Source organism: Kitasatospora sp. NPDC001683 (genome assembly GCF_053596495.1).
In genome coordinates, this window is sequence record NZ_JBSFGK010000005.1 from 56,671 (window position 1) to 113,559 (window position 56,889).

Here is a 56,889-nt window from a genome sequence, read left to right on the forward strand (position 1 = left end):
GCGTGCTTGTAGTCTCATCAGTCACGGCAGCATCCCCAGGCGCTGCACCCCTCGGAACCGGAGTGAAGGAGTCACAGGCATGCGGCGACCGAGCTGGGTACCGGAAGGTACGGACCTGGACAAACCGAACGCCGCACGGGTCTACGACTACTACCTCGGGGGCTCGCACAACTTCGAGGTCGACCGGGAGATGGCCCGCAAGGCGCTCGCCCTGTGGCCCGAGCTGCCCCAGATCATGCGCTCCAACCGGGCCTTCCTGCGCCGCGCCGTGACCTTCCTCGCCGAGCGGGGCATCACCCGCTTCCTGGACATCGGCTCCGGCATCCCCACCTTCGGCGCCGTGCACGAGATCGCCCGCGCGATCCGCCCCGGGGCGAAGGTCGTGTACGTGGACCGGGACCCGGTCGCCGTCGCGCACAGCCGCCTGCTGCTCGAGGACGACCCGGACAGCGCCGTCGTCCAGGCCGACCTGCGTGACGTCGAGGACCTGCTGGACCGCCCCGAGGTGGCCGCACTGCTGGCCGAGGGCGAGCCGGTGGCCGTCCTGCTGGTTGCCGTCGCCCACTTCGTCAGCGACGACGAGGACCCCTGCAGGCTGATCGGCACCATCCGCGACCGGCTCCCGGCCGGCAGTGCGCTGGCCCTCTCGCACGCCTCCCTGGAGGCCCGCCCGGATCAGGCCGAGGACCACCAGAACCTCTACCGGATGACCCCGACCCCGCTGACCATGCGCACCCACGAGCAGGTCACCGTCATGTTCGCCGGGTTCGAAGTGGTCGAGCCCGGCGTGGTTTCGCTGCCGCGGTGGCGCCCGGACCAGCCCGGCACGATCGGGGAGCACCCCGAGCGGATCGCCGGGCTGGCGGGCGTGGGGTTCCGCCCTTGAACGGTCCCGCCGGCTGTGCGACCGTCGGCCGCGGAACCGGGGCGGCCGGATGAGCGGCGCGAGCGCGGTGAACGGCAGCGCCGAGCGGTTCCACCACGACTGGTCCCGGTTGCTCTCCGCCGACCACGGCATCGCCGTCCACCCCGGCCTGCTCCGCCGGCTGGTCGCGCGCACCGCCGCGCTGCTGCACCGGGCCCAGCAGGACGAACCCTTCCAACCCCGGCTGGCCGCCCAGGCCGGCGCCGAGCTGGTCGACGCGCACTTCACCGACCCCGTCCTGCTCGCCCGCGCGGTCGAACTGCTGCAGTCCCAGCCGATCGACGACGACCGCGGCCCCGCCCTCACCGGCGCCTTCGCGGCCGGCTGGGCGAACGCCCTGCGCGAGCGCACGCTGCGCGAGCAGGAGGCCATCCGCACCGCCGCCGACGCCGCCCGCAAGGAGGCCGAACGCGCACTGCGCGCCTCCGAGGCCAGGTTCCGCGCCCTGTTCGAGAGCGCCGCGATCGGCATCGGGATCGGCGACACCGACGGCAACATCCTGGCCGTCAACAAGGCGCTGCAGGACCTGTTCGGCGCGGGCCCGACGGACATGATCGGCTGCCGGGTCGGCGACCTCGTCCACCCGGAGGACACCCCGGGCGTCTGGGAGGCGTACGAGGAACTGATCAGCGGCAAGCGCGAGTACTTCCAGTTCGACAAGCCGTACTACCGCCAGGACGGCGAGGTGATCTGGACCCACCTGACCGTCTCGCTGATCCGCGACGACGACGGCGTCCCGCAGTACCAGGTCGCGATGCTGGAGGACGTCACCGACCGCTACCGGCTCCAGGAGCGGCTGCGCCACCAGGCCACCCACGATCCGCTGACCGGCCTGCCCAACCGCGCCGCCTTCTTCGAACGGCTGGAGAAGCTGTTCGAGGACCCGGAGCCGGGCGCCCGCTTCGGCCTCTGCTACGTCGACCTCGACGGCTTCAAGGTGGTCAACGACAGCCTGGGCCACGACATGGGCGACCAGCTGCTGTCCGCCGTCGGCGCCCGGTTGAAGGCCGCCCTCACGCCGCTCGGCCACCTGGTCGCCCGGCTCGGCGGCGATGAGTTCGTCGTCCTGCTGGAGAACAGCCGGGGCGAGCAGGAGGCGGTGGCCGCCGCCAAGACCGTGCTCAAGGCGCTGGCCGGACCGGTGCTGATCGGCGACCACAGGCTCGCCGTCGGCGCCAGCGTCGGCGTGCTGGAGCGCCGGGTGTCCACCACCACCCCCGGCGCCGCCGTCCGGGCCGCCGATCTGACGCTGTACCGCGCCAAGGAGGCCGGCCGAGGCCGCTGGACGCTCTTCGACCCCAAGGAGAACGCCCGCGCCGTCAGCCGCTACGCGGTGTCCGTCCGGATGCCGGCCGCCCTGGACCGCGGCGAGTTCTTCATCGACTACCAGCCGCTCCACCGCCTCGCCGACGGCCGGATGGCCGCCGTCGAGGCGCTGGTGCGCTGGCGCCACCCGCAGCTCGGCGTGCTCGGCCCGGACGAGTTCGTCACCACCGCCGAGGAGACCGGGCTGATCATGCCGCTCGGCCGCTGGGTGCTGGAACAGGCCTGCGGCCAGGCCGCGGAGTGGATCAAGCAGTACGGCGACGCCGCGCCGCAGCTGAACGTCAACCTGGCGGTCCGGCAGGCGCGCAGCGCCGCGCTGGTCACCGACCTCGGCCGGATCCTGGACAGCACCGGCCTGGACCCGGCCCGGCTGCAGCTGGAGATCACCGAGTCGACCGTGGTCGGCCCAGAGGACGAGGCGCTGCGCACCCTGCACGGGCTGGTCGACCTCGGGGTGTCGCTCGCGGTGGACGACTTCGGCACCGGATGGTCCAACCTCGCCTACCTGCGCGACCTGCCGGTGTCCGGGCTGAAGATCGCCGGCTCCTTCGTCGGGGACCTCCACGATCCGGCGAAGGACGGGGCCACCGGGTGGCGGATCGTCAGCGGTCTGGTGTCGATGGCGCACGCGCTCGGACTGAACGTCACGGCCGAGGGCGTGGAGACCCACAAGGACGCCGAGCGGCTGCGCGAGATGGGCTGCGACTGGGCGCAGGGCTGGCACTTCGGCCGCCCGGTGCGGCCCGCCGAGATCGCCCGCCGGATCGTCGAGGAGCCGAAGGGGCGCCCGGTCGCGGAGCGGTGATCGCGGGCGCTCGTCCGCCGGTCGTGCTCAGCCCACCAGCCGGGAGAGCTCGATCGAGTGGCCGGTCCGCTCCACCTTCGCCGTCAGGTAGCGGACGTTGCTCGCCGACAGGTGGACACCGGTCGGCACCCGTCGCCGGACGGTGATGCCGAGCTCGGCCAACTGCGCGGCCTTGTCCGGGTTGTTGCTCAGCAGGTCGATGCCGTCGATGCCCAGCGTGGCGAGCATCTGGGCGGCCGCGGTGTAGTCCCGGCCGTCCTCGGGCAGGCCCAGCGCGGTGTTGGCGTCGTACGTGTCCAGGCCGGAGTCCTGCAGGGCGTAGGCGTCGAGCTTGTTGTACAGCCCGATGCCCCGGCCCTCCTGGCGCAGGTAGAGCAGGTAGCCGCCGGCCTCGCTGATCAGCTCCACCGACTCGCGCAGCTGCGGGCCGCAGTCGCAGCGGTCCGAGCCGAAGACGTCGCCGGTCAGGCACTCGGAGTGCAGCCGCACCAGCGGCGTACCGCCGTCCGGGACCGTGCCGAACGCGAGCACCAGGTGCTCGGCACCGTCGGCGAGGTCGTGGAAGGTGAAGACCTCCGCCTCGGCGCGGTAGCCGTCGGGGAAGGTCAGCGGGATGCGCACGCGCGAGCGCACCGTGGCGGAGCCGGGCTGAGGCATGGACGGGCCTCCGTCGATCGGGGGTGGACCGGGTTGGATCGTCTCGGATCCGGCTGGATCCGGTGGGGTCGGATGTCGACCGTACTCGGTCGTTCCAATTTGAACAACTGAATACCGCTGGTGACCGACCCGACCACGGAGCGGGACAACACCCCCACTCCCCCCGCGTGTTCCCGTCCGGCGGTCCAGCATGTGGAAGGGACGGGACCCGCGGTGTGGACACTGCGGGACTTCCTCCCGTTTCCTGGCCACGGGAACGCCTCGCGCACGACCGCCGACGACCACGGAAGGTCGTGATCAGATGCCGACGAGCCGCGTCACCTCCGCGTCCACCACTTACGCGATGCTGACCCAGGGCCTGGTGTGAGCCCCCTCGCTCGTGCCCGGCACCCGGCGAGCGGTATCCGACGATCGGCACCCGACCGCAGCGGGCACCGATCATCGGGTACGGCAGGGTGGGTCCTTCCTACGGTGGTGATCAACAAGGGAAGGACGGGGTCGGCGTGCTGGAGCACCTGAACCGGGCGATGGAGCAGATCGAACGGAACCTGGACCAGGAGATCGACGTGGCCGAACTGGCGCGGATCGCGATGACGTCGGAGTACCACTTCCGACGGTTGTTCTCGATGCTCGCCGGGATGCCGCTGTCGGAGTACGTCCGGCGCCGGCGGCTGACCGTCGCCGGGGCCGAAGTGCTCGACGGCGCGGACACGTTGCTCGACATCGCGGTCCGGTACGGCTACACCTCGGGGGAGGCGTTCGCCCGGGCGTTCCGGGCGATGCACGGGGTCGGGCCCGGGGAGGCCCGGCGCGACGGAGCGGCGCTCATCTCCCAGCCCCGGATGTCCTTCCGACTCATCGTGGAGGGAAGCAGCAGCATGGAGTACCGGATCATCGAGAAGCCCGCCTTCCGGATCGTCGGCAGGAAGGCCCGGGTGCCGCTGATCTACCAGGGCGTCAACCCGCACATCGCCGAGTTCATCAAGGGGCTCGGCGCGGAGACCGTCGAGCGGATCACGGCCCTGACCGCCGAGGACCCGCTGGGCATCGTGTCGGTGACCGACGACTTCTCGCCGAACCGGGAGGAGGGGTCCGAACTCGACTACTGGCACGCGGTGGTGGCGCGCGAGGACGCCGTCGTCCCGGACGACCTGGAGGTCCTGCACGTCCCGGCCGGGACGTGGGCGGTGTTCACCAACAGCGGGCCGTTCCCGCAGGCGCTGCAGGAGATGTGGGGGGACACCTACAGCCAGTGGTTCCCGTCCAACCCGTACGAGACCCGGCCGGGCCCGGAGATCCTGCGGACCCGCTTCGTTCCCGGGACGGGCGACGCGGAGGCGGAGCTCTGGATGCCGGTGACGCGGACCACGCGCGGCTGACGGCGAACGGCTGACAGGTGCAGGTAGCGGACAGCAGCTGACAGCGGACAGCTGACAGAAGACAGCCAACGGCGAACAGATGACAGATTTCGAAATCTGTCATCTGTTCGCCGTCATTTGTTCGCCCACCCCCGTTCGGCCCACTGCGCCCGCCCTCACCCCACCGCGCCCCGCATGCTGGGGCGGGGGAGCACGGGCCGCAGGCCGCTACCCGAGGAGTGGGATCATCGATGGCCAAGGCATTCGGCTTCGTCGACTACGGCGGACCGGAGACCCAGGAGTTCCTCGACCGTCCGGTACTCGACCCCGGCCCGGGGCAGCTGGCGGTCACGGTCCGGGCCGCCGGGGTGAACCCGGTCGACTGGAAGATCCGCCGGGGCTACCTCGGCCGCGAGCGCGAACTCCCGGCCGTGATGGGCCAGGAGGCCGCCGGAGTGGTGCAGCGGGTCGGCCCCGGGGTCACCGGCTTCACCCCGGGCGACGAGGTGTTCGGCCTCACCGCCGCCGGGGCCTTCGCCGAACAGACCCTGCTGCGCGCGCAGTTGTGCGCCCTCAAGCCCGAGGCCGTCGGCTTCGACCTGGCTGCCACGCTCGCCGTCGCGGTGGCCACCGCCGACGACGCCCTCCGCCAACTCGCCCTGGGGGCCGGTCGGACGCTGCTGATCCTCGGCGTCGCCGGCGGGGTCGGCGGCGCCGCCGCCCAGCTGGCCCGCGACCAGGGCCAGACCGTGCTCGGCACCGCGAGCGACGCCAACCGGTCGTACGTGGAGTCCCTCGGCGCGACCCAGGTCCGTTACGGCGAAGGCGTCGCCGAGCGGATCGCCGCGGCCGCCCCCGACGGCGTCGACGCCATCCTCGACCTGGTCGGCGGCGACGCCCTGCGCGAGGTGGCCGCCGTCCGCACCGACCGTACCGAGCTGGTCAGCACCGCCGACCCCGCCACCGTCGCCGAACTCGGCGGTCGGCCCGTCACCCGCTCGACCACTTCCGAGACCCTCGCCGCCCTCGCCGCCCTGGTCGCCGCCGGCGACCTCGACCCGCACGTCACCCGCCGCTACCCGTTCGCCCGCACCGCCGAGGCGATCGCCGCGGTCGAGTCCGGGCACGCCCGCGGCAAGGTGGTCATCGAAGTCTCCTGACACCCATCGAAGTCTCCTGACACCTACCTGTTTTGACGATCCATCAGTCACAGTCTCCCGAAACCCCAGAGAGCCAAGTGCCATGAAGCAGACCTCCGTCACCACCAACGCCCCCTGCTGGGTCGAGCTGGGCACCGACGACCCGCCCGCCGCCCGGACCTTCTACGCCGAACTGTTCGGCTGGCGCGCCGACAGCGACGTCCGCCCCGAGGACGACGGCTACACCCAGATGTCCCTCGGCGACGCACCGGTCGCCGCCGTCACCCCGCGGTACGCGCCGCAGCAGCCCACGGCCTGGACGGTCGCCTTCGCGGTCGCCGACGCCGAGGTCACCGCGACGAAGATCAAGGCGGCCGGCGGCAAGGTCCTCAAGGAACCCGCCGACGTGCTCGACCTCGGCCGCTTCTCGGTGGCCGCCGACCCGTCCGGCGCGGTCTTCATCCTCTGGCAGGCCCGCGGCTTCAAGGGCGCCGGGGTGTTCAACGAGCCCGGCTCGCTCGGCTGGGTGGAACTGGCCACCCGGGACGCGGCCGGCTCGGCGGCCTTCTACCCGGAGGTCTTCGGCTGGTCCGTCGCGCGGTCCGAGCGGTACACCCAGTGGGGCCTGGACGGCCAGGACTTCGGCGGCATGCTGGTGATGAACGACAGCTTCCCGCCCCAGGTGCCGCCGCACTGGCTGCCGTACTTCTCGGTCGCCGACGCCGACAACACCGTCAGCCGCGCGGTCGCCATGGGCGCGGGCGTGCTGATGCCCGCCGTCTCCATGCCGGGCGGCCGGCGGATCGCCGTGCTGCGCGACGCCCAGGGCGCCGCGTTCGGCATCTACCGCGACGCCGCGGAAGCAGAAGCAGAAAACTAGCCGACGGGCTGAGCGGCCGGCCCGGCCGTCGGCCGCCCGGCGCGCGAGCGCCAGCCCGCCACCGTCGCGCCCACCGTGACCAGCAGCGCGCCCACCGGCACCACGTCGCCGATCCGGTCGTACCAGGTCACCGTCCCGGGCGCGGTGAGCGGCAGGCGCACGGTCAGCGCGCCGGTGCCGCCGGTGCCCAGCCGGGCCAGCTCCCGACCCTGGGCGTCGAAGGCCGCGGAGACCCCGGTCAGCGACGCCTGGACGGCCGGGCGCCCGGTCTCGGCGGCCCGGATCGCCGCCAGCGCGACGTGCTGCTCGGGCGCCCAGGTGCGCTGGAAGGTCGAGGTCGAGGACTGGTAGACCAGCACCCGGGCGCCCTCCCGCGCCGCGGTGCGCGCCATGTCCGGGAAGGCCGACTCGAAGCAGATCAGCGCGCCGACCGGCAGCGGCCGGCCCGAGCGGTCGGTGGCCGGCAGCACGTGGAAGGCGGTGCCGGGCGCCCGGTTCTCGCCCGCCGCCCGGCTGACCCCGGCGACCCAGCCGAGCACCGGCCGCAGCGGGATGTACTCGCCGAAGGGCACCAGCCGGATCTTGCGATAGCGGTCCACCACCCCCGACGGGGAGACCAGCACCGCGTCCTTGGAGATCCGCCCGTCGGCCTTGCGGGCGTCCTCCCCGGCCATCACCTCGGCGCCGGTGGTGGCGGCGAGTCGGCGCAGCGCGTCCAGTGCGGCCGGGTCGCGGTCCAGGTCGGCGGTGGTGCTGCTCTCGCCCCACACCACCAAGTCCACCCGCTGCCGGACCAGGGCGGCGGTGTCCCGTGCGCTCGCCCCGAACCGGGCCTGCGGGTCCTCGACGATGCCGGGCTGGACCAGCGCCACCGTCACCGCCCCGGCCCCTTCCGGCGCCGGGCGCAGCGCGAACAGCAGCGGACCGGCGGCCAGCACCAGGACGGTCACCAGCGCCGCGGCCGCCCGGGGCCGCCAGTGCACCGCCGTCAGCGCGATCAGCACGCCGGTGTTCACCGCCGCCACCGCCACGCTGACCAGCCAGATCCCGCCCGCCGAGGCCAGCCCGAGGACCGCCGGGTGCTGCCACTGGGTGGCGCCGAGCAGCGCCCACGGCCCGCCGAGCGCGTGCCAGGACCGCGCGTACTCGGTGGTCACCCACACCGCCGGGACGACCAGCAGCGCGAGCAGCGCCCGACGGGTGGTCAGCGGCGGGTGCAGCAGGCGGTGCACCGCGTACCCGACGGCGGCCTGCAGCGCCCCGAACAGCACCGCGAGCACCGGCAGCGCCGGCCCGATGGACGGCACCAGCCAGTACATCGCGGTCAGGATGAACCCCGCCCCGAACCACCACCCGCGCACCGCCGCCTCCCGCCCGGACGGCGCCCGCTGCATCAGCAGCAGCCCCGGGACGAGTGCGACCCAGGCGAGCCATGCCTGCCCCGGCGCCGGGAACGCCACCACCGGTACGGCCCCGGCGGCCAGCGCCCCGAACCGCGCCCGGTACCGGTGGGGCGCGCGCGGCCCCCGCTGCTCCGTGGGGGCCGTGCTCCGGGCCGGGCTGACGGTGGCGATGCGGCGTGACATGCCCCGCATTGTCCGCTCGGGTGGCGGTCCGTGCCAGATGGCGTCACGCGCGGTTGACGCCTCCCCCTGGGGAAGACGGCGGCCGCCGCTCGGTCGCCGGGGCCTCGGCCCTCGTCAGCCCTCGTCGCCCTCCAGGTCGCCCTCGGTCTCCAGGAACGCCGCCTGCAGCTGCTCGATCAGCTCCGGGTCCGGCTGCTCCCACAGCCCGCGGCTCGCCGCCTCCAGCAGGCGCTCGCTGATCCCGTGCAGCGCCCACGGGTTGGCGCCCGCCAGGAACTCGCGGTTGACCGGGTCGAGGACGTACTCCTGGGTCAGCTTCTCGTACATCCAGTCCGCGACCACGCCGGTCGTGGCGTCGTAGCCGAACAGGTAGTCGACCGTCGCGGCCATCTCGAAGGCCCCCTTGTAGCCGTGGCGGCGCATCGCCTCGATCCAGCGCGGGTTGACCACCCGGGCGCGGAAGACGCGGGCGGCCTCCTCGGTCAGGGTGCGGGTGCGGACCGTCTCCGGGCGGGTCGAGTCGCCGATGTAGGCGGTCGGGGCCTTGCCGGTGAGGGCGCGCACGGTGGCCACCATGCCGCCGTGGTACTGGAAGTAGTCGTCCGAGTCGGCGATGTCGTGCTCGCGGGTGTCGGTGTTCTTCGCGGCGACGGTGATCCGCTTGTACGCGGTCTCCATCTCCTCGCGCGCCGGGCGCCCGTCCAGCCCCCGGCCGTACGCGTAGCCGCCCCAGACGGTGTACACCTCGGCGAGGTCGGCGTCGGTGCGCCAGTCCCGGCTGTCGATCAGCTGGAGCAGGCCGGCGCCGTACGTGCCCGGGCGGGAGCCGAAGACGCGGACGGTGGCCTTGCGCTCGTCGCCGTGCACCGCGAGGTCGGCCTGCACGTGCGCCCGGACGAAGTTGTCCGAGGCGGCCTCCTCCTGGGCGGCGGCCAGGCGCACCGCGTCGTCCAGCAGGGCGACGACGTGCGGGAAGGCGTCCCGGAAGAAACCGGAGATGCGCAGCGTGACGTCGATGCGCGGGCGGCCGAGCTCCTCGAGCGGGATCGGCTCCAGGCCGGTGACCCGGCGCGAGGCGTCGTCCCAGACCGGGCGGACGCCGAGCAGGGCGAAGGCCTCGGCGATGTCGTCACCCGCGGTGCGCATCGCGCTGGTGCCCCAGAGCGAGAGCCCGACCGAGGGCGGGTAGGCCCCGTCGTTGTCGGCCCGGTAGCGGTCGACCAGCGAGGCGGCGAGCGCCTGGCCGGTCTCCCAGGCGAGCTTGCTGGGGACGGCCTTCGGGTCGACGGAGTAGAAGTTGCGGCCGGTCGGCAGCACGTTGACCAGGCCGCGCAGCGGGGAGCCGGACGGACCGGCCGGGACGAAGCCGCCCCGGAGCGCGTGCAGCACGGCGTCCAGCTCGTCGGTGGTGGCGGCCAGGCGCGGCACCACCTGGGTGGCGGCGAAGGCGAGCACCTCGCGGACGGCCTCCGGGAACCCCGCGGCGACCTTCTCCACCGCCTCGGGCGCCCAGTCCGCCGCCTCCATCGCCTCCACCAGCGCACGGGCCTGGGCCTCGGCCGCGTCGGTGGCACCGAGGGTGAGCGCCGCCTCGTCCAGGCCGAGCGCCTCGCGCAGGCCGGGGAGGGCGTTGACGCCGCCCCAGATCTGCCGGGCGCGCAGGATGGCGAGCACGATGTTGACCCGGTCGGTGCCGACCGGGGCCTGGCCGAGGACGTGCAGACCGTCGCGGATCTGGGCGTCCTTGACCTCGCACAGCCAGCCGTCGACGTGCAGCAGGAAGTCGTCGAAGCCGTCGTCCTCGGGGCGCTCTTCCAGGCCGAGGTCGTGGTCCAGCTTGGCGGCCTGGATCAGGGTCCAGATCTGGGCGCGGATCGCGGGCAGCTTGGCCGGGTCCATCGCGGCGATGTTGGAGTGCTCGTCGAGCAGTTGCTCCAAGCGCGCGATGTCGCCGTAGGAGTCGGCGCGGGCCATCGGCGGGACGAGGTGGTCGACGAGCGTGGCGTGGGCGCGGCGCTTGGCCTGGGTGCCCTCGCCCGGGTCGTTGACCAGGAAGGGGTAGATCAGCGGGAGGTCGCCGAGGACGGCGTCCGGGCCGCACTCGGCGGACAGCGCGGCGGTCTTGCCGGGCAGCCACTCCAGGTTGCCGTGCTTGCCGAGGTGGATGACGGCGTGGGCGCCGAACCCGCCGTCCTCCTGGGCGGCCGCGATCCAGCGGTAGGCGGCCAGGTAGTGGTGGCTCGGCGGCAGGTCGGGGTCGTGGTAGATGGCGACCGGGTTCTCGCCGAAGCCGCGCGGCGGCTGGATGAGCACCAGCAGGTTCCCGGAGCGGATCGCGGCGAGCACGATGTCGCCGTCCGGGTTCTGCGAGCGGTCGACGTACAGCTCGCCGGGGGCCGGGCCCCAGTGCTGCTCGACCTGGTCGCGCAGGCCCTGGGGGAGCGTGGCGTACCAGCGGCGGTAGTCGGCGGCGGGGATGCGGACCGGGTTGCGGGCCAGCTGGTCCTCGGTGAGCCAGTCCTGGTCGTAGCCGCCGGCGGCGATCAGGGCGTGGATGATCGCGTCGCCCTCGTGGGCTGTGACTCGCCCGCTCGCGGCGACGTCGTCCAGGCCCGGCAGGTCGGTCCCGAGGTCCATGCCCTCCTCGCGCAGCCGGTGCAGCAGCCGGACGGCGCTGGCCGGGGTGTCCAGGCCGACGGCGTTGCCGACCCGGGCGTGCTTGGTCGGGTAGGCGGACAGCACCAGCGCGAGGCGGCGCTCGGCGGCCGGGACGTGGCGCAGCCGGGCGTGGCGGACGGCGGTGCCGGCGACGCGGGCGGCGCGCTCCGGGTCGGCGGCGTAGACCGTCAGGCCGTCCTCGTCCAGCTCCTTGAAGGAGAACGGGACGGTGATCAGCCGGCCGTCGAACTCCGGCACCGCGACCTGGGTGGCGGTGTCCAGCGGGGACAGGCCGTCGTCGCTGGCCTCCCACTGGGCGCGCGACCAGGTGAGGCAGAGCGCCTGCAGGATCGGGCGGTCGAGGGCGGCCAGCGCGCCGGCGTCCCAGGCCTCCTCGTCCCCGCCGGCCTGGGCGTCGGCCGGGCGGGTGCCGCCGGCGGCGAGCACGGTGGTGACGATGGCGTCGGCCGCGCCCAGTTCGGCCAGCAGCTCGGGTTCGGCGCCGCGCAGTGAGGCGCAGTAGTAGGCCCGGGCCCGGGCGCCCTGGTCCTCGATGGCCCGGCAGAGCGTCTCCACGAAGGCGGTGTTGCCGCTCATGTGGTGGGCCCGGTAGTAGAGCACGGCGATCGTGGGGACGTCAGCGCCGCGGGTGTCGTCTCCGCGGTTGCCATCGCTGCGGGCTTCGCGCTCCAGCGGGCCCCAGGCGGGGGCGGAGGCGGGCGGGGCGAAGCCGTGGCCGGTCAGCAGCACGGTGTCGGAGAGGAAGGCGCCAAGCTCGGCCAGGTTGGCCGCCCCGCCGTGGGCGAGGTAGGCGTGCGCCTCGGCGGCGATGCCGGCCGGGACGGTGGACAGCTCCATCAACTGGGCGTCGGGGGCCTGCTCACCGGTCAGCACCACCACCGGGCGGGGGCCGGCCAGCAGTGCGTCCAGGCCCTCCTGCCAGGCGCGGCGTCCGCCGAGCAGACGGACCACGACCAGCTCGGTGCCCTCCAGCAGCGCGGGCAGGTCCTCGGGGGTCAGCCGGGCCGGGTTGCCGAGCCGGTACGGGACCGGGCCCGTCGAGGCGCGGGCGCTGAGCAGGTCGGTGTCGGACGTCGACAGCAGCAGGATCATGCGAAGGCCCTCCCGGCCTCGTCGGTGGCCAGGATGGCCGCAGTGGTGGCCGGGGCGGCCGCGGTGGTGGCCGAGGGAACGGGCGCGGGCGTGCGACAGCGGTGGTGCATTTCTGCCTTCCTCGGGGTCCGCGCCCCGGGCCGGTGGAGGACGGCGGGAGTTCCTGGCTCCCGCGGCCGACCGGCTTCCCGGTGAGCCGCGGTCACAGTGGCGGGACCGCACCGGGCTTGCACCGGTTTCCTCCCCTGCGCCGTCGCTGGCGTGCGGGCGGCCCGCTGGGACCGCCCGCGAGCATCGTACGGGGTGCGACTGACCTCGGGGAGAGCCGCCTTCACCTCGCCCGGCGCACGGACGGGTCGTCGCCCGGCACGCGAGCGGGCCGTCGCCCTGCGCACGGACGGGCGCAGGGTGCCCCTGGGGGCGCGGCGTGGGGTGCCCGGTGTGCTGCTGGGTGTGATGCAGCGGACGGAGGCAACCGATCGGATCATCTGTATGCTCGCCGCCATGCCACCGACACCCGACGCCACCGCGCCGGGCGCCGCCGTGCCCGACCGGGGGCGTGCGGACGCCTGCCCAGGGGCGCTTCGCCTGCACACCGCCGACGACGGCGGACTCGCCCGGGTCCGGTTGCCCGGCGGTCTGCTGACGGAACGTCAGGCGCTGGCCCTGGCCGAGGCGGCCGAGGCCCTGGGCGACGGGGAGTTGGAGACCACCTCGCGCGGAAACGTCCAACTCCGCGGCCTGGCCCCGGACTGCGGGGCGGAACTCGCCGAGCGGCTGCGCGCCGTCGGGCTGCTGCCCTCGGACACCCACGAGCGGGTGCGCAACATCGTCGCCTCGCCGCTGGCCGGGCTGGACGACCTCGGAAGCGCCGACGTGCAGGCCTGGGTACGGGAACTGGACGCGCGGCTGTGCGCGAGCGACTGGGCGGCCGGACTCTCCGGCAAGTTCCTGTTCGCGCTGGACGACGGGCGGGGCGACGTCGCCGCGCTCGACGCTGATGTGACATTGATCGCAGCTTCGGGCGGCGGGACTTCGGGCGGCGGGACTTCGGCGGGCGGGACTTCGCTGGGTGCGGCCTCGGCCGGCCCCGCGCTGCTGCGCCTCGGGCGGGCCACCCACGGACACCCGGTCGAGGCCGGGCAGGAGGTGACGGCCGTGCTGGACGCGGCCCACGCCTTCCTGGACGCGCTGCGCGGCAGTGGCCGCAAGGCCTGGCACCTGCGCGAGGTGCCCGACCTGCTGCCGGCGGGCTCCGTACCGCTGCCTACCGCCGTCTCGTCCGCCGCCGTCTCGTCCGCCGGCGCCGCCCCCGTCGGCGCGTTGCGCGGTGGGCTCTCGGTGGGCATGCGCTTCGGGCGGGCGAGCGCCGCGCAGTGGCGCGCGCTGGTCGCCGCCTCGGCCGGCGAACTGCGGCTGACCCCCTGGCGCGGCGCGGTGCTGCCCGGAGCCCCGGCCGACCGGCTGCCCGCGCTGGCGGCGGCCGGGTTCCGGATCGAGCCCGGCTCGGCCTGGGAGCGGGCCACCGCCTGCACCGGGCTGCCGGGCTGCGCCAAGTCCCTGGCCGACGTAAGGGCCGACGCGGCCCGGGCGTTGGAGAAGGAGACGGCGGCAGCAGCGGGGGCGAGGAGCGGCGGACTGCCCGTCCACTGGTCCGGCTGTGAACGGCGCTGCGGCCATCCGGCCGGGCGGTGGGTGGACGTGCTCGCCACGGGGCACGGCTACCGGGTGACGGTGAACGGGCCCACCACGACCGCGGGCGTTCCCGTGGACGTGAGGAACGAGGAGACGGCCGAGGCGGTCGCCGAGGCCAGGAGGACCACGAATTGATCGAGTACGAGAAGGACGGCGCGTCCATCTACCGCCAGTCCTTTGCCACCATCCGTGCGGAGGCCGATCTGGCCGCCCTCCCGGCGGACGTCTCCCAGGTCGCGGTGCGGATGATCCACGCCTGCGGGATGACCGACCTGGTCGAGGACCTGGTGTACTCGCCCGGCGTGGTCGCCTCGGCACGCGCGGCGCTGCACGCCGGTGCGCCCATCCTCTGCGACGTCAACATGGTCGCGAGCGGAGTCACCCGCAAGCGGCTGCCCGCCGACAACGAGGTGATCTGCACCCTCACCGACCCGTCGGTGCCGGAACTCGCCCGCAAGATGGGCAACACCCGCAGCGCGGCGGCCATGGAGCTGTGGCTGCCCCGGCTGGAGGGCGCGGTGGTCGCCGTCGGCAACGCGCCGACCTCGCTGTTCCGGCTGCTGGAGATGATCGAGGCGGGCGCGCCGCGGCCGGCCGCGGTGATCGGCGTCCCGGTGGGCTTCATCGGTGCCGCCGAGTCCAAGCAGGCCCTGGCCGAACACCCCTCCGGCCTGGAGCACTTGGTGGTGCGCGGCCGGCGCGGTGGCAGCGCGATCGCCGCCGCCGCCATCAACGCGATTGCGAGCGAGGAAGAGTGACGGCGCCTCAGACCACGCCCGGTCGACTGTACGGCGTCGGGCTCGGCCCGGGCGACCCGTCGCTGGTGACCGTCCGCGCCGCCGAACTCATCGGCAAGGCCGACGTGGTGGCGTACCACAGCGCCCGGCACGGCCGGTCCATCGCGCGCTCGATCGCCGAACGCTACCTGACCGGTGGTCAGATCGAGGAGAAGCTGGTCTACCCGCTCACCGTCGAGACCACCGACCACCCCGGCGGCTACCGGGGCGCGCTGGACGAGTTCTACGAGGAGGCCGCCGCCCGGCTGGCCGCCCATCTGGACGCCGGTCGCGACGTCGTCGTCCTCGCCGAGGGCGACCCGCTGTTCTACGGCTCGTACCAGCACATGCACAAGCGGCTCGCGCACCGCTACCCGACCGAGGTGGTGCCCGGCGTGACCTCGGTCAGCGCGGCGGCGGCCCGGCTCGGACAGCCGCTGACCGAGGCCGAGGAGACGCTCACCGTCATCCCGGGCACCCTGCCCGAGGAGGAGCTGACCGCGCGGATCGCCTCCGCCGACTCCGCCGTGATCATGAAGCTCGGGCGCACCTTCCCGGCCGTCCGGCGGGCGCTGGAGCGGGCGGGGCGACTGGACGACGCCCAGTACGTCGAGCGCGCCTTCATGGACGGGGAGCGCATCGCGCCGCTCGCCGAGGTCGACGGGGAGAGCGTGCCGTACTTCTCGGTCGCGGTGCTGCCGAGCAAGGTCGCGCCGCTGGAGCCGACCGTACGGCTCGCGGACGGCGTGGGCAGCGTGACCGTGGTCGGCACCGGGCCGGCCGGACCGCTCTGGCTCACCCCCGAGGCGCGCGGCGCACTGGCCGAGGCCACCGACCTGGTCGGCTACACCACCTACCTGGACCGGGTGCCGGAGCGGCCGGGGCAGCGGCGGCACGGCTCGGACAACAAGGTGGAGTCGGAGCGCGCCGAATTCGCCCTGGACCTCGCCCGGCGCGGGCACCGGGTCTGCGTGGTCTCCTCGGGCGACCCGGGCGTCTTCGCGATGGCCACCGCCGTGCTGGAGGTCGCCTGCGAGCCGGACTACCGGGACGTGCCGGTGCGGATCGTCCCCGGGATGACCGCCGCCCACGCGGCCGCCTCCCGGGCCGGGGCCCCGCTGGGGCACGACTACGCGGTGGTGTCCCTGTCGGACCGGCTCAAGCCCTGGGACGTGGTGGCGAAGCGGCTGCGCGCCGCCGCCGAGGCGGACCTCGTGCTGGCGCTGTACAACCCGGGCTCGAAGTCCCGCACCATCCAGGTCGGCCTCGCCCGGGAGCTGCTGCTGGAGTACCGCGCGCCGGAGACCCCGGTGGTGATGGCCCGCGACGTCGGCGGGCCGACCGAGCGGATCCGGATCGTCCGGCTGGGCGAGCTGGACCCGGCGCTGGTCGACATGCGGACCATCCTGCTGATCGGCTCCTCGCAGACCCAGGCGGTCGAGCGGGGCGGCGGCGTGGAGGTCGTCTGGACGCCCCGGCGGTACCCGGAGGCGTGACGGCGACGGCGTGACGGCGGACGAATGACAGATGACAGCTGACAGATTTCATCATCTGTTAGCTGTCATCTGTTTTCTGTCTTCCGTCTTCTGTTCGCCGTCCGCCGTCCGCCCTCCGCGCGGTCCGCCGTTCTCCGCTATCCGTCGGCGATCACGCCCGCGCGGCCCGCTCCGACCGCGTCATCGGGTCGGCTTGGTGATCAGCAGCTCGGTGTTGTGGTCCTCCCCGGCGCCCAGCAGGGCGGAGACCCTCCCGTTCGGGTCGTTGTACGACAGCTCGCGGTACAGCGCCGCCAGGTTGGCGTCCGAGGTGCTGCCGAAGTCCGTCGTGTACGGCGCGGAGGACTCGATCAGCGTGGTGAACAGCGACAGCGTGCCGTCCCCGTTGTCCGCGATCTCGATGATGCGGCCGTGCTGCGGGTAGTCGATGTGCGAGGCGGTGTTGATCTCCCAGAACGCCCGCTCCGGCACCGCGTGCCCGTGCGCCGTGATCTTGTTCATGTGGGTGTGCCCGTTCACCCAGGCGACCACGTTCGGGTAACGCTGCAGCAGCGCGACCAGCTCGTTGCCGTCGTGCCGCTTCTCGAAGATGTTGCGCGGGTCCGGCAGCAGGTTGCCCATCGAGCCGCTGGTGTGGTGGCTGAAGACGAGGATCACGTCGTCGGTGCTGCCACCCGTGACCCGGTTCCCGTTGGTGTCGTACCAGTGCCCGCTGTGATCCTTCAACTGCTGCTCCAGCCAGCGCAGTTGCGCGGTGCCGAGCGAACCGTCGGCGAACCCGGCCTGGTTGGTGGTGTCCAGGCTGATGCCGACCACCTTCTCCGAGATCCGGAAGGTGTAGTAGAGCTTGCCGCTGCCCACCATGTCCGAGGTGAAGCCGTGCCCGAACGGACCGGCGCCGGTGACGGCCGGGTTGAGGTGGGCCTTGGCGAACTCCTTGAGGGTGAACGGGTGCCGGCGCTCGTCCGGGGTCACCCGGCGCACCGCCTCGCCGTTCGCGAGCAGCTTGGCGAGCAGCAGTACGGCGCCCGCCGGGTCGCGGCGCAGCGAGTCCATCAGCTGGGCGGCGGTCGCGTCGTCGCAGCCCTCCAGCTTGAGCCCGCCCGTGTAGAGGTCGTTCAGCAGCCCGAAGTCCGGCAGCGAGCCCTCGATGCTGTCGTCGTGGTTGCCGACCGTGGTGTACCAGGGGGTCTTCAGGCCCGGCGCGTCGAAGGGCCGGCCGGCCGCGGACAGGAAGCCGGGTATCTGCGGGAAGCCCTTCGCCTTGTAGACGTCGGCGTAGGCGACCTCGGGGTTCCAGAAGCCCGAGTTGCCGGAGTTCTGCACGCCCTCGTAGCGGGTCGGGTCGCCGGTGTTCTGGGCCATCCGCCCACCGCCCATGACGGTGAGGTACCAGTCGAGTTCGGCCAGCTCGTGGTTGTCGGTGTTGTCACCGGTGGCCATCACCATGCTGAACGGCATCCCGGTGTAGGGACCGCCGTCGAGCGAGTTGACCCGCTCCACGAGCGCCGAGACGCCCCGGGCGTTCAGGGCCTCCTGCGGCCGGTAGGCGCTGTCGTTGTACTTGGCCAGGAACTCGAAGCGCACCGGGGATTCGGTGTCCACCAGGTGCAGGTCGCTGAACTGGACGAAGCTGGCCAGCCCGGTGCGGCGGTCGTCCCGCCCGGCGCCCGGCGCCGCGAGCTCCCCGCGCACCACCAGCGGCCACCCCGGCCCCGCCGTGAGCCGCTTGTAGGAACCGGTGCCGGACGGCGTGGCCACCTGCTCCAAGGTCGTCCCGGCGGTGTTGACCGCCCGCGCGGCCGTGGTCGCCAGCGCCCGGTCCCGCGTCGCGGCCGAGGCGAGCTGCGCGCCGCCCAAGGACAGGGCCGACCAGGCGGCGGCCACCGACGTACCGGTGATGAACGTACGTCGTTTCATGCCTGCCACAAAAACCCCCACATGCTGACGGCCCGGCCGGGAAGTAACGTCCCGCCCACCGGACCTGAGTGTCATGAACCCGCTTCTGGCGGACCGCCAGATTACCCATGGGTAGTCGCCGGGCGTTAGGCCCGGGCGGAGAACTCTTCGGGAACGCGGGCCCACCGTCGAGCACCCCGGCCCGCCCACGGCGGAGTCGGCCGACCCCCGGTCGGGGCGCAGCCGGACGGATGGGGGAAAATCGGCGGCGACGGCCGGTGCGGCCGCCGACGGGACGAGGGGCGGTGCGCGCCGCCCCGGCAGTGCGGAAGCGAGGCGCAGGTGGCCGCAGCGGGTGCCGAGGCGGGAGGCCGGGCCGGCCAGCTGAAGAGCAGCGGGCTGCGACACGGCTGGACGACGGGCGCCTGCGCCACTGCCGCCACCAAGGCCGCGTACACCGCGCTGCTCACCGGCGAGTTCCCGGATCCGGTCACCATCACCCTCCCCAAGGGCCAGCAGCCCGCCTTCGCCCTCGCCGCGGAGCAGCTGACCGTGGCCGAGCCGCCGGCCACGAGCGCCGAGCAGCCGAATGCGGCCGAGCAGCCGACCCCCTCCGGCGAGGAACGGGTCAGCGCCATGGCCGGGGTGGTCAAGGACGCCGGCGACGACCCCGACGTGACCCACGGCGCCCTGGTCCGCGCGACCGTACGGCCCGGCGAACCCGGCGCCGGGGTGGTGTTCCGGGCCGGCCCCGGCGTCGGGACGGTCACCAAGGAGGGCCTGCCGCTGGCGGTCGGCGAGCCCGCGATCAACCCGGTGCCCCGGCAGATGATCCGCGAGGTCGTGGCCGAGGTGGCGGCGGCGCACGGTGGCAGCGGGGACGTGGTGGTCGAGGTCTCCGTCGACCACGGCGAGGAGATCGCCCGCTCGACCTGGAACCCCCGCCTCGGCATCCTCGGCGGCCTGTCCATCCTCGGCACCACCGGGATCGTCGTCCCCTACTCCTGCTCGGCCTGGATCGATTCCATCCGCCGCGGGGTGGACGTGGCCCGGGCGGCCGGGCGCACCCACGTGGCGGGCTGCACCGGTTCGACCTCGGAGAAGGTCGCGGTCGCGGTGCACGGGCTGCCCGAGGACGCGCTGCTCGACATGGGCGACTTCGCCGGGGCCGTCCTCAAGTACCTCAAGCGCCACCCGGTGCCGCGGCTGACCATCGCGGGCGGCTTCGCCAAGCTCTCCAAGCTCGCCTACGGCCACCTCGACCTGCACTCGGCGCGCTCCCAGGTGGACAAGGGGTACCTGGCCGAACTGGCCCGGCGCGGCGGGGCGGACGAGGAGCTGGTCGCGGCGGTGGCGGCGGCCAACACCGGGCTGGAGGCGGTGCAACTCTGCCGGACGGCCGAGGTGCCGCTCGGTGACCTGGTCGCCGAGGCGGCCCGGGCGACGGCGCTCGGCGTGCTGCTCGGTTCGCCCGTCGCGGTGGACGTCATCTGCATCGACCGCGCGGGCACCATCGTCGGCCGGGCGGAACCGCTCGGCTCCTGACGTCAAAACGGAACCGTTCGCCCGCTGAGCGCGTCGAGTCGGGTGTGCGCCCTGCTCAGCGAAACCTCAACACTTTCGCGTGGTGATGTGAAGATCTGACATTCATGCGGCGTAGGAAACGGACAAAAGTGGCATCACGCTCGCCCTTGATTCCGTCGTCATCTCAACCATGAGATATGGTCTGCCGAGTGACAGGCGACTACCTCACCCGTATCGGCACTCTCATCCGTACCGCGCGCCAGCACCGCGGCTGGTCCCAGGCGCAGCTCGGAGAGGCACTCGGCACCAGCCAGAGCGCGGTCAACCGCATCGAACAGGGCAAGCAGAACGTCAGCCTTGAGATGATCGCCCGCATCGGCGAAGCCCTCAACAGCGAGATCGTCTCCCTCGGCTACTCCGGCCCGATGCACCTGCGCGTCACCGGCGGCACCCGGCTCTCCGGCGCCATCGACGTCCGCAGCAGCAAGAACGCCTGCGTCGCGATCCTGTGCGCCTCGCTGCTGACCACCGGCCGCACCACGATCCGCAGCGTCGCCCGGATCGAGGAGGTCTACCGCATCCTCGAGGTGCTCACCAGCATCGGCGTCAAGAGCCGCTGGCTGAACGACGGCCGCGACCTCGAACTCACCCCGCCCGCCGAGCTCGACCTCGCCGCGATGGACGTCGAGGCCGCCCGCCGCACCCGCAGCGTGCTGATGTTCCTCGGCCCGCTGATGCACCGCGCCCAGCGCTTCGCCATCCCGTACGCGGGCGGCTGCGACCTCGGCACCCGCACCGTCCAGCCGCACCTGACCGCGCTGCGCCGCTTCGGCCTGGAGGTCGCCACCACCGGCGGCGCCTACCACGCCTCGGTCGAGCCGGGCACCCCGCTGGACCGCCCCATCGTGCTGACCGAGCGCGGGGACACCGTCACCGAGAACGCCCTGCTGGCCGCCGCGCGGCACGACGGCGTCAGCGTCATCCGCAACGCCTCGCCCAACTACATGGTCCAGGACCTCTGCTTCTTCCTGGAGAAGCTGGGCGTCCGGATCGAGGGCATCGGCACCACCACCCTCACCGTCCACGGCGTCCCGCAGATCACCTGCGACGTCGACTACACCCCGGCCGAGGACCCGGTGGAGGCGATGAGCCTGCTCGCCGCCGCCGTGGTCACCTCCTCCGAGCTGACCATCCGCCGGGTGCCGATCGAGTTCCTGGAGATCGAGCTCGCGGTGCTGGAGGGCATGGGCCTCGACTACGACCGGACCCCCGAGTACCGGGCCCACAACGGCCAGACCCGCCTGGTCGACCTCACCGTGCGCCCCTCCAAGCTGACCGCGCCGATCGACACCATCCACCCGATGCCGTTCCCCGGCATCAACATAGACAACGTGCCGTTCTTCGCCGCCATCGCCGCGGCCGCCCACGGCACCACGATGATCCACGACTGGGTCTACGACAACCGCGCGATCTACCTCACCGAGCTGACCCGGCTCGGCGCGGACGTCAAGCTGCTCGACCCGCACCGGGTGCTGGTTCAGGGCCCGACCCGCTGGCGCGCCGCCGAAATGATGTGCCCGCCCGCGCTGCGCCCCGCCGTGGTCATCCTGCTCGCGATGCTCGCCGCCCAGGGCACCTCCGTGCTGCGCAACGTCTACGTCATCAACCGCGGTTACGAGGACCTCGCCGAGCGCCTCAACTCGATCGGCGCCCAGATCGAGACCTTCCGCGACATCTGACGGAGGATCACCGCGCTGACCGGCCTCACCCGTCGAGGCCGGTCAGCAACACTGCCACGTCCAACCCGGTGTTCAGGTAGTCCATGAACACCGGGTTGTTCAGCGCCCAGGGCGAACGCCGCTCCCGCACCAGCCGGACCGCCTCGTCCGTGCCGTACCCGAGCTCGACCAGCGCCTGCGCCACCACCAGGCCCGAGCGGTTGTAGCCCGACCGGCAGCGCACCAGCACCCGCCGGCCCCGGCGTCGCTGCGCTACTCGCCGGTGCTGCCGTCGAGGTGCTCGCGCAGGAGGTCGGCGTGGCCGTTGTGGCGGGCGTACTCCTCGATCATGTGGGTGAGGATCCAGCGCAGCGAGAAGACCTCCTCGCCGTAGTGGCCCAGGACGTCCAAACGACGGTGCGGCGGCGACGAGTTCCCGCGCGTGGTCGCACTCGCGGCGCCAGACGGCGAAGGCCTCCTCCGGGTCGGCGGTCTCGACGTCGAACTCGGCGAAGGTGCCGTCGGGGTGCTTCCAGAAACCGTGCCGGGATTCATCGTTGAGGACGTTGCGGAACCAGCTGCGCTCCACCTCGGCGAGGTGGCGGACCAGTCCGAGCAGGGAGAGCCCGGAGGGTTCCAGTACGCGGGTGCGGAGCTGTTCGGCGGTCAGGCCGGCGCACTTCATCGCCAGGGTGTCGCGCTGGTAGTCCAGGAAGCTTGCCAGGGTGGCCCGTTCGTCGGCGGTGCGCAGGGTGGCGGTGCGCTGGTCATCGGTCATCGAACCATCCTGACAGTCCGGCCACCTCGACCGCCCGACAGATTCCACCCACCGGACACGCGCCTGAGCACGCGCCCGGACACGCGCCTGAGCACGCGCCCGGACACGCGCCTGAGCACGCGCCCCGGACTCAGACCGTCCGCTCCAGCCAGCGCACCGCGCCCGCCACGTCCGCCGCGACCGGTACGCCCTCCGGCACCGGCGGGCGCTCCACCACGACCACCGGCAGGCCGAGTTCGCGGGCCGCGGTGAGCTTGGGCGCGGTCGCGGCGCCCCCGCTGTCCTTGGTGACGACCACGTCGATCCGGTGGTCGCGCAGCAGCGCCCGCTCGCCGTCGAGGGTGAACGGGCCGCGGTCCAGCAGGACTTCGAGCGAGGGTGGCAGCGGCGGCTCGGGCGGGTCCACCGAGCGGGCGAGGAAGTGCAGCCCGTCCAGGTGGGCGAAGGCGCCGATGCCCTGCCGGCCGGAGCTGAGGAGGACCCGCCGTCCGAGGCCGGGCAGCAGCTCGGCGGCCGCCGCGAGCGAGGGCACGAGGTGCCAGCGGTCCCCGGGGACGGGCGCGAAGCCGGGGCGGCGCAGCACCAGCAGCGGCACACCGGTGGCGGCGGCCGCGAGGGCGGCGTTGCGGGACATCCCGGCGGCGAACGGGTGGGTGGCGTCCACCACGGCCGCCACCCCTTCGGCGCGCAGCCAGGCGGCCAGCCCGTCCGGGCCGCCGAAGCCGCCGATCCGCACCTCCCCGGCGGGCAGCCGGGGTTGGGCGACGCGTCCGGCCAGCGAGCTGGTGACCCGCAGGGACGGACGGCCGTCCAGCGCGGCGGCCAGCGCCTGCCCCTCCGTCGTCCCGCCGAGGATCAGGACGTGCGCCGCGGCCCCGCTCATGCGCCGCAGGGCTCGTGCGGGCGCTCGCGGTCCGCCGAGTAGAGGTGGCTGTCGCGGAACTGCTCGGCGGCGAGCGTGCGGCCGACGATGATGACGGCGGTGCGCACCACACCCGCCTCCTTGACCTGCCCTGCGATGTCGGCGAGCGTGCCGCGCAGCACCAGCTCGTCCGGGCGGCTGGCCATCGCCACCACCGCGGCGGGGCAGTCCGCGCCGTAGTGCGGGAGCAACTGCTCGACCACGTCGTCCACGTAGCCGGCGGCCAGGTGCAACACCAGCAGGGCGCCGCTGCGGCCGAGGGTGGCGAGGTCCTCGCCCTCGGGCATCGGGGTGGCGCGCTTGGCGATCCGGGTCAGGATGACGGTCTGGCCGACGGTCGGCACCGTCAACTCCCGCTTCAGCGCGGCCGCGGCGGCGGCGAAGGCGGGCACGCCGGGGACGACCTCGTACGGAACGGCGGCCGCGTCCAGGCGGCGCATCTGCTCGGCGACGGCGGAGAAGACGGACGGGTCGCCGGAGTGCAGCCGGGCCACGTCCTGGCCCGCCCGGTGTGCGGCGACCAGTTCGGCGGTGATCTGGTCCAGGTTGAGCTGCGCGGTGTCGATCAGCCGGGCGCCGGGCGGGCACTCGTCCAGCAGCTCGCGCGGGACGAGGCTGCCGGCGTAGAGGCAGACCTCGGCGCGGGCCAGGATTCGCTGGCCGCGCAGGGTGATCAGGTCGGCGGCGCCCGGGCCGGCTCCGATGAAGTAGACGGTCACGAGGCGTCCTCCTGGGGGGTGTTGGGCTTGACGGCGGACCACTGGGTGACCGGCATGGCCTGCCGCCACCCGGTGAAGCCGCCGACCGGGACGGCGTGGGCGACGGCCAGTTTGACCAACTCCCCGCCGTGGCGCCGGTACCACTCGGTGAGCAGCGCCTCGGACTCCAGCGTCACGGTGTTGGCGACCAGCCGGCCGCCGGGGCGCAGGGCGGCCCAGCAACTGTCCAACAGGCCGGGAGCGGTGAGGCCGCCGCCGATGAACACGGCGTCGGGGGTGGGGAGTTCGGCGAGTGCGGCGGGGGCCGGGCCGGTCACCACCCGGAGTCGGGGCACGCCGAGCGCGGCGGCGTTGTGGCTGATCCGCTCGGCCCGGACCGGATCGCGCTCGATGGTGACGGCCTGGCAGTCCCGGTGGGCGCGCAGCCACTCGATGGCGATCGAGCCGGAACCGCCGCCGACGTCCCAGAGCAGTTCGCCGGGGGACGGGGCGAGGGTGGCCAGGGTGGCGGCGCGGACGTGCCGCTTGGTGAGCTGGCCGTCGCTCTCGTACGCGGTGTCGGGCAGGCCGGGGACGAGCGAGCCGCGCGGGCCGTCGCCGAGTTCGATCGCGATCAGGTTCAGCGGGTCGCCGGGCGGGTGCGGCCAGTCGGCGGCGGGGCCGTCGAACTGTCGCTCGGCGGGGGAGCCGAGCTGTTCGAGCACGCGCAGGCGGGCGGTGCCGAAGCCGCGCTCGGCGAGCAGCGCGGCGACGGCGGCCGGGGTGCCGGCGTCGGCGCTGAGCACCAGCAGGCGGCGCCCGGGGTGGAGGGCGAGCGCGAGGGCGTCCAGCGGTCGACCGACCAGGCTGACCACCTCGGTGGCCTCCAGCGGCCAGCCGAGCCGGGCACAGGCGTAGGAGACCGAGGACGGGTGCGGCAGGACGCGCAGCCGTTCGGCGCCGACGGTGTCGGCGAGGGTGCGGCCGATGCCGAAGAACATCGGGTCGCCGCTGGCCAGGACGGCGAGGCGGCGGCCGGCGTGGTCGGCGAGCAACCCGGGGACGGCCGGGCGCAGCGGGGACGGCCAGGCGACGCGCTCGGCGGTGACCTCCTCGTGGGGGAGCAGCTCCAGCTGCCGGGTGCCGCCGATCACCACTTCGGCGGACCGCAGCGCGGCACGGGAGTCGGCGGCGAGACCGGGCCAGCCGTCGGCCCCGATCCCGACGACGGTGATCGGAGGTGGCAGCTCGGGCACCGGGTGGCTCCTCGTCGTTCGTTCCTGCTGGCCGGGGCAGCCTACCTGGCGGTATGTCGGCCGGACCCGCCCGCCCTCACAGGTCCGGGCCGGACCCGCCCGCCCTCACCTTTCCGTCCAGTCTCCCGAGGCGATCAGCGCCGGCCGTGCCCGCAGCCGCGCCTCGGCGGCCGGCCCGGCGAGGTACACCCAGGCCTCGCGCCGCTCGCCCGCCGCCGTCCGCACCGCCAACCGCCGCCGCACGTACAGCCCCGTCCCGTCCGCCCGGCAGCCCTCCAGCCGGTCCAGGTCCGCGAGCGCCCCGGCGTACGCGCCCGGGCGCACGGTGACCAGCTCGCCCACGACCCGGCGCCCGGGCGTCGCGTCCGCCACCGCGAACGGGTACCCCGGTCCCTCGTGCAGCGCGGCGCCGTCCAGCACTGCCGGCCGGATCCCGCTGCAGCGCCCGGCCAGGTGGACGGCGTGGTTGCGGCCGCCGCTGCGCAGGGTGCCGTACACGAAGAACGGCAGGGGAGGCTCGATCGGTGAGGCCTGCTCGGACGCGGACACGGGTTCGACCTCCTCGCTGGGGAGCGCCCACGGTACGTTCCGCTGACCGATTGGTGATACCCACTGGCGCGGCGGGCCGCGGATGCGCTGTCATGGCGGATGTTCAGCCAGCACCGTCCTAGGGGGACACCCATGACATCACCCGCCTCCCCACAACCGGCGACGACCCCCGACAGCACCCCCACCGGCAGCACCCCGACCGCCCCCGTGACCGTTCCCGCCACCGCCCGCCTCTCCGGCGCGGTCTGGCTCGCCCTCGCGGTGGTCTACGTGGTCTGGGGCTCGACCTACCTCGCGATCCGGATCGCGGTCGAGACGATGCCCTCCTTCTTCTCCGCCGCCGCCCGCTTCCTCACCGCCGGCCTGCTGCTGCTCGGCTACCTGCTGGTCCGCCAGGGCCCGGCCGGCCTGCGGGTGAGCGGCCGCCAGCTGGCCTCCGCCGCCCTGGTCGGGGTGCTGCTGCTGACCGGCGGCAACGGCCTGGTGGTGCTCGGCGAGACCTCCGTCCCGTCCGGACTGGCCGCCCTGCTGGTGGCCGCCGTCCCGCTGTGGATGGTCGTGCTGACGGCCTTCGGCGGCGGCGAGCGCCCGAAGCGCGCCGAGCTCGCCGGGGTGCTGCTGGGCCTGGTCGGTCTCGGTGTGCTGTCCGCCCCCGCGATCGGCGGGTCCGTCGAGCCGCTCGGTGTGGTCCTGATCATCTGCGCGACGCTGGCCTGGGCGGCCGGCTCGTTCGCGAGCAAGAAGATCCCGATGCCGGGCAACGTGCTCGCCGCGAGCGCCTACCAGATGCTGGCGGGCGGCCTGTGCAACGTGCTGATCGGGCTGGCCCGCGGTGAGCAGCACGGGCTGGACCTCGGGGCCGTCTCCGGCCGGTCCTGGCTGGCCCTCGGCTACCTGGTGCTGTTCGGTTCGCTGCTCGCCTTCACCGCGTACGCCTGGCTGTTGCAGTCGGCCCCGCTGACCCTGGTCGCCACCTACGCGTACGTGAACCCGGTGGTCGCGGTGCTGCTGGGCTGGCTGATCCTGGCCGAGCCGCTGACCGGTCCGACGCTGGTGGGCGGGTCGATCGTGGTGGTCGGCGTCTGCCTGGTGGTGAGCGTCAGCCGGCGGCCGGGGAGTCGGTCGAAGCCGAAGGCGACGTCCGCGCGTAGGTGAGGACGACGTTCCCCCGCTCGAAGATCCGGCTGTCGGTGAGCGTGAAGGCGCGCGGCTCGAAGCCGGCGCGGAACAGCGGGATGCCCGACCCGACCACCACCGGGTACTGCTTGACGATCAGTTCGTCGATCTCGGGCAGCAGCTGACCGGCCAGGTCGGCGCCCCCGCAGAGCCAGATGCCGAGCCCGTCCTCCTGCTTGAGTCGGCGGACGACGCTCAGCGGGTCCTCGGTGGTGACCTCCACCGCCGGGTCCGGGCTGGTCTCCAGGGAGCGGGAGAAGACGATCTGCCGCAGGTGGGCGTACGGGCTGGTGAGTCCGACGGCCAGCCCGGCGTCGTAGCTGCCGCGGCCCTGGAGCACGGTGTCGAACCGCTTGTTGGGGGCGTCCGCGATGCCGACCGCCGCGCGGCCGGGGGTGGCGATGGTCTCCGGGTACTCGGTGAAGATCGTCGGGGTGTAGTCCTCGGTGAGGAACGGGGCGTAGAAGTCGTAGCCGCCGTCCGGCGCGGCGATGAAGCCGTCGATGGTGGCGCCGACGAAGTAGCTGAGCTTGCGCATACGCGTCCTTGAGGTCGAGGTGTGCGCGGGCCGGTTCGGCCCGTCGCGGTAACCACGACAGTTATAGTACTTCGTCTGTAGTGGTTGCAAGGGGATTCGATCGACACCCCGCGTACCCGCCGGACGGAACAGGAGAGAATCGCCCCATGGCCCAGAACCCCGCCCGCCGCACCGCCCTCGCCGACGCCGCCATCGAGGTCCTCGCCCGCGAGGGCGCCCGCGGCCTCACCTTCCGCGCGGTCGACGGGCAGGCCGGCGTCCCCACCGGGACGGCCTCCAACTACTTCGCCAGCCGGGACCACCTGCTCCACCAGGCCGCCCGGCGCATCCACGAGCGGCTCACCCCGGACGCGGCCATCCTCGCCGAGCTGCTGCGCGCCCCCCGCGACCGCGCGCTGGTCACGGCCCTGATGCACGACGTGTTCCGCCGCATCACCGCCGACCGGGCCGGCTACCTCGCGATGCTCGAACTGCGCCTGGAGGCCACCCGCCGCCCGGAGCTGCGGGCCCAGCTCACCGGCACCATCCGGGACGACCTGGAGGCCAACATCGCCTACCACCTGGGCGAGGGCTTTCCCGGCGACCGCGAGACCGTCCTCGTCCTCTACCTCGCCATGACCGGTCTCATCCTCGAACACCTCACCCTGCCCGAGGTGTTGGGCGTCGACGGCCTCGCCGCCCTGATCGAGACCGTCGTGGAGCGGATCGTCCCGGCCGCCTGACCGACGCGCGGAGCGCGCGCAGGCCTCCACCGGCCCGAAGCGGGTCGGCGGAGGCCTGCGGGTCAAGATCTGCTGGTCAGAGCGCGTACGGCGCCTTCCCCGTCCACCAGTTCCCCGGCGCCGCCGGGTCGCGGCTGGTCCAGTACTCGATGATCGCGCTGGTGAACTCGGCCGCCGACAGCGTCCCGTCCCCGTCCAGGTCGAGGCGGCGGAAGGCCTCATCGGCGTCGTCGCGGCAGAGCCCGGCGAAGTGGCCGCGCTGGAAGACGAAGAACTCGCCGGCGTCCACCGTTCCGCTGCGGTCGGCGTCGGCGACGGCGAGGAAGGCCTCGGCCAGGGCGCCGAGGATCTCCCGGGCGGCCTGCGGGTCGTCGGCGAGCGCGCCGGTCGAGGCGACGAACTGCTCGCGGGTGATCGCCTCCGTCCCGGCGGGCTTTCCGGCGAGATGGAGGTCGTGCCAGACCGTCAGGTAGGCGCGGACGATCACGGCCTCCGCCTCCGAGCCCTCCTGGTGGCCGAGCGAGCGGGCCACCGAGTGGCCCATCAGCACGTGGTCCCGCTCGGTGAGCAGTCCGTCCCCGTCGGCGTCGAGGTGGTCGAAACCGTGATTGATCTTCGCGATGAGCAGGTCGTCCGACAATGTGCCCCCTCCGGTGGCGATCTCACGGCTCCTGGGCCGCGGCACGTTGAGCGACGTCACGTCGTCAGCACGCTAACGCCTGGGGCCGCGCTCGCGCAGCCGAACGAAGGGCGAACGGCGGCGCGCGGCGGCGCCCGGCCGCCCCCGCTCAGTCCACCTGGTGGTCGGCCCAGACGTACGCCTCCGGCAGCAGCTCCAGCACCGGCAGGGTGCGCAGCTCCGCGCCCTGCCCGACGATGACCCCGAGCTCCGGGAAGTACTCGAGCAGCACCTGACGGCAGCGTCCGCACGGCGGTATCACCCCGCGTTCGCGGTCGCCCACCGCCACCACCGTGGTGAGGTCGTACGCCCCCTGGCCCGCCGCCGCCCCGATCAGCACCAGCTCCGCGCACGGACCGCCGGTGAAGTGGTAGGCGTTCAGGGCCGTGATGATCCGCCCGTCGGCGTTGCGCCCGGCCGCCGCGACGGTGTGGTTGTCGCCCCGGGCGTACCGCCGGGCCACCTCCCGGGCCGCTTCGACGAGCTCCTGGTCGACGCCCCCGTGATCCATGCCGGACATGAGTGCTGGTCCTCCCTGACGAAAGCCGGAACGCCTCGAGCATGACCGCCCCGCCCGTGATCGCGCCAACGCATATCGCCTCCACATCGCCGATCCCTTTCGCCCCGGGCGAGGACCCCTCAGCGCGCCGCCGCCGGCAGCTCCCGGGCCGCCACGGTCTCCGCGGTGTTGGTACGATCCCGGTGGACCGCGACTGGCGCGTGCGGATGGAATCGACCATCGGGAAGCGGTCCCGTGAATCCTCACGTCCGTTGCCGAGCGCCTGGGCCGTCCGCATCCCCACCAGGAGACCGCCATGGCCCAGCCCCAGCCCGAGCAGCCCCAACTGACCGCCGCACAGCCGCACACCGCCGCGAGCCCCGCGGCCGACACCGCCTTTCGCACCGCCCTGGACGTCGTGGCCGGCGTCGAGCCGCGGATCGCCGCCGCCATCGGGCAGGAGCTGGAGGACCAGCGCGCCTCCCTCAAGCTGATCGCCAGCGAGAACTACGCCTCCCCGGCCGTCCTGCTCGCCATGGGCAACTGGTTCAGCGACAAGTACGCCGAGGGCACCGTCGGCCGCCGCTTCTACGCCGGCTGCCGCAACGTCGACACCGTCGAGGCGCTCGCCGCCGAGCACGCCCGCGAGCTGTTCGGCGCCCAACACGCCTACGTCCAGCCGCACTCGGGCATCGACGCCAACCTCACCGCCTTCTGGGCCGTCCTCTCCCAGCGGGTCGAGAGCCCGGCCCTGGAGCGCGCCAAGGTGCGGGGCGTCAACGACCTCACCGAGCAGGACTGGGCCCAGCTGCGCCAGGAACTCGGCAACCAGCGCATGCTCGGGATGTCCCTGGACACCGGCGGCCACCTCACCCACGGCTTCCGGCCCAACATCTCGGGCAAGATGTTCGAGCAGCGCAGCTACGGCACCGACCCGGAAACCGGCCTGATCGACTACGACGCGCTGCGCGAGACCGCCCGCGAGTTCCGCCCGCTGATCCTGGTGGCCGGCTACTCCGCCTACCCGCGCCTGGTGGACTTCCGCAGGATGCGCGAGATCGCGGACGAGGTCGGCGCGACCCTCATGGTCGACATGGCGCACTTCGCCGGCCTGGTCGCGGGCAAGGTGCTGACCGGTGACCACGACCCGGTGCCGCACGCCCACATCGTCACCACCACCACCCACAAGTCCCTGCGCGGCCCGCGCGGCGGCATGGTGCTCAGCAACGCCGAGCTCGCCGAACACGTCGACCGCGGCTGCCCGTTGGTGCTCGGCGGCCCGCTCTCGCACGTCATGGCCGCCAAGGCCGTCGCCCTCGCCGAGGCCCGCCGCCCCGAGTTCCAGGCCTACGCCCGCGCCGTGGTCGACAACGCCCAGGCGCTCGCCGAGGGCCTGCTGCGCCGCGGCGGCAAGCTGGTCACCGGCGGCACCGACAACCACCTGGTGCTCGCCGACGTCTCCGGCTACGGTCTGACGGGCCGTCAGGCGGAGGCGGCGCTGCTCGACTCGGGCATCGTCACCAACCGCAACTCCGTCCCGCAGGACCCGAACGGCGCCTGGTACACCTCGGGCGTCCGGCTGGGCACCCCGGCGCTCACCACCAGGGGCCTGGGCACCGGCGAGATGGACGAGATCGCCGCCCTGATCGACACCGTCCTGCGCGGCACCGCGCCCACCACCACCGCCAACGGCGCACCCTCCAAGGCGAACTACGCCCTCGACGAGTCCCTCCGCGACGGCATCGCCAAGCGCGCCGCCGATCTCCTCGCGCCCTTCCCGCTCTACCCGGGCGTCGACCTGGTCTGAGCCGTTCCGGCCCGGCCCGACCGCTGCCGCACCAGCGGGTCGGGCCGGGGCCGCCGAACTGCTGGGCGGCAGCCCCGGCTCAACCCCACTAGTACTGCAACGACTTGTACTGCAGGAACTCCTCCAGCCCGTGCCGGCCCAGTTCACGGCCGAGCCCGGAGTTCTTGTAACCGCCGAACGGCGCCAGCGGGTTGAAGCGCCCGCCGTTGAGGTCCACCTGGCCGGTGTCGAGCCGGCGGGCGAAGACGGCGGCGGTGTCGGTGTTCGCGGCCCAGACGCCGCCCGCCAGGCCGTAGGCCGTGCCGGTGGAACCGGTGAACGACACCACGTCCACCTCAGGATGGGCGGCGAGCGCCGCGCCCGCGACCGCGCCGGTACCCGTCACCAGGTTGAACACCCCGGCCGGGAAGCCGGCTTGGTGCACCAGCCGGGCGAACAGCCGGGCCACCAGCGGGGTGTCCTCGGCCGGCTTCAGCACCACCGGGCAGCCGGCCGCCAGCGCCGGGATGACCTTGGCCGTGATCTGGTGCAGCGGGTAGTTCCACGGCGTGATCGCCGCGACCACCCCGGCCGGCTCGGCGAGCACCACCGAGTTGCCGATCCGCTCCTCGAAGGGGTGCTCGGCCAGCTGCGTCAGGTAGGAGGTCGCCACGGTCAGCGGCAGCCCGGCGTGCACGGCCCCGGCGAAGCCGACCGGGGCGCCCAGTTCGGCGACCACGGTCGAGGTGATCTCGCCCTGGGCGGAGGCGATCCCGTCCCGCAGCCGGGTCAGCAGCTCGATCCGCTCCTCGCGGGTGGTGGCGGCCCAGCCGCGGGCCGCCCGGCGGGCCGCCGCCACGGCGGCGTCGACGTCGGCCGCCGCGCCCGCCGGGAGGGTGGCGAGCACCTGCTCCGTCGCCGGGTTCAGCACGGCGATCGATCCGGAGTCCCCGGAGGGCCGCCAGGCGCCGCGGTGTACTGGTCGTCGTACTCCGCGTACTCCTGCACAGGTCGTCCTCTCAGCTGGTCAGCCGCCCGTTGACCGACGGCGCTGGTCAGATGGTCAGTCAAGGCGGCCGGCGGGTCGCGCGCAAGTGCCGATCCCGCCGCGTGGACCGGACGGTCACCTGGGAGCGAACCGCGCCGTGTACTCGTCGAACGGTTCGATCCCGACCTGCGCGCGGCGCTCGTCCAGTCGCTCCGGGTCCTCGCACGGCCACGGCACCGGGCGCCCGTCCGCCACCGCGCCGATCTGGGTGCCGTAGCGCTGCTCGCGCCCCTCGTTGACGGCGAGCCGGTCCTCCAGGAAGGCCAGGTCCCGGGCGCTCGCGGCGCCGACCGCCACCGCCTCGGCCATCAGCTCCACCGCCCGCCGCTGGACGTCCAGTTGACGGTCGGCGTGCTGGGCGACCAGCCAGGCCGCTCGGGCGGCGTCGGCGCCGACGGCCCGCTCGGTCGGCCAGCCGTGCACCGCCATGATCTCCGAAAGCCGGTCCCCGTGGCGGGCGGTGAGCCGTCGCCAGACGGCCTGTTCTGCCAGGTCGGAACTGTGCGCCAGCCGTGCGGTCGCGTTGTCCTCGACCATCATCGCCACCAACTCGGCTGCCAGGGCGCTCCCCTGGAGATCCATCCGGTCACCCCGTGCTGTCGTCATGCCGATCCGCTCCCTGCACTCCGGCCCGCCGGTGGGGCCGCCTGCGACCACGGTAGGTGCCGGAACTGCGACGAAGATCATCCGTGCGACCGGTGACGCGGAGCGGTCGATCGGGACACAATGGACGTACGCCACCCGACAGACCGTGTTCACGTCCGGTCGCGAACCCGCGGGTTCGACGTTTCGGCAATTCGGGCTCCCGAAGCCCTCCTCATCGCCCGGGTGCCGCTGTAGATTGCAGCGAACTCCGTGGCGGGGCCTACTGTCGGTGTTGGGTCGACTCGTGTGCGGCCGGGTGATCCGGTCCGTCTCCTGGCCGGAAGGCCGCCGCCGCGCCGAGATGTTGCTCAGAACCCACAGGTCATCCGTACCGCTAAGGAGCATCCCGTGACCGACACCGCCTTGCAGGGCCAATCGCGGCAGCCCGGCGTACCGGCCGTGTTGGAGGACGTCCCGGGTTGGTTCTGGGACCACGACCGGCACTCCTTCGAGTGGTTCCTGGCGCGGCAGACGAAGCGGGGCGTGACCGGCGACCTGCTGGAGATGGGCGCCTACCTCGGCCGCAGTGCGATCGTGATCGGCGAGCACCTCCAGCCCGGCGAGACCTTCACCATCTGTGACCTGTTCGACTCGGACGCACCGGACGAGGAGAACTCCGACGAGATGGACATCTCCTACCGGAAGACGCTGACCAGGTCGGCCTTCGAGGCCAACTACCTGTCCTTCCACGACGAGCTGCCGGACATCATCCAGGCCCCGACCTCCGTGCTGGCGGGCGGGCGGATCCCGGCCGGGGCGTACCGCTTCATCCACATCGACGCCTCGCACCTCTACGAGCACGTGGTGGGCGACCTCCAGGTGGCCCGGGTCGCCCTGCAGGACCAGGGCGTCGTGGTGCTGGACGACTACCGCGCCCAGCACACCCCCGGGGTAGCGGCCGCGACTTGGGAGGCGGTGTTCAACCACGGCCTCAAGCCGATCATGCTCACCGAGTGCAAGTTCTACGGCACCTGGGGCGACCCGGAGCCGTTCCAGCGCGACCTGCTGGACCGGCTGGACCTCGCGTCCGGCTGCGAGCTCAGCACCGAGACCCTGAACGGCCGGCAGCTGCTGCGGATGACCGGCAGCTCGGAGGGCATCCGGCCGTTCCGCGGCTCCCGCCACGCGCGGCGCCCCAGCGAGGAACAGCCGGAGCCCTCCCGCGCCGCGCTCCGCGTGGCCCAGGACGAGGCCGCGCTCGACCTCGCCGTCCGCCGCGCCCGCGCCGCCGAGGCGCGCCGCCCGGTCAACGTCGCCAAGCGCGCCGCCAGGGACCTCCTCCCGCCGGTCGTCACCTCCGCCATCCGCCGCGCCCGCCGCGGCTGATCGGGCCGGCGAACAGCTGACAGCTGACAGCTGACAGCCGACAGCCGACAGCCGACAGCGAACAGCCGACAGCGAACAGACGACAACGAACGGCCGACAGCGAACAGCAAACAGATGACAGCGAACGGATGACAGATTTCAGACTCTGTCACTTGAACGCCGAAGGGCCGGTCGGAAGCCCGACCGGCCCTTCCAAGCGCGTACCCGCTCAGACCCGCGAAGCCTCCGCGGCCTCGGCGGTCCCAGCCCCAGCCCCGGCCAGGGCCTCGGCGTCGGCCGCCAGCTCGTCGCGCACCTCGGCCAGCGAGGGGTTGGCCCAGGCGCTGGCGACGCCCCAGTAGTAGAACGCCAGCCCGATCCCGGCCACGATCAGCAGGTCCCAGCCCTCCGGCAGGTAGGCATGGCCGCCGAAGTCGGAGCTGCCGGCCCAGGAGATTCCGGCCATCACGAACAGGTAGGCGACCATCCAGGCGCCCGCCTTCAGATGCGGCTTCAGCTCGGCGAACGGCTTGCGCAGCTCGTACCAGGCCCAGATCGGCAGGCCGGCGGCCATCAGCAGGATGACCTTGCCGGTGAGCGGCCACTTGGCCCAGTACAGCACGAGCGAGCCGAACACCATGGCGATCGGCGCGATCACCGGCATGGCACGCAGTCGCACCGGCCGCGGCAGGTCCGGAGCGAGGCGGCGCAGCGCCATCACGGCGACCGGGCCGGTGATGTACGAGATCACGGTGGCGACCGAGACGATCTCGGCCAGCGAGCCCCAGCCGCGGAAGACCGCGAGGAACAGGAAGGCGATCACGAGGTTGAGCACCAGCGCCGGACGCGGGATGCCGGTCCTGGGGTCGACCTTGCCGAAGATCTTCGGCAGGTGGCCGTTCTCCTGCACGCCGTGGATCATGCGCGAGGTGGTGGCGGCGTAGATCATGCCGGTGCCGGACGGCGAGACGAACGCGTCCGCGTACAGCAGCATGGCGAGCCAGTTGAGGCCCCAGGCCATCGCGAGGTCGGCCAGCGGCGAGGTGTAGCCGAGGCCGCCCCAGCCCTTGGCCAGGCCGTCGTCCGGAACGGCGCCCAGGAAGGCGATTTGCAGCGCGATGTAGATCACGAGCGCGATCAGGATCGAGCTGATCACGGCCTTCGGCAGCGACTTGCCGGGGTTGCGGGCCTCGCCGGCCAGGTTGAGCGGCGACTGGAAGCCGTTGAACGCCCAGACGATGCCGGAGGTCGCCACGGCGGTGAACACCGCGCTCCAGCCGTTCGGCGCGAAGCCGCCGTGGTTGGTGAAGTGCGAGGTGTCGAAGTGCGCGAAGAGCAGCGCGCCGGCGGTCAGCGTCGGCACGACGACCTTGAAGACGGTGATCGCCGTGTTGGTCTTGGCGAACAGCGTGATGGCGAACCAGTTCAGCGCGAAGTACACGAGGAGCAGGACGCTCGCGAGTGCGACGCCGCTGGTGCTCAGCTCCTTGCCGTCGTACAGGGCCTTGGCCCAGCCGTAGTGCCAGGAGCTCATGTACTGGACGGACGCGGTGGCCTCGCCCGGGATGACCGAGACGATGGCGATCCAGTTGGCCCAGGCGGCCAGGTAGCCGGCCAGCGAGCCGTGCGAGTACTGGCCGTACCGGACCATGCCGCCGGCCTTGGGGAACATCGACCCCAGCTCGCTGTACGTGAGGGCGATGGTCAGCGCCACGGCGGCGCCGATCACCCAGGCGAGGATCGAGGCGGGCCCGGCCAGCTTGGCCGCCCGCTCGGCGCCGAACAGCCAGCCGGAACCGATGATCGATCCCAGCCCGACCGCGGTCAGGCTGATCGTTCCGAGCGATCGGCGGTAGTTCTGGTGTGATGCCGTCAACGAGTCGGGCTCACTCAACGTATCGGTCCTCTCGCTCGGAGTTCAGCGGATGGTGTCGGTGCTTTTACGGTTTTGAGTCGGTATTCCGGACAAACCCCAGCAGCCTATGGTTCGAAAAGGGGCGAATACCTCAGAGGAAGCTCAAACTGCCCGATCGTTGCCATCTCGTGTCCGGCTTTCGGACGGCTGGACCCGCCGAACGAGACCGACGCCACACCGCCGGGGGCAATGGATCAAGAGGAGGGGCCGGCACCTGGCCGGGAAAAGGAAATTCCCCGTGGCTTCCTTTCGGATTCCACGGGGAATTTCGGCTGTGTCCGAGGGGGGACTTGAACCCCCACGCCCGATAAAGGGCACTAGCACCTCAAGCTAGCGCGTCTGCCATTCCGCCACCCGGACGGGGTGTGTGCTCCGGGGGTTTTTCTCTCGCCCCCTCGGCGACAGAGAGAACATTACCAGGGTTCTGGAGTGCTTCTCACCTGCGTTTCCTCGGCCGCGGTCCACGGCCCGCCCCACGCGCCGCCCGCAGCCCGCCCCGCAGCCCGCCCCCGATGGGGACGCCCGGCCTGGCCGGACTGGCTGGAACGCCTCGCGAGGGCGCTCGAACCCCGGCCGAAGCGGTGGCGAGCGCGAAGCAAACGATCGGTTCCGCCCGCGCCCGCGATCGGAACCGATCTGAACCGATCCGACACGGGCAACTTGTCGACGGTGGCGCGGTCGCACCGACCGCTCTCCTAGCCTCTGTGGACCGAGGGCGCCATGAGCGGATCGCCTGATTCCCGGGTCGCGGACGAAGGGCGGCTGGACGTGGAGCAGATCAGCGGGTCGGCGAAGGCCGAGCCGAGACCCGGCAGCCGGTCGGACGGACGGTCGGACGGTCGGCCAGTCGGGCGGCCGGGCGGGCAACCCGGCGGGCGGTCGGCCGCCGACGGCCCCGGCGAGGGCGTGTGGCACTTCCGGGTGCCCGCCGTCGAGGCCTCCGTGCCCCGCACCCGCCACGCGGTGCGCGACCGCCTGCTGGCCCAGGGCATGACCGGGGTGCGCTACCAGGAACTGGTGGACGACGTGCTGCTGATCGTCTCCGAGCTGGTCGGCAACGCGGTGCGGCACGCGGCCGAGCTGTCACCCGAGGTGACCACCGAGCTGTCGGTGCGCCGGGGCTGGGTGCGGATCTCGGTCGAGGACGGCGACCCGTACCGACCGAAGGCCCTGGAGAGCGACACCGGCCGCACCGGCGGGCGCGGCCTGCTGCTGGTGAAGAGCGTCACCCTGCAGGCCGGCGGGGTGTGCGACGTCGAGCACACGGGGGAGGGCGGCAAGGTCATCTGGGCCTCGCTGCCCGTCCCCCCGGAGCCCGGCCCCTGACGGCCGATCCCGCGAAGGCGACGACCCCCACGAGAACGACCACCCGCCCCAGGGCGGCCACCCCCACGAGGACGGTCACCCCCACGAGGGCGCCCGCCCCCAGGAGAACGCCCCCTCGCACGAAGGCGGCCGCCCCCGAGAGGACGACCGCCCGCACGAAGGCGCGACCGCTACCAGTCCCGCCCGGCGATCTCCCGGATCCCCGGCAGCGCCGCCTCGAAGACCGTCTCGAACCAGACCGAGAACGGCCGCTCCGTCCGCAGCTCGCGCAGCTCCTGCGCGGTCACGAAGGCGAAGTCGTCCACCTCCTCCGGGTCCGGCTCGACCGGCGCGGTGACCAGCCCGACGAACAGGTGGTTCCACTCCCGCTCGATCAGCCCGGAGGCCTCGTCCGGCAGGTCGTAGCGGACCGTCCCCGCCTCGCAGAGCAGCGCCGGCGCGACGCCCAGCTCCTCGGCGGTGCGCCGGGCGGCGGCGACGAACGGCGGCTCGTCCGGGTACGGGTGCCCGCAGCAGGTGTTCGACCAGACGCCGGGGGAGTGGTACTTCCCGAGCGCCCGGCGCTGCAGCAGCAGCCGGCCCTGGCGGTCGAAGAGGAACACCGAGAAGGCCCGGTGCAGCCGGCCCGGCTGCTGGTGGGCCCAGAGCTTCTCGGCGGTGCCGATCGTGACGCCCTCGTCGTCGACCAGCTCCAGCAGGATCTCGGCACCCGCGGAGGCGGCGGCGGAGGCCCGTGGGTCGACCGTCACGTCGGTCTCCACGTCGAGACCGGTGTCGATCTCGGCGGCGAAGTGCGTCGGTTCGGTCGGCGGACTCTGGGGCATGGGGCCTCTTTCAGGAACGGGAGCAACGGAAGCATCGGGTGCGTCCTGTGCACCGGGTGGAGTGCACGGAACACAGCGGGGGCACCGGCGCCGGCGTCGGGCTCCAGTCTGCCGTATGGGTGGCGGTCGGAACGGGTCCCACGCACAACCGGGCGGATCATGACCCGGGGGAGCCCCGATCCGGACACGGAAGGGTCCGGGAAGCCCCCGAAAGGGTCATTGGACCCGCAGGCCAGTTCGAGATCCGTTCCCACCCCGTTCGATCACGGCTCCTCCACCCAGCCGTCACCGCACCGCCTCCGACCGCGTTCGGGCGGATCGTCCGGGTCGCCTACCATCACATACGACACGCTGCCCGGATCTGTGCCGGTCCGGCGCGCCGCCGCCGGGCCCGGCCGAACGCCGGTCCGGAGCGCTCAGCGCCGCCGTACCCGTCGGCACATCCCGCGCACCGCACGACGCACGACGGATCAGGAGACCCCGCATGATCGGCCTCGTTCTGGCAGCCGGCGCCGGCCGCCGGCTGCGCCCGTACACCGACACCCTGCCCAAGGCGCTGGTGCCGGTCGACGGGGAGCGGACCGTCCTGGACCTCACCCTCGGCAACTTCGCCGAGGTCGGCCTGCGCGAGGCGGCGATCGTCGTCGGCTACCGCAAGGAGGCGGTGTACGACCGCAAGGACGCCCTGGAGAGCGAGTACGGCGTCAAGCTCCACCTGGTCGAGAACGACAAGGCCGAGGAGTGGAACAACGCGTACTCGCTCTGGTGCGCCCGCGAGCTGTTCTCCGAGGGCCTGCTGCTGGCCAACGGCGACACCGTGCACCCGGCCTCGGTGCAGCGCACCATGCTGGAGGGCAACCGGCAGCTCACCGAGGCCGGCCGGGCCCCCGGCATCCTGCTCGCCCTCGACACGGTGAAGAAGCTCGCCGACGAGGAGATGAAGGTCGTCGTCGACCCGGCCGCCGGCATGCGCCGGATCACCAAGCTGATGGACCCGGCCGAGGCGACCGGCGAGTACATCGGCGTCACCGTGATCAACCCCGCCGCCGCGGCCGACCTGACGGACGCGCTGCGCGCCACCTACGAGCGCGACCCCCAGCTGTACTACGAGGACGGCTACCAGGAGATGGTCGACCGCGGCCTGCGGATCGACGTGCAGCCGATCGGCGAGGTGTCCTGGGTCGAGGTCGACAACCACGACGACCTGGCGAAGGCGCGGGAGATCGCGTGCCAGTACTGACCCGACTGGTCCCGTCGCCGCTGTTCGCCGAGATCCGCCCGGGCGCGCTGGACGCGCTCGGCGGCATCCTGGCGGACCAGCGGCTGTCCGCGTCGGGCCGGATCGCGGTGGCGATCAGCAACGGCTCCGGTGCCGCGATGCGCGAGCGCCTGGAGCCGGCCCTGCCCGGCGCCGACTGGTACAGCGTGGACGACGGCAGCCTCGACAGCGCGGTGCGCTTCGCCGAGGAGATGCGCGGCAAGCACTACGACGCGGTGGTCGGCCTCGGCGGCGGCAAGATCATCGACGCCGCCAAGTACGCCGCCGCCCGGGTCGGCCTGCCGGTGGTCGCGGTTGCCACCAACCTGGCCCACGACGGCATCTGCTCGCCGGTCTCCACCCTCGACAACGACGCCGGCCGGGGCTCCTACGGGGTGCCCAGCCCGATCGGCATCATCGTCGACCTGGACGTGATCCGGCAGGCCCCGCAGCGCTTCGTGGCGGCCGGGATAGGCGACGTGATCTCCAACATCTCGGCCTGCGCGGACTGGGAGTTGTCCCACGCCGTCACCGGCGAACCGGTGGACGGACTGGCCGTGGCGATGGCCCGCTCGGCGGGCGAGAACCTGCTGCGGCACCCGGGCAGCACCCAGGACCAGGACCTCCTGACGGCCCTCGCGGAAGCCCTGGTACTGTCCGGCATCGCGATGAACATCGCGGGCAGTTCCCGGCCCTCCTCGGGTGCCTGCCACGAGATCTGCCATGCCCTGGACGTGATGTACCCCAAGCGTTCCGCCCAGCACGGCGAACAGGTGGGCCTCGGCGCCGCCTTCGCCAGTTTCCTGCGGGGCGAGCGCGAGCTGACCGGCCTGATCGTGGAGCGCCTGGCGCGCCACGGACTGCCGGTGACCGCAGCTCAAATCGGCTTCACCGAAGCGGAGTTCACCGAAGCGGTGCACTACGCTCCGAACACCCGCCCGGGCCGCTACACCATCCTGGAACACCTCGACCTCTCCCCTTCCGCAATCAGGGACGCGTACGCCGACTATGTCCAAGCCGTCAACAGCTGACCCCTCCACCGCGGGCGCCGAGCGGCCCCCGGTCGACCTGACCCGCCGGCCCTCGATCGAGGAACTGCGCGCGGTGATCCACCCGGAGGGCATGCTCCAGCGCCGCAGCGCCGAGCACTGGGCCGGGCGCCTGTACATGCGGAGGATCTCGCTGCGGATCACCCGCGTGCTGTCCACCATCACGGCGATCACGCCCAACGGCCTGACCTACCTGATGATGTTCACCGGCATCCTGGCCGGCGTCGCGCTGGTCCTGCCGGGCATCACCGGCGCGGTCCTGGGCGCCCTGCTGATCCAGGTCTACCTGCTGCTGGACTGCGTGGACGGCGAGGTGGCCCGCTGGCGGCGGCAGACCTCGCTCACCGGCGTCTACCTGGACCGGGTCGGCCACTACATGTCCGAGGCGGCCCTGCTGACCGGCCTCGGCCTGCGCGCCACCGACCTGCTGCACCGCGAGGGCCACGGCTCCCACTGGGAGTGGGCGTTCCTGGGCACGCTGGCCGCGCTCGGCGCGATCCTGATCAAGTCCGAGACGGACCTGGTGGACGTGGCCCGGGCCCGCAGCGGCATGACGGCGGTCGAGGACAGCGCCTCGGTGCCGCGCTCCTCCTCGGTGGCCAAGGCCCGCCGGGCGGCCTCCTTCCTGAAGTTCCACCGCCTGGTCGGCGCGGTCGAGGCCTCGCTGTTCATCCTGGCGGCCGGGATCGGCGACGCCGTGCACGGCGGGCTGTTCCTCACCCGGCTCGCGGTCGTGGTGCTGGCGGCGATCGCCATGCTGCAGACCGTGCTGCACCTGCTGAGCATCGTCCTGTCGAGCAGGCTGCGATGAGTGCTCCCACCACCGCGGAGAGCTTCCGCCTCGGCGTCGTCATCATCACCATGGGCAACCGGCCCGCCGAGCTCAACGCCCTGATCGAGTCCGTCCGCGCCCAGGAGGGCCCGGCGGTCGAGTTCGCCGTGGTCGGCCAGGGCGTCAAGCTGCCCCCGCTGCCGGAGGGCGTGCGCACCGTCGAGCTGCCGGAGAACCTCGGCATCCCGGGCGGGCGCAACGTCGGCATCGAGCTGTTCGGGCCGCACGGCCGGGAGGTGGACGCCGTCCTCTTCCTGGACGACGACGGCCTGCTGCCCCGCACCGACTCGGCCCGCCTGCTGCGCGAGGCCTTCACCGCCGATCCGGAGCTGGGCATCGTGTCCTTCCGGATCGAGGACCCGGACACCGGCGTCACCCAGCGCCGGCACGTCCCCCGGCTGCGCGCCAGCGACCCGCTGCGCTCCTCCCGGGTGACCACCTTCCTGGGCGGCGCGAGCGCCGTGCGCTGCAAGGTGTTCGAGCAGGCCGGTCAGCTGCCCGCCGAGTTCTTCTACGCCCACGAGGAGACCGACCTCGCGTGGCGCGCCCTGGACGCCGGCTGGGCGATCGACTACCGGGCGGACGTGGTGCTGCACCACCCCGCCACCTCGCCGGCCCGGCACGCCGCCTACTTCCACAACGTGGCCCGAAACAGGGTCTGGCTCGCGAGGCGGAACCTTCCGGCCCCGTTGGTGCCTCTCTACCTGGGAACCTGGTTTCTGCTGACCCTGGCCCGACGCCCCTCCGCGGAGGGGCTGAAGGCCTGGCTGGGCGGATTCCGGGCGGGCTTCCGCGAACCCTGCGGTCCGCGGCGGCCCATGCGATGGCGTACCGTCTGGCGACTGACCAGGATGGGCCGACCTCCGATCATCTGATTGGATCGAGCGATCGATCGCCGCGGCCGGTGACCACACACCGGCCGGAACCCCCCGTGATCCCAGTGGATCCCCATCGGCGCAAGGCCGGCGGACCCCCGCCGACCGGCCGCCCCGACCGATCCCGCGCGAAGGACGAATGTGTCGACAGTGAGTGAACCCGTCAGCCTCTCAGCCCCTACGGGGGCGGACGCGGGCCTGACCCCCAAGCAGCTTGCGGACAAGTACGGTCTGTCGGTGAGCGGCGCCCGCCCCGGCCTGTTCGCCTACACCAAGCAGCTCTGGGCCCGCCGCCACTTCATCTGGGCCTTCGCCACCGCCCGCCTGGTGGCCCAGTACACCGACGCCAAGCTGGGCCAGCTCTGGCAGGTCGTGACCCCGCTGCTCAACTGCGGCGTGTTCTACCTGGTCTTCGGCGTGATCCTGGCGAACAAGCAGGGCTTCCCCGGTCACACCTACATCTCCTGGCTGTGCATCGGCGTCTTCGTCTTCCAGTTCACCCAGAACGCGGTGCAGTCCGGCACCCGGGCGATCTCCGACAACCTCGGCCTGATCCGCGCGCTGCACTTCCCGCGCGCCAGCCTGCCGATCGCCTTCACCGTGATCCAGCTCCAGCAGCTGCTGATCTCGATGGTGGTGCTGGTCGTCACCGTGCTGGCGGGCGGCATCAAGCCGGGCAAGACCTGGCTGCTGATCATCCCGGCACTGCTCCTGCAGACGCTGTTCAACACCGGCATCTCGCTGATCTTCGCCCGGATCGGCTCCAAGACCAGTGACATCTCCCAGCTGATCCCGTTCGTGATGCGGGCCTGGATGTTCCTGTCCGGCGTGATGTTCAGCATCCAGGACAAGATCCAGACCTGGCCGCACTACATCCAGACGATCATGGCCCTCAACCCGGCCTCCGTCTACATGGACCTGCTGCGGCACGCCTTCGCGCCGATCATCTACAACAAGCACCAGGCCGTCCACCAGACCATTCCGCCGCACCAGTGGGCGTACGGCATCGGCTGGGCGATCGGCATGTTCGTCATCGGATACGTCTTCTTCTGGAAGGCCGAGGAGGAGTACGGCCGTGGCTGACACCGACCTGAGCAAGCGCGACGCCGTCCCGGCCACGAGCGTGGCCCGCGAGCCCACCGTCGTCGTCGACGACGTGCACATCGTCTACCGGGTGCACGGCGCCGGCTCCGGCAAGGGCAGCGCCACCTCGGCGATGAGCCGCATCCTCAGCCGCAAGCGCGGCGCCGGCGTGCGCGAGGTGCACGCGGTCAAGGGCATCAGCTTCACCGCGTACAAGGGCGAGGCGATCGGCCTGATCGGCTCCAACGGCTCCGGCAAGTCGACCATGCTGGCCGCCATCGCGGGCCTGCTGCCGACCGAGAAGGGCGGCATCTACACCAACGGCCAGCCCTCGCTGCTGGGCGTCAACGCGGCCCTGATGAACGAGCTCACCGGTGAGCGCAACGTCATCCTGGGCTGCCTGGCGATGGGCATGACCCCGGCCCAGGTGAAGGAGCGCTACCAGGAGATCGTCGACTTCTCCGGCATCAACGACAAGGGCGACTTCATCTCCCTGCCGATGCGCACCTACTCCTCCGGCATGGGCGCCCGGCTGCGCTTCTCGATCGCCGCCGCCAAGACCCACGACGTGCTGCTGATCGACGAGGCCCTGGCCACCGGTGACCAGGCCTTCCAGCAGCGCAGCAAGAAGCGCATCGACGAGCTGCGCGGCTCCGCCGGTACGGTCTTCCTGGTCAGCCACGACAACAACTCGATCCGCGAGGTCTGCGAGCGGACCATCTGGATCGAGGCCGGCGAGCTGGTCATGGACGGCCCGACCGAGGAGGTCGTCGGCCGTTACGAGCGCGGCGAGCGCCCGTAAACCCCTCGCACCCGAAGGGCCGGCCCCGGAACGCCTCCGGAGCCGGCCCCTCGACGTTCGGCCCGCCGGTACGCTTGGCCGGCCTCCGCCGCGGGGGTGAGCGCCACCGTGCGCCGGGCGGGGCGCTCTTCTCGGGCGCGGCGCGTGGTGTCAGGCTGGGGGCGCGGGGGTGGTGTGCCGTAGGTGACGCCCGCGCTCGGACGCGTGTCCGAGTCGGACCGGTGATGCCCAGCGGTGTAGAACGGGGGAGTGACTGCAGTGTCGGCTTCGGCCCAGCCCAGAGATACGCCGGTGAACCCCGTCGCGGGACAGACCCTGGAGAAGGCGGGTGCCGAGAACTTCCCGGTCGCCCCCTTCTTCCTGCCCGCGGCCTGGCGCGACGACCTGATGGCGGTCTACGGCTTCGCCCGGCTGGTCGACGACGCCGGCGACGGAGACCTGGCCGACCCGGCCGCCACCGCCGCCCTGCTCGGGGTCGAGCAGCGGCCCCCCGCCACCCCTTCGGCCCAGTCCGGCCCGCCGAGCCCCGAGGAGGCCTCCTTCCGGCTCGCCCTGCTCGACGGACTGGAGCGCGACCTCGACCGGGCGTTCGAGACGGCCCTGCGTCCGGCCGACGCCGAGCGGCCCCGCCACCCGCTGATGCGCGCGCTCGTCCCGCTGGTCGACCGGCACGGCCTGACCCCCGAGCCGTTCCGCCGTCTGATCGAGGCCAACCGGGTGGACCAGACCACCACCCGCTACGCCGGCTACGACGACCTGGTCGGCTACTGCACCCTCTCCGCCGACCCGGTCGGCCGCCTGGTGCTGGCCATCGCGGGCGTCTCCACCCCCGAGCGGATCGCCCTCTCCGACGCGATCTGCACCGCCCTCCAGGTGGTCGAACACCTGCAGGACGTGGCCGAGGACCTGTCCCGCGGCCGGATCTACCTCCCCACCGAGGACCTCGAACGCTTCGGCGTCACCGAGGAGGAGCTCGCCGCTTCCAGCGCGACCGGAGCCGTCCGGGAACTGATCGCCTTCGAGGCCGAACGGGCCCGCACCCTGCTCGACCGCGGCGCACCATTGGTAGGTACGGTTCGGGGGAGGCTTCGACTGCTCCTGGCGGGATTCACCGCAGGCGGCTACGCGGCCCTGGCGGCCATCGAGGACGCCGGGTACGACGTGCTCGCCCGGCAGGCGAAGCCGGACAAGCGCCGCCTCGCAGTGAAGGCGGCGGCCATCTTCGCGAAGGGAAGGTGAACGCCCGAGTGGCGGCATCACCACTGGCGTCGGCCCAGGTCATGGCGGCGTACCGGTACTGCGAGGCAGTCACCGGGCTGCAGGCGCGCAACTTCAGCTACGGCATCCGGCTGCTGCCCGAACCCAAGCGGCTGGCCATGTCGGCCCTGTACGCGCTGGCCCGCCGGGTGGACGACATCGGCGACGGCGACCTCCCGGCCGACCGCAAGGCCGAGGCGCTGGTGCGCACCCGGGAGCTGGTGGACGAGGTCCGCTCCGGGACGGTCGCCGAGGACGACACCGACCCGATCAAGGTCGCCCTGGCCGACGCGGCCCGCCGCTTCCCGATCCCGCTCGGCGGCTTCGACGAGCTGATCGACGGCGTGGAGATGGACCTCAAGGGCGCCGAGTACCAGACGTACGAGGAGCTGAAGGTCTACTGCCGCTGCGTGGCCGGCGCCATCGGCCGGCTCTCGCTGGGCGTCTACGGCTGCGACGACCCCGAACGCGGGGCCCGGTACGCGGACACCCTGGGCCTGGCCCTGCAGCTCACCAACATCCTGCGCGACCTGCGCGAGGACGCCCTGAACGGCCGTACCTACCTGCCCACCGAGGACCTGGTCCGGTTCGGCTGCGAGCAGGGCTTCGCGCTGTCCAAGCCGCCGGCCGGTGCCGACTTCACCGGACTGGTGGCCTTCGAGGCCGCCCGCGCCCAGGCCGCCTTCGAGGAGGGCCTGCGGCTGCTGCCGATGCTCGACCGCCGCAGCCGCGCCTGCACCGCGGCGATGGCCGGGATCTACCACCGGCTGCTCGGCCGGATCGCCGCCGACCCGGAGTCGGTGCTGCGCGGCCGGGTCTCGCTGCCGGGCTGGGAGAAGGCGTACGTCGCGCTTTCCGGGCTCGCCGGGGGGCGTTCTTGAATCTCGCGACAGTTCTGTCACGCTGTGTCAGCGGGGAATCACATCCGGGTAGAGCCGTGTTGAGCACGATGCTGACCACGACCGTGCCGGCCACCAGCGGGCCGGCCACAGCGACCGCCTCCGGGCGGTCCGGTGAGTACGAGGGGGAGGGCCGATGACCGGGCGAGCCGATGCCGCGCGCCCGGCCGCCGTCGTGGTCGGCGGCGGCCTGGCCGGGATCACCACCGCCCTGCGGCTGGCCGAGGCCGGTCACGACGTCACCCTCGCGGAGGGGCGCCCCCGGCTCGGTGGCCTGGCGTTCTCCTTCCAACGCGGCGAGCTGACCGTCGACAACGGCCAGCACGTCTTCCTGCGCTGCTGCACCGCCTACCGCGGCCTGCTGGAGCGCCTCGGCGCCACCCGGATGACCCACCTCCAGAACCGCCTGGACGTCCCGGTGCTCTCCGTCACCGGCTCCGACGAGGCCCCGGTGCGCACCCTGGGCCGACTGCGCCGGACCGGCCTGCCCGTTCCGCTGCACCTGGCCGGCAGCCTCGCCCGCTACCCGCACCTGTCGCCGGCCGACCGCGCCCGGGTGGTCCGCGGCGCGCTCGCCCTGAACGGGCTGGACCTCGCCGACCCGGCGCTGGACCGGCTCTCCTTCGGCGAGTGGCTGCGCCGCAACGGGCAGAACGCCGCCACCACCGCCGCGCTGTGGGACCTGGTCGGCGTCGCCACCCTGAACGCCCGGGCCGACGGGGTGTCGCTGGCGCTCGCCGCGATGGTCTTCAAGACCGGCCTGCTCTCCGACCCGGGAGCCTCCGACATCGGCATGGCCGCCGTCCCGCTCGGCGTGATCCACCACGACCGGGCGCTCGCCGAGCTGGAACGCGCCGGCGTGCGGGTGCTGCTGCGCGCCCGGGTCGCGGAACTCAAGCCGGCCGCGCCCCAACACGCCGTCCGCCTGGAGGACGGGCAGTTGTTCACCGCCGACACCGTCGTGCTGGCCGGCGCCCAGGACACCGCCGACGCCCTGCTGCCGCCCGGCGCCGTCCCCGGGCAGGAACGGCTGGCCGGGTTCGGCACCACGCCGATCCTCAACGTGCACGTGGTCTACGACCGCAAGGTGCTGCGCCGGCCCTTCTTCGCCGCGCTCGGCAGCCCGGTCCAGTGGGTCTTCGACCGCACCACCCACTCCGGCCTGCTCGGCACCACGATCGGCCGGGCCCACCCCGGCGCCCAGTACCTGGCGCTCTCGCAGTCCGCCGCCCAGGACGAGATCGACCTTCCGGTCGCCGAGCTGCGCCGCCGCTACCTGCCCGAGCTGTCCCGGCTGCTCCCGGCCGCCGCCGACGCCGAGGTGCTGGACTTCTTCGTCACCCGGGAGCGCACCGCCACCTTCGACGGGGCGCCCGGCAGCGCCGAGCTGCGCCCCGGGGCCGCGACCGGCGTGCCCGGGCTGCTGCTGGCCGGCGCGTGGACCGCCACCGGCTGGCCCGCGACCATGGAGGGCGCCGTGCGCAGCGGCCACGCCGCCGCCGACGCCGTGCTCGCCGCGGCCGGCAACCGGGTGCCGGTCGACCGGGGCGACGGGCGGTGGCCCAGGTGACGGCGGGCACCGTCGCCGGAGAGCCCGCCAGAGCCGACGGGCGTACCGTCGGCCCCACCGGCCCCATCGGCCGTACCGGCACCGTCCGGTCCGCCACCGCGAGCACCGCCACCACCGGCATCGACACCAGCCGCACCGACAGCACCCGGCCGCCCCGTGCGGTCCGGCACCACGAGGGAGAGGGAACGCACGTGGAGTCACGCACCGGCTTCGCCGTCGGAGGCACGGCGCACGCCGAACCGGTCTCGGTGCCGGAGCTGCTCGCCCGCAGCCGTACGCTCTGCACCCCGCCGCTACGCGCCGCCGTCGCCCGTCTGGCCGCACCGATGGACACCGTCGCGGCCTACCACTTCGGCTGGATCGACCGGGACGGCACCCCGGTGGCGGGCGACGGCGGCAAGGCCGTGCGCCCGGCGCTGGCGCTGCTGTCGGCCCGGGCCGCGGGTGCGGCGGCCGAGGCGGGCGTGCCCGGCGGGGTGGCTGTTGAACTGGTGCACAACTTCTCCCTGCTCCATGATGATCTGATGGACGGTGACGAGACCCGCCGGCACCGGGCCACCGCCTGGACGGTGTTCGGTCCGGCCCAGGCGATCCTGGTCGGCGACGCCCTGGCGACGCTCGGCACGGAGGTGCTGCTCGACGCCGGGGACACCGGCGGTGCGAGCCCCGCCGATGCCGCGCGTGCCGTCCGGCTGCTCACCACGGCGACCCGCCGGCTGATCGACGGCCAGGCCAGGGACGTCGCCTTCGAACAGCGCGACACCGTCACCGTCGCCGAGTGCCTGGAGATGGAGGGTGGCAAGACGGCGGCCCTGCTGGCCGCCGCTTCGGCGATCGGCGCCGTCCTGGCCGGGGCCGACGACAAGGTCTCCGCCGCGCTCCAGCGCTACGGCCACCACCTGGGCCTGGCCTTCCAGGCGGTGGACGACCTGCTGGGCATCTGGGGCGCGACCGAGGTCACCGGCAAGCCGCACTGGGGCGACCTGCGCCAGCGCAAGAAGTCCCTGCCGGTCGCCGCCGCGCTCGCCGAGGGCGGGGCCGCCTCGCGCCGGCTGGCCGAGCAGCTCGCGGACCCGAAGGGCCGGGGCGAGGAGAGCGAGCCCGAGCTCGCCGTCCGGGCCGCGCTGATCGAGGAGGCAGGCGGTCGCGCCTGGACCCAGGAGGAGGCCCGCCGCCAGCACACGACTGCCCTCGCCGCCCTGGACGAGGTGCCCATGTCAGACGAGGTGCGCGAGCACTTCGTCGCACTCGCCGAATTCGTGGTGGTACGAGAGAGGTGACGTTACGTTGACAGCAACCGCGGACGGCCGGCTCGACCCTGAGTACGATCCCGAGCCGGTCGCGGTGGGCGACCGCCCCCCGGCCCTGCTGGGCGCGGGCCGGTGGCAGCCCGAGGACACCGACCGGCCGCGGCCAGCCGGTGAGGCGGACCGGCAGCCCGGCGACGCGCGCGAGGCCCTGGCGCGCGCCACCACCCACCTGCTCTCGCTGCAGTCCTCCGAGGGCTGGTGGAAGGGCGACCTGGAGACCAACGTCACCATGGACGCCGAGGACTTACTGCTCCGCCAGTTCCTGGGCATCAGGACGGAGGAGCAGACCCGGGCGACCGCCGAGTGGATCCGCTCCCAGCAGCGGGAGGACGGCACCTGGGCCACCTTCCACGGCGGGCCGGCCGAGCTGTCCACCACCGTCGAGGCGTACGTCGCCCTCAAGCTCGCCGGCGACGACCCGAACGCCCCGCACATGCTGGCCGCCGCGCGGTACGTCCGCTCCGCCGGGGGCATCGCGGCCGCCCGGGTGTTCACCCGGATCTGGCTCGCGCTCTTCGGCTGGTGGCCCTGGGAGCGGCTGCCAGAGATGCCGCCCGAGATCATCTTCCTGCCCAAGTGGCTGCCGCTGAACATCTACGCCTTCGGCTGCTGGGCCCGCCAGACCATCGTCCCGCTGACCATCGTCTCGGCCCACCGTCCGGTCCGTCCGGCCCCCTTCGCGCTCACCGAGCTGCACACCGACCCGGACCACCCGTACCCCGACCGGCCGCTCGCCCCCGCCACCAGCTGGGACGGCCTGTTCGAGCGCCTGGACCGGGTGCTGCACGCCTACCACCGCCGGGCGTTCCGGCCGCTGCGCCGGCTCGCCATCGCCCAGGCCTGCCGCTGGATCGTCGAGCGGCAGGAGGCCGACGGCTGCTGGGGCGGCATCCAGCCGCCGGCCGTCTACTCGCTGATCGCCCTGCACCTGGAGGGCTACGAGCTGGAGCACCCGGTGGTGAAGGCCGGGCTCTCCTCCTTCGACCGCTTCACCGTGCACACCGAGGACGGCATGCGCTGGATGGAGGCCTGCCAGTCCCCGGTCTGGGACACCTGCCTGGCCACCATCGCGCTGGTCGACGCCGGGGTGCCGGCCGACCACCCGGCGCTGGTCTCCGCCGTCGACTGGATGCTCGGCGAGGAGATCCGCAAGCGCGGCGACTGGTCCGTCCAGCGGCCCGCCCTGCCGGCCGGCGGCTGGGCCTTCGAGTTCGAGAACGACACCTACCCCGACATCGACGACACCGCCGAGGTGGTGCTCGCGCTGCGCCGGGTCGCCCACCCCGACCCGGCCAGGGTCGACGCGGCGGTGGACCGGGGCGTGCTGTGGAACCTCGGCATGCAGTCCAAGAACGGCGCCTGGGGTGCCTTCGACGTCGACAACACCAGCCTGCTGCCGAACAAGCTGCCGTTCTGCGACTTCGGCGAGGTGGTCGACCCGCCGTCCGCCGACGTCACCGCCCACGTGGTGGAGATGCTCGCCGAGACCGGCCGGGCGCGCGACCCGCGGACCCGGCGCGGCATCGAGTGGCTGCTGCGCAACCAGGAGGCGGACGGCTCCTGGTTCGGCCGCTGGGGCACCAACTACATCTACGGCACCGGCTCGGTGCTGCCCGCACTGGTCGCGGCCGGCGTCCCGGACGAGCACCCGGCGATCCGCCGGGCGGTGCGCTGGCTGGAGGACCGGCAGAACGCCGACGGCGGCTGGGGCGAGGACATGCGCTCCTACGACGACCCGGCGCGCTGGGCCGGCCGCGGCGACTCCACCGCCTCGCAGACCGCGTGGGCGCTGATGGCGCTGCTCGCCGCCGGCGAGGGCCCGGACGGCCGGGCCAACCCGGCGGTGGAGCGCGGCGTGGAGTGGCTGGTGCGCACGCAGCTGCCCGAAGGCACCTGGGACGAGCCGCAGTTCACCGGCACCGGCTTCCCGTGGGACTTCTCCATCAACTACCACCTGTACCGGCTGGTCTTCCCGGTCACCGCGCTCGGCCGCTACCTCAACGGCCCCCCGGGCATGGTGCGGCCCGGCGGTACTCCGGCGATCGGGGCGAAGCGGTGACCACCGCACCCCTGCTGGTGCTCTGCGCGCTGGGCCCCGAGGTGTGGGCCCTGCGCGGCGGTGACTGGCGCGGCGCGGCCGGCGGGCCTCCGGTGCTGGTGCGCACCGGGGTCGGTCGGCGGCGCGCCGGGACGGCCGTCCGACGGCTGCTCGGCTCCGCCCCGGGCTGCTACGGCGCGGTGGTGGTGGCGGGCTTCGGCGCCGCCCTCGGGCCGGGCGTGGCGCCGGGCGACGTGGTCGCCGCCGACGGCGTGCGCGACGCCGAGGGCCACCTCTACCCGGTCGGCTCCGGGCCGGAACTGGCCCGGGCGCTCAAGGAGCAGGGCCTGACCACCCACACCGGGGTGCACCACACCGCCGACCACGTGGTCCGCGGCATCGAGCGGCGCGCCCTGCACCTGCAGGGCGCGCTCGCCGTCGACATGGAGGCGGCCGCCGTGCTGGCCGCGCTGCGGGAGGTGCGCCCGGCCCTGCCCGTCGCCGTGCTGCGGGTGGTGGTGGACACCCCCGAGCACGAGCTGCTGCGCCCGGGCACCCTGCCGGCCGGGGTGCGCGCCTGGCGGACCCTGCGGGCGACGGTACCCGCCCTGGTCGACTGGTACCGGCAGGAACCCGGCGAGGGCTCCGCAGACCTGAACCACCCCACATCCTCGACGCTCCCCCAGGAGGCGAGCTAGCCATGGCCATGCCGTTGCGCCAGACCGTGCGGGTCGGCACCTACCTGATGCAGCAGAAGCTGCTCAAGCGACGGGACAAGTTCCCGCTGATCGTCGAGCTGGAACCGCTGTTCGCCTGCAACCTCGCCTGCGAGGGCTGCGGCAAGATCCAGCACCCGGCGGGAGTGCTCAAGCAGCGGATGCCCGTCGCCCAGGCGGTCGGCGCGGTCCTGGAGTCGGGTGCCCCGATGGTCTCGATCGCCGGCGGCGAGCCGCTCATGCACCCGCAGATCGACGAGATCGTCCGGCAGCTGGTGGAGCGCCGCAAGTACGTCTTCCTCTGCACCAACGCGCTGCTGCTGCGCAAGAAGATGGACAAGTTCAAGCCCTCGCCGTACTTCACCTTCGCCGTGCACATCGACGGCCTGCGCGAGCGGCACGACGAGTCGGTGGCCAAGGAGGGCACCTTCGACGAGGCGGTCGCGGCGATCAAGGAGGCCAAGCGGCGGGGCTTCCGGGTGACCACCAACAGCACCTTCTTCAACACCGACACCCCGCAGACCGTCATCGACGTGCTCGACTACCTCAATGACGAGCTGAAGGTCGACGAGATGATGATCTCCCCGGCCTACGCCTACGAGAAGGCTCCCGACCAGGAGCACTTCCTCGGCGTCGAGCAGACCCGGGAGCTCTTCCGCAAGGCCTTCGCCGGCGGCAACCGCAAGCGCTGGCGCCTCAACCACAGCCCGCTCTTCCTGGACTTCCTGGAGGGCAAGGCCGACTTCGAGTGCACCCCCTGGGGCATCCCCAACTACTCGCTGTTCGGCTGGCAGCGGCCCTGCTACCTGATGGCGGACGGCTACGTGCCGACCTACCGCGAGCTGGTCGAGAAGACCGACTGGAGCAAGTACGGGCGCGGCAAGGACCCGCGCTGCGAGAACTGCATGGCGCACTGCGGCTACGAGCCGACCGCCGTCCTCGCGACCATGGGCTCGCTCCAGCAGTCGCTGCGCGCTATCACCGAGACCGTCACCTCCAACCGCGGGCACTGAGCCGGCTCCTGGCGACCTTCGTCCCAGGATTCGTACCGCCCCCGAGCTCCCGTCCGGCCCGGGCCACCGTGCCCGGGCCGGCCCCGCCCCCGTGGGCGGAGGCACCACCGCACCGCTTCAAAGTCGTGAGGTGTACCCATGTCACTGCTCTCCCGCGTCATGTCCCCGGCCGATCTGCGCAAGCTCCCCGCGTCCGAACTGCCGCTGCTCGCCGACGAGATCCGCGGCTTCCTGATCGACGCCGTCACCCGCACCGGCGGCCACCTCGGGCCCAACCTCGGCGTGGTGGAGCTCACCATCGCGCTGCACCGGGTCTTCGACTCGCCGTACGACCGGATCGTCTTCGACACCGGTCACCAGAGCTACGTCCACAAACTGCTGACCGGGCGCCAGGACTTCTCCCGGCTGCGGATGAAGGGCGGCCTGTCCGGCTACCCCTCGCGGGCCGAGTCCGAGCACGACCTGGTCGAGAACTCGCACGCCTCCACCGCGCTCTCCTACGCCGACGGGCTGGCCAAGGCCGCCCAGCTGCTCGGCCAGCACGACCGGCACACCGTCGCGGTGATCGGTGACGGCGCGCTCACCGGCGGGCTCGCCTGGGAGGCGCTCAACAACATCGCCGAGGCCCGCGACCGGCCGCTGGTCATCGTCGTCAACGACAACGAGCGCTCCTACGCCAGGACCATCGGCGGCCTCGCCAACCACCTGGCCACCCTGCGCACCACCCAGGGCTACGAGCGCTTCCTCGCGCTCGGCAAGGAGGCGCTGCAGCGCACCCCGCTGGTAGGGCAGCCGATCTTCGACGCGCTGCACGGGGCCAAGAAGGGCTTCAAGGACGCCTTCGCCCCGCAGGGCATGTTCGAGGACCTCGGGCTGAAGTACCTCGGGCCGATCGACGGCCACGACGTGGGCGCGGTGGAACAGGCGCTGCGGCAGGCCCGCAACTTCGGCGGCCCGGTCATCGTGCACTGCCTGACCGTCAAGGGGCGCGGCTACCTGCCCGCCGAGCAGGACGAGGCGGACCGCTTCCACGCCGTCAACCCGATCGACCCGTACACCTGCCTGCCGATCTCGCCCAGCGCCGGGGTCTCCTGGACCTCGGTGTTCGGCGAGGAACTGGTCGCGCTCGGTGCCGAGCGGCCCGAACTGGTGGCGATCACCGCCGCGATGCTCCAGCCGGTCGGGCTGGCGCCGTTCGCCCAGGCGTACCCGGACCGGACCTTCGACGTCGGGATCGCCGAGCAGCACGCCGTCACCAGCGCGGCGGGCCTGGCCACCGGCGGGCTGCACCCGGTGGTGGCGGTGTACTCGACCTTCCTGAACCGGGCCTTCGACCAGGTCCTGATGGACGTCGCACTGCACCGGCTGGGCGTCACCTTCGTGCTGGACCGCTCCGGGGTGACCGGGTCGGACGGAGCCTCGCACAACGGCATGTGGGACATGTCGATCCTGCAGGTCGTCCCCGGGCTGCGGCTCGCCGCGCCGCGCGACGCCGCGCAGCTGCGGGCCCAGCTGCGCGAGGCCCTCGAGGTCCAGGACGCACCGACCGTGGTCCGCTTCCCGAAGGGGAACGTCGGGCCGGCCGTCCCGGCGCTCGAACGGATCGGCGGAACGGACGTGCTGCTGCGCACCGGGGCGGCACCGGAGATCCTGCTGGTCGCCGTCGGCAGCACCGCCTCCGCCTGCCTGGACGCCGCCCGGCTGCTGCTCGCCGAGGGCTTCACCTCGACCGTGGTCGACCCGCGCTGGGTCAAACCGGTCGATCCGGTGTTGCCCGAACTCGCCGCCGCCCACCGGCTGGTGGTCACCGTCGAGGACAACGGCCGTACCGGCGGCGTCGGTTCGGCCGTCTCCCAGGCGCTGCGCGACGCCGACGTGGACGTCCCGCTGCGGGTGCTCGGCCTGCCGCAGGAGTTCCTCGGCCACGCCGCGCGCGGCGAGATCCTCGAGGAGACCGGCCTGACCGGCACCGGGGTCGCGGCCCAGACCGCCGTCTTCGCCAAGAACCTGCTACCGACCCGAGGAGCGAACCAGCGCCATGCCGGCTGACCCGGACCGCCCCGCCTTCGACCTCGCCGCCCTCCTCGCCGAACGCGGCGGCGAACGCTACGAGTTGCACAGCCGCTACCTCAACCCGCAGCTGCCCCGGATGCTGCGCACCATCGGCTTCGACAAGTACTACGAGCGCGCGGTGGGCCAGTACTTCTACGACGCCGAGGGCAACGAGTACCTCGACATGCTGGCCGGCTTCGGCATCTTCGCGCTCGGCCGGCACCACCCGGCGGTGCGCTCGGCGGTCCAGCAGGTGATGGACCTGGACCTGCCGGACCTGGTCCGCTTCGACTGCTCGCCGCTGCCCGGGCTGCTCGCCGAGCGGCTGCTGTCGTACGCGCCCGGGCTGGACCGGGTGTTCTTCGGCAACAGCGGCACCGAGGCGGTGGAGACCGCGCTGAAGTTCGCCCGGTACGCCACCGGGCGCAAGCGCGTCCTCTACACCGACCACGCCTTCCACGGGCTGACCACCGGCTCGCTGTCGGTCAACGGGGAGAGGGGGTTCCGCAAGGGCTTCGACCCGCTGCTGCCGGACACCGCCATCCCGCTCGGCGACATCGGGGCACTCGCCAAGGAGCTGAAGCGCGGGGACGTCGCGGCGCTGATCGTCGAGCCGATCCAGGGCAAGGGCGTCCAGGTGGCGCCGCCCGGCTGGCTGCGCGCCGCACAGGCACTGCTGCACGAGCACAGGGCGCTGCTGATCTGCGACGAGGTGCAGACCGGCATCGGCCGCACCGGCGACTTCTTCGCCTACCAGCACGAGGAGGGCGTGCTGCCCGACCTGGTGTGCGCGGCCAAGGCGCTCTCCGGCGGGTACGTGCCGGTCGGGGCCACGCTCGGCAAGAGCTGGATCTTCGAGAAGGTGTACTCCTCGATGGACCGGGTCCTGGTGCACTCGGCCAGCTTCGGCTCCAACGCCCAGGCGATGGCGGCCGGGCTGGTCACCCTCGAGGTGATGCGCGAGGAGAAGGTGGTGGAGAACGCCCGGCAGGTCGGCGACCGGTTCCGCGAGCGGCTGGCCGCCCTGGTCGACCGGTACGAGCTGCTCGCCGAGGTGCGCGGCCGCGGGCTGATGATCGGCATCGAGTTCGGTCGTCCCAAGTCGCTGAAACTGCGCACCGGTTGGACGGCCCTCCAGGCGGCGCGCAAGGGACTGTTCTCGCAGATGGTGGTCGGCGCGCTGCTCCAGCGGCACCGGATCCTCACCCAGGTGTCCGGGGACCACCTGGAGGTGATCAAACTGATCCCACCGCTGATCATCACCGACCGGGACGCGGACCGGTTCCTGGACGCCTTCACCGAGGTCATGGACGAGGCGCACCGGGGCAGCGGCCTGATGTGGGACTTCGGCCGGACCCTGGTGAAGCAGGCGGTGGGCAACAAGTAGGCGACGCGGAGTGGGAAGTCGGCCGGGCCGACTTCCCGCTCCACGGGAGACACCGCGTCAGAGCTCGGTCCGGCGGCGCCGGATGACCACCACGAGGTCGACGACGGCGAACAGGGTGAGCAGCCCGAGGGCGATCGCGAAGCCGGTCAGGGTGCCCCGGCTGGGCGCGCCGTCGACCGGCGAGGAGGCCGCCCAGAACGCGAAGCCCGCGGTCCCCAGCGCGAACAGCGGGGTGAAGGCCAGCGAGAGCAGCAAGCGGAGCTTGAGGTCGCTGCGGGCGGTGGCCGGCTCGGTGCCGCTGCGCCACCGTCGCGGGGTGGTGGTGCGCATCGCCGTTCACCTCCGGGCCGCGCGGGTGGGGGCTACGATTCCAGCGTACGTCCGAGGGGGAGAGCCGGGGAGGCGCGATGACGGGGTCGGACGCCGCGGGAGAGGACGCCGAGGGGTACGCGGGGCTGCGGATCGAGCGGGCCCGGGAGCTGGCCCGGCGGCACGGCTGGGCCTCGGTCCGGGTGCTGGAGCCGGGG

47 protein-coding genes, 1 tRNA gene, 2 pseudogenes and 2 riboswitches (1 of these 52 only partly in view) are annotated in these 56,889 nt (G+C 73.0%); of the genes and pseudogenes, 31 read left to right on the forward strand and 19 right to left on the reverse strand.

Going from position 1 to position 56,889, the window contains the following annotated elements:
• Positions 1-79: 79 nt before the first annotated feature.
• Together ACWCYO_RS03895 and ACWCYO_RS03900 are read left to right on the forward strand one after the other, a co-directional pair.
• A complete protein-coding gene (locus ACWCYO_RS03895) occupies positions 80-886 on the forward strand; it encodes an SAM-dependent methyltransferase (protein WP_270142072.1) in 807 nt (268 codons plus the stop codon).
• Between the two features lie 49 nt (positions 887-935).
• Complete coding sequence (locus ACWCYO_RS03900; protein WP_449783244.1) at positions 936-3,056, forward strand: putative bifunctional diguanylate cyclase/phosphodiesterase; 2,121 nt, start codon at positions 936-938, stop codon at positions 3,054-3,056.
• 27 nt (positions 3,057-3,083) lie between these two features.
• Here ACWCYO_RS03900 and ACWCYO_RS03905 read toward each other — a convergent pair whose 3' ends face one another.
• A complete protein-coding gene (locus ACWCYO_RS03905) occupies positions 3,084-3,713 on the reverse strand; it encodes a GTP cyclohydrolase II (protein WP_270142068.1) in 630 nt (209 codons plus the stop codon).
• A 503-nt stretch (positions 3,714-4,216) separates the two neighbouring features.
• Here ACWCYO_RS03905 and ACWCYO_RS03910 point away from each other — a divergent pair.
• The 3 genes from ACWCYO_RS03910 to ACWCYO_RS03920 all read left to right on the forward strand — a co-directional run bounded on the left by ACWCYO_RS03910 (position 4,217) and on the right by ACWCYO_RS03920 (position 7,090).
• Complete coding sequence (locus ACWCYO_RS03910) at positions 4,217-5,092, forward strand: AraC family transcriptional regulator (RefSeq protein WP_449783245.1); 876 nt, start codon at positions 4,217-4,219, stop codon at positions 5,090-5,092.
• Positions 5,093-5,322: 230 nt separating this feature from the next.
• Positions 5,323-6,231, forward strand: coding sequence for an NADP-dependent oxidoreductase (locus tag ACWCYO_RS03915; protein WP_449783246.1), 909 nt, complete (start codon positions 5,323-5,325; stop codon positions 6,229-6,231).
• An 82-nt stretch (positions 6,232-6,313) separates the two neighbouring features.
• Complete coding sequence (locus ACWCYO_RS03920; protein WP_449783247.1) at positions 6,314-7,090, forward strand: VOC family protein; 777 nt, start codon at positions 6,314-6,316, stop codon at positions 7,088-7,090.
• Here ACWCYO_RS03920 and lnt read toward each other — a convergent pair.
• Positions 7,087-8,676, reverse strand: a complete 1,590-nt coding sequence (lnt, locus tag ACWCYO_RS03925; RefSeq protein ID WP_449783248.1) for an apolipoprotein N-acyltransferase — start codon at positions 8,674-8,676, stop codon at positions 7,087-7,089. The two genes, ACWCYO_RS03920 and lnt, sit on opposite strands and share 4 nt — an antisense overlap.
• A gap of 114 nt (positions 8,677-8,790) precedes the next feature.
• The gene (gene cobN, locus ACWCYO_RS03930; protein WP_449783249.1) at positions 8,791-12,447 is read right to left on the reverse strand and encodes a cobaltochelatase subunit CobN; all 3,657 of its coding nucleotides are present in this window, start codon (positions 12,445-12,447) and stop codon (positions 8,791-8,793) included.
• Between the two features lie 157 nt (positions 12,448-12,604).
• Positions 12,605-12,690, reverse strand: a riboswitch (cobalamin riboswitch).
• Positions 12,691-12,951: 261 nt separating this feature from the next.
• Between cobN and ACWCYO_RS03935 the strand changes: the two genes are divergently transcribed.
• From ACWCYO_RS03935 to ACWCYO_RS03945, 3 genes are read left to right on the forward strand one after another with little or no spacing between them, the layout of a single operon-like run.
• Complete coding sequence (locus ACWCYO_RS03935) at positions 12,952-14,277, forward strand: cobalamin biosynthesis protein CobG (RefSeq protein ID WP_449783250.1); 1,326 nt, start codon at positions 12,952-12,954, stop codon at positions 14,275-14,277.
• Complete coding sequence (locus ACWCYO_RS03940; protein WP_270142055.1) at positions 14,274-14,900, forward strand: precorrin-8X methylmutase; 627 nt, start codon at positions 14,274-14,276, stop codon at positions 14,898-14,900. Before ACWCYO_RS03935 ends, ACWCYO_RS03940 begins: the two co-directional genes overlap by 4 nt.
• On the forward strand, positions 14,897-16,414 hold the full coding sequence (locus ACWCYO_RS03945) for a precorrin-2 C(20)-methyltransferase (RefSeq protein ID WP_270142053.1): 1,518 nt from the start codon (positions 14,897-14,899) through the stop codon (positions 16,412-16,414). Before ACWCYO_RS03940 ends, ACWCYO_RS03945 begins: the two co-directional genes overlap by 4 nt.
• A gap of 180 nt (positions 16,415-16,594) precedes the next feature.
• Here the strand turns inward: ACWCYO_RS03945 and ACWCYO_RS03950 are convergent, their stop codons facing one another.
• Positions 16,595-18,334, reverse strand: coding sequence for a TIGR03767 family metallophosphoesterase (locus ACWCYO_RS03950; protein WP_449783251.1), 1,740 nt, complete (start codon positions 18,332-18,334; stop codon positions 16,595-16,597).
• A gap of 321 nt (positions 18,335-18,655) precedes the next feature.
• Between ACWCYO_RS03950 and ACWCYO_RS03955 the strand changes: the two genes are divergently transcribed.
• Positions 18,656-19,858, forward strand: a complete 1,203-nt coding sequence (locus ACWCYO_RS03955) for a cobalt-precorrin-5B (C(1))-methyltransferase (protein ID WP_270142049.1) — start codon at positions 18,656-18,658, stop codon at positions 19,856-19,858.
• 188 nt (positions 19,859-20,046) lie between these two features.
• Positions 20,047-21,576, forward strand: coding sequence for a UDP-N-acetylglucosamine 1-carboxyvinyltransferase (locus tag ACWCYO_RS03960; protein ID WP_270142048.1), 1,530 nt, complete (start codon positions 20,047-20,049; stop codon positions 21,574-21,576).
• A gap of 25 nt (positions 21,577-21,601) precedes the next feature.
• Here the strand turns inward: ACWCYO_RS03960 and ACWCYO_RS03965 are convergent, their stop codons facing one another.
• The 6 genes and pseudogenes from ACWCYO_RS03965 to ACWCYO_RS03990 all read right to left on the reverse strand — a co-directional run bounded on the left by ACWCYO_RS03965 (position 21,602) and on the right by ACWCYO_RS03990 (position 25,758).
• Positions 21,602-21,805, reverse strand: coding sequence for a protein-tyrosine phosphatase family protein (locus tag ACWCYO_RS03965; protein WP_449783252.1), 204 nt, complete (start codon positions 21,803-21,805; stop codon positions 21,602-21,604).
• A gap of 23 nt (positions 21,806-21,828) precedes the next feature.
• Positions 21,829-22,333 (reverse strand): annotated as a pseudogene (locus ACWCYO_RS03970) (DinB family protein).
• 130 nt (positions 22,334-22,463) lie between these two features.
• Complete coding sequence (locus tag ACWCYO_RS03975; protein WP_449783253.1) at positions 22,464-23,216, reverse strand: cobalt-precorrin-6A reductase; 753 nt, start codon at positions 23,214-23,216, stop codon at positions 22,464-22,466.
• Positions 23,213-23,974 (reverse strand): precorrin-4 C(11)-methyltransferase, encoded by a 762-nt coding sequence (gene cobM, locus ACWCYO_RS03980; protein WP_270142044.1) that lies wholly within the window; start codon positions 23,972-23,974, stop codon positions 23,213-23,215. Before cobM ends, ACWCYO_RS03975 begins: the two co-directional genes overlap by 4 nt.
• The gene (cbiE, locus tag ACWCYO_RS03985; RefSeq protein ID WP_449783254.1) at positions 23,971-25,209 is read right to left on the reverse strand and encodes a precorrin-6y C5,15-methyltransferase (decarboxylating) subunit CbiE; all 1,239 of its coding nucleotides are present in this window, start codon (positions 25,207-25,209) and stop codon (positions 23,971-23,973) included. Before cbiE ends, cobM begins: the two co-directional genes overlap by 4 nt.
• Positions 25,210-25,314: 105 nt before the next feature.
• Positions 25,315-25,758, reverse strand: a complete 444-nt coding sequence (locus ACWCYO_RS03990; protein ID WP_449783255.1) for a gamma-glutamylcyclotransferase family protein — start codon at positions 25,756-25,758, stop codon at positions 25,315-25,317.
• Positions 25,759-25,890: 132 nt separating this feature from the next.
• On the opposite strand from ACWCYO_RS03990, the gene ACWCYO_RS03995 reads away from it, so the two are divergent.
• Entirely contained in the window at positions 25,891-26,913 is a 1,023-nt protein-coding gene (locus ACWCYO_RS03995; RefSeq protein WP_333493432.1) for an EamA family transporter, read from the forward strand.
• Here ACWCYO_RS03995 and ACWCYO_RS04000 read toward each other — a convergent pair.
• Positions 26,858-27,472 (reverse strand): dihydrofolate reductase family protein, encoded by a 615-nt coding sequence (locus ACWCYO_RS04000; protein WP_449783256.1) that lies wholly within the window; start codon positions 27,470-27,472, stop codon positions 26,858-26,860. The two genes, ACWCYO_RS03995 and ACWCYO_RS04000, sit on opposite strands and share 56 nt — an antisense overlap.
• 146 nt (positions 27,473-27,618) lie before the next feature.
• Between ACWCYO_RS04000 and ACWCYO_RS04005 the strand changes: the two genes are divergently transcribed.
• Positions 27,619-28,194, forward strand: coding sequence for a TetR/AcrR family transcriptional regulator (locus ACWCYO_RS04005; protein ID WP_449783257.1), 576 nt, complete (start codon positions 27,619-27,621; stop codon positions 28,192-28,194).
• A gap of 76 nt (positions 28,195-28,270) precedes the next feature.
• Here the strand turns inward: ACWCYO_RS04005 and ACWCYO_RS04010 are convergent, their stop codons facing one another.
• Both ACWCYO_RS04010 and ACWCYO_RS04015 read right to left on the reverse strand, forming a co-directional pair.
• On the reverse strand, positions 28,271-28,894 hold the full coding sequence (locus tag ACWCYO_RS04010) for an EF-hand domain-containing protein (RefSeq protein ID WP_449783258.1): 624 nt from the start codon (positions 28,892-28,894) through the stop codon (positions 28,271-28,273).
• 88 nt (positions 28,895-28,982) lie between these two features.
• Positions 28,983-29,384, reverse strand: coding sequence for a cytidine deaminase family protein (locus tag ACWCYO_RS04015; protein WP_405000791.1), 402 nt, complete (start codon positions 29,382-29,384; stop codon positions 28,983-28,985).
• Between the two features lie 188 nt (positions 29,385-29,572).
• A riboswitch (ZMP/ZTP riboswitch) is annotated at positions 29,573-29,668 on the forward strand.
• A gap of 20 nt (positions 29,669-29,688) precedes the next feature.
• Between ACWCYO_RS04015 and ACWCYO_RS04020 the strand changes: the two genes are divergently transcribed.
• Positions 29,689-31,179 carry a glycine hydroxymethyltransferase gene (locus tag ACWCYO_RS04020; RefSeq protein ID WP_449783259.1) on the forward strand — a complete coding sequence of 497 codons (1,491 nt, stop codon included), beginning with the start codon at positions 29,689-29,691 and terminating at the stop codon, positions 31,177-31,179.
• Positions 31,180-31,267: 88 nt separating this feature from the next.
• Here the strand turns inward: ACWCYO_RS04020 and ACWCYO_RS04025 are convergent.
• Together ACWCYO_RS04025 and ACWCYO_RS04030 are read right to left on the reverse strand one after the other, a co-directional pair.
• Positions 31,268-32,128: pseudogene (locus ACWCYO_RS04025) on the reverse strand (aldehyde dehydrogenase family protein); the annotation flags it as partial.
• A gap of 153 nt (positions 32,129-32,281) precedes the next feature.
• The gene (locus ACWCYO_RS04030; protein WP_270142026.1) at positions 32,282-32,812 is read right to left on the reverse strand and encodes a DUF6624 domain-containing protein; all 531 of its coding nucleotides are present in this window, start codon (positions 32,810-32,812) and stop codon (positions 32,282-32,284) included.
• Positions 32,813-33,199: 387 nt separating this feature from the next.
• Between ACWCYO_RS04030 and ACWCYO_RS04035 the strand changes: the two genes are divergently transcribed.
• A complete protein-coding gene (locus ACWCYO_RS04035; protein ID WP_449783260.1) occupies positions 33,200-34,177 on the forward strand; it encodes a class I SAM-dependent methyltransferase in 978 nt (325 codons plus the stop codon).
• 208 nt (positions 34,178-34,385) lie between these two features.
• Here the strand turns inward: ACWCYO_RS04035 and ACWCYO_RS04040 are convergent, their stop codons facing one another.
• The gene (locus ACWCYO_RS04040) at positions 34,386-36,050 is read right to left on the reverse strand and encodes an APC family permease (RefSeq protein WP_270142024.1); all 1,665 of its coding nucleotides are present in this window, start codon (positions 36,048-36,050) and stop codon (positions 34,386-34,388) included.
• A gap of 296 nt (positions 36,051-36,346) precedes the next feature.
• A tRNA-Leu gene (locus ACWCYO_RS04045) sits at positions 36,347-36,431 on the reverse strand.
• A gap of 408 nt (positions 36,432-36,839) precedes the next feature.
• Between ACWCYO_RS04045 and ACWCYO_RS04050 the strand changes: the two genes are divergently transcribed.
• Positions 36,840-37,397, forward strand: coding sequence for an ATP-binding protein (locus ACWCYO_RS04050; protein ID WP_270150835.1), 558 nt, complete (start codon positions 36,840-36,842; stop codon positions 37,395-37,397).
• A gap of 170 nt (positions 37,398-37,567) precedes the next feature.
• Here ACWCYO_RS04050 and idi read toward each other — a convergent pair whose 3' ends face one another.
• The gene (gene idi / locus ACWCYO_RS04055) at positions 37,568-38,221 is read right to left on the reverse strand and encodes an isopentenyl-diphosphate Delta-isomerase (protein WP_449783261.1); all 654 of its coding nucleotides are present in this window, start codon (positions 38,219-38,221) and stop codon (positions 37,568-37,570) included.
• A gap of 484 nt (positions 38,222-38,705) precedes the next feature.
• On the opposite strand from idi, the gene ACWCYO_RS04060 reads away from it, so the two are divergent.
• The 15 genes from ACWCYO_RS04060 to ACWCYO_RS04130 all read left to right on the forward strand — a co-directional run bounded on the left by ACWCYO_RS04060 (position 38,706) and on the right by ACWCYO_RS04130 (position 56,362).
• Positions 38,706-39,461 (forward strand): phosphocholine cytidylyltransferase family protein, encoded by a 756-nt coding sequence (locus tag ACWCYO_RS04060; RefSeq protein WP_270142021.1) that lies wholly within the window; start codon positions 38,706-38,708, stop codon positions 39,459-39,461.
• The gene (locus ACWCYO_RS04065) at positions 39,449-40,510 is read left to right on the forward strand and encodes an iron-containing alcohol dehydrogenase family protein (RefSeq protein ID WP_270142019.1); all 1,062 of its coding nucleotides are present in this window, start codon (positions 39,449-39,451) and stop codon (positions 40,508-40,510) included. Before ACWCYO_RS04060 ends, ACWCYO_RS04065 begins: the two co-directional genes overlap by 13 nt.
• Before the next feature lie 91 nt (positions 40,511-40,601).
• On the forward strand, positions 40,602-41,339 hold the full coding sequence (locus ACWCYO_RS04070; protein WP_270150833.1) for a CDP-alcohol phosphatidyltransferase family protein: 738 nt from the start codon (positions 40,602-40,604) through the stop codon (positions 41,337-41,339).
• Positions 41,336-42,235, forward strand: a complete 900-nt coding sequence (locus ACWCYO_RS04075; protein ID WP_449783262.1) for a glycosyltransferase family 2 protein — start codon at positions 41,336-41,338, stop codon at positions 42,233-42,235. The genes ACWCYO_RS04070 and ACWCYO_RS04075 overlap by 4 nt, the downstream gene beginning before the upstream one ends.
• A gap of 141 nt (positions 42,236-42,376) precedes the next feature.
• Entirely contained in the window at positions 42,377-43,318 is a 942-nt protein-coding gene (locus ACWCYO_RS04080; RefSeq protein ID WP_270142015.1) for an ABC transporter permease, read from the forward strand.
• Positions 43,311-44,120, forward strand: a complete 810-nt coding sequence (locus ACWCYO_RS04085) for an ABC transporter ATP-binding protein (RefSeq protein WP_270142013.1) — start codon at positions 43,311-43,313, stop codon at positions 44,118-44,120. The genes ACWCYO_RS04080 and ACWCYO_RS04085 overlap by 8 nt, the downstream gene beginning before the upstream one ends.
• Positions 44,121-44,411: 291 nt before the next feature.
• Positions 44,412-45,359 (forward strand): squalene synthase HpnC, encoded by a 948-nt coding sequence (hpnC, locus tag ACWCYO_RS04090; RefSeq protein ID WP_270142011.1) that lies wholly within the window; start codon positions 44,412-44,414, stop codon positions 45,357-45,359.
• A 41-nt stretch (positions 45,360-45,400) separates the two neighbouring features.
• Entirely contained in the window at positions 45,401-46,258 is an 858-nt protein-coding gene (gene hpnD, locus ACWCYO_RS04095; RefSeq protein ID WP_270150832.1) for a presqualene diphosphate synthase HpnD, read from the forward strand.
• Between the two features lie 154 nt (positions 46,259-46,412).
• Positions 46,413-47,846: a hydroxysqualene dehydroxylase HpnE gene (gene hpnE, locus ACWCYO_RS04100; protein WP_449783263.1), complete on the forward strand. Its 1,434-nt coding sequence runs from the start codon at positions 46,413-46,415 to the stop codon at positions 47,844-47,846.
• A gap of 191 nt (positions 47,847-48,037) precedes the next feature.
• The gene (locus ACWCYO_RS04105) at positions 48,038-49,126 is read left to right on the forward strand and encodes a polyprenyl synthetase family protein (RefSeq protein WP_449783285.1); all 1,089 of its coding nucleotides are present in this window, start codon (positions 48,038-48,040) and stop codon (positions 49,124-49,126) included.
• Positions 49,127-49,133: 7 nt separating this feature from the next.
• A complete protein-coding gene (gene shc / locus ACWCYO_RS04110) occupies positions 49,134-51,215 on the forward strand; it encodes a squalene--hopene cyclase (RefSeq protein WP_270142007.1) in 2,082 nt (693 codons plus the stop codon).
• Positions 51,212-51,892 carry a 5'-methylthioadenosine/S-adenosylhomocysteine nucleosidase family protein gene (locus ACWCYO_RS04115; protein ID WP_270142005.1) on the forward strand — a complete coding sequence of 227 codons (681 nt, stop codon included), beginning with the start codon at positions 51,212-51,214 and terminating at the stop codon, positions 51,890-51,892. Before shc ends, ACWCYO_RS04115 begins: the two co-directional genes overlap by 4 nt.
• A 2-nt stretch (positions 51,893-51,894) precedes the next feature.
• The gene (hpnH, locus tag ACWCYO_RS04120; protein WP_270142003.1) at positions 51,895-52,923 is read left to right on the forward strand and encodes an adenosyl-hopene transferase HpnH; all 1,029 of its coding nucleotides are present in this window, start codon (positions 51,895-51,897) and stop codon (positions 52,921-52,923) included.
• Positions 52,924-53,061: 138 nt separating this feature from the next.
• A complete protein-coding gene (dxs, locus tag ACWCYO_RS04125; protein ID WP_449783264.1) occupies positions 53,062-54,972 on the forward strand; it encodes a 1-deoxy-D-xylulose-5-phosphate synthase in 1,911 nt (636 codons plus the stop codon).
• On the forward strand, positions 54,962-56,362 hold the full coding sequence (locus ACWCYO_RS04130) for an aspartate aminotransferase family protein (protein WP_270141999.1): 1,401 nt from the start codon (positions 54,962-54,964) through the stop codon (positions 56,360-56,362). Before dxs ends, ACWCYO_RS04130 begins: the two co-directional genes overlap by 11 nt.
• Positions 56,363-56,419: 57 nt before the next feature.
• Here the strand turns inward: ACWCYO_RS04130 and ACWCYO_RS04135 are convergent, their stop codons facing one another.
• Positions 56,420-56,692: a DUF6343 family protein gene (locus tag ACWCYO_RS04135; RefSeq protein ID WP_270141998.1), complete on the reverse strand. Its 273-nt coding sequence runs from the start codon at positions 56,690-56,692 to the stop codon at positions 56,420-56,422.
• A 77-nt stretch (positions 56,693-56,769) separates the two neighbouring features.
• Between ACWCYO_RS04135 and ACWCYO_RS04140 the strand changes: the two genes are divergently transcribed.
• A protein-coding gene (locus tag ACWCYO_RS04140) for an I78 family peptidase inhibitor (protein WP_270141997.1) crosses the window boundary here: on the forward strand, positions 56,770-56,889 show its 5' portion. 84 nt of this gene lie beyond the right edge of the window; only the first 120 of its 204 coding nucleotides appear in the window; the start codon lies at positions 56,770-56,772; its stop codon lies beyond the right edge, outside the window.

Excerpts from the sequence above, each read along its gene's own strand:
- cobN (WP_449783249.1), bottom strand. The coding sequence starts at position 12,447 with ATGATCCTGCTGCTGTCGACGTCCGACACCGACCTGCTCAGCGCCCGC.
- ACWCYO_RS03900 (WP_449783244.1), top strand. The coding sequence starts at position 936 with ATGAGCGGCGCGAGCGCGGTGAACGGCAGCGCCGAGCGGTTCCACCAC.
- ACWCYO_RS03915 (WP_449783246.1), top strand. The coding sequence starts at position 5,323 with ATGGCCAAGGCATTCGGCTTCGTCGACTACGGCGGACCGGAGACCCAG.
- hpnH (WP_270142003.1), top strand. The coding sequence starts at position 51,895 with ATGGCCATGCCGTTGCGCCAGACCGTGCGGGTCGGCACCTACCTGATG.
- ACWCYO_RS04005 (WP_449783257.1), top strand. The coding sequence starts at position 27,619 with ATGGCCCAGAACCCCGCCCGCCGCACCGCCCTCGCCGACGCCGCCATC.
- lnt (WP_449783248.1), bottom strand. The coding sequence starts at position 8,676 with ATGTCACGCCGCATCGCCACCGTCAGCCCGGCCCGGAGCACGGCCCCC.
- ACWCYO_RS03920 (WP_449783247.1), top strand. The coding sequence starts at position 6,314 with ATGAAGCAGACCTCCGTCACCACCAACGCCCCCTGCTGGGTCGAGCTG.
- ACWCYO_RS03905 (WP_270142068.1), bottom strand. The coding sequence starts at position 3,713 with ATGCCTCAGCCCGGCTCCGCCACGGTGCGCTCGCGCGTGCGCATCCCG.
- ACWCYO_RS04060 (WP_270142021.1), top strand. The coding sequence starts at position 38,706 with ATGATCGGCCTCGTTCTGGCAGCCGGCGCCGGCCGCCGGCTGCGCCCG.
- ACWCYO_RS04015 (WP_405000791.1), bottom strand. The coding sequence starts at position 29,384 with ATGGATCACGGGGGCGTCGACCAGGAGCTCGTCGAAGCGGCCCGGGAG.
- ACWCYO_RS04135 (WP_270141998.1), bottom strand. The coding sequence starts at position 56,692 with ATGCGCACCACCACCCCGCGACGGTGGCGCAGCGGCACCGAGCCGGCC.
- ACWCYO_RS04130 (WP_270141999.1), top strand. The coding sequence starts at position 54,962 with ATGCCGGCTGACCCGGACCGCCCCGCCTTCGACCTCGCCGCCCTCCTC.
- ACWCYO_RS04030 (WP_270142026.1), bottom strand. The coding sequence starts at position 32,812 with ATGACGACAGCACGGGGTGACCGGATGGATCTCCAGGGGAGCGCCCTG.
- ACWCYO_RS03935 (WP_449783250.1), top strand. The coding sequence starts at position 12,952 with ATGCCACCGACACCCGACGCCACCGCGCCGGGCGCCGCCGTGCCCGAC.
- ACWCYO_RS04070 (WP_270150833.1), top strand. The coding sequence starts at position 40,602 with ATGCTCCAGCGCCGCAGCGCCGAGCACTGGGCCGGGCGCCTGTACATG.
- ACWCYO_RS04020 (WP_449783259.1), top strand. The coding sequence starts at position 29,689 with ATGGCCCAGCCCCAGCCCGAGCAGCCCCAACTGACCGCCGCACAGCCG.
- ACWCYO_RS03950 (WP_449783251.1), bottom strand. The coding sequence starts at position 18,334 with ATGAAACGACGTACGTTCATCACCGGTACGTCGGTGGCCGCCGCCTGG.
- ACWCYO_RS04075 (WP_449783262.1), top strand. The coding sequence starts at position 41,336 with ATGAGTGCTCCCACCACCGCGGAGAGCTTCCGCCTCGGCGTCGTCATC.
- ACWCYO_RS03995 (WP_333493432.1), top strand. The coding sequence starts at position 25,891 with ATGACATCACCCGCCTCCCCACAACCGGCGACGACCCCCGACAGCACC.
- hpnD (WP_270150832.1), top strand. The coding sequence starts at position 45,401 with ATGGCGGCGTACCGGTACTGCGAGGCAGTCACCGGGCTGCAGGCGCGC.
- ACWCYO_RS04000 (WP_449783256.1), bottom strand. The coding sequence starts at position 27,472 with ATGCGCAAGCTCAGCTACTTCGTCGGCGCCACCATCGACGGCTTCATC.
- hpnE (WP_449783263.1), top strand. The coding sequence starts at position 46,413 with ATGACCGGGCGAGCCGATGCCGCGCGCCCGGCCGCCGTCGTGGTCGGC.
- idi (WP_449783261.1), bottom strand. The coding sequence starts at position 38,221 with ATGCCCCAGAGTCCGCCGACCGAACCGACGCACTTCGCCGCCGAGATC.
- ACWCYO_RS03975 (WP_449783253.1), bottom strand. The coding sequence starts at position 23,216 with ATGAGCGGGGCCGCGGCGCACGTCCTGATCCTCGGCGGGACGACGGAG.
- ACWCYO_RS03895 (WP_270142072.1), top strand. The coding sequence starts at position 80 with ATGCGGCGACCGAGCTGGGTACCGGAAGGTACGGACCTGGACAAACCG.
- dxs (WP_449783264.1), top strand. The coding sequence starts at position 53,062 with ATGTCACTGCTCTCCCGCGTCATGTCCCCGGCCGATCTGCGCAAGCTC.